Genomic DNA, 46,436 nt, shown 5'->3' on the forward strand with positions numbered 1-46,436 from the left:
CCCACTTGGCGTAGTAGTCGTAGACCGTCTTGTACGGCGGGAAGTCGTGCGGCAGATACGCCCATGCGATCCCGGTCCGGCACACGTACAGGATCACGTTGACGATCTCCCGTAAGTCGTGCACCCGCGCCGCGGCTCCTGGCCCACGCCTGGCCTCCCGCCAGGCCTTCAGCACCGGTTCGATCAACGCCCACCGGGCATCGGACAGATCACTGGGGTACGCACGCCGAGAGCTCACGGTTGATCAACCCTAGAGCCGCCGGCAAACCGGACAAACCGCCCGATAACAAGATCAGATGCCCTTTTAGTCCGAGCAGCGGTGGCAGTTGGCGACTTGGAGCGGGCCACGACCATCGCCCGTCGGATCGACGGGCCAGACCACCGAGCCGAGGCGTTGTCTGTGGTGGCGGAAGCTGCGGCCATCGAACGCGACAACGTGCGGCTGAAGTTGATCACTGAAGAACTCGACATCATCCTCGCCATGTGGACGACGCAGGCATGGCCTAACCCGCTTCGCGAGGTCAACTCAGTGTTCAAGGCACTGGCAGATGAGCAGGATCCTGGACCGGCCGCCGAGGCCGTGAACTATCCGGACCAGCGCATCCGAGTTGCCGTGTTGCTCGCCCAGATCGGCTTCGAAGACGTCGCCACCCACCTGGTAGACACCATCCCTGCGGACTACGAACGAGGCCACGGCTGGCGGGAACTAGCTTTGCGAACGCCTTTGGGTGCGACCGGCAGGCCGGTCGTGGAGTTACTTCGCCTCCTCCACTGGACCGACGCCGTGACCGTCGTCGGCAAATTCGACCCGCAGGCACTCCGAGTCGTCGCGCAAGAGCTGTCAGAGTGGGATTCCGCATAAGGAAGTGACGAGGGCTGAAATCATTGCGTGAATCTATTCTGATTTTATTTTTTCATCTGCCTTCGCTGCGGTTGTCGGTCGAAGGTAAGCGGGATCGGACCGGCGGATGGTCGCTCGTTCGGGTGAACGATGTAACCCGGCCTACGTTCTCGGCGACTGGACGGGCAAGACACCGTCGAACACCACCTGCAAGCGGTCCTGGACCGCTACGCGGCCCACTACAACCACGCCCACCCCACCAGACGCCACAGCTCGCACCACCACGACCGGACCAGCCGATCACGCAGCCGGGCTACACCTCGATACGTCGCCGACCAGTCCTCGGCGGCCTCATCAACGAGTACGAACCCACAGCCGCCTAACCGCAGGTCAGGCCATGTGGCTGACTTTTGGAACCCCACAGGTTCGCGCACTCCGCCGTCCAGCGGTCGTGCCTGCAGTACGCCCGCCGCCTGGAGGACGTCCTGGCGCTGCGCACGCCCGCACAACAGGACACCGCTGGAGCGGTCGCCCGACTCCTGCGGCTGGATTGATGATCTTGACCCGATCGTGCACCCTCAGTCACGTAACCATGCCGTCTCCGTAGTTTTGCGGAGACGGTTCGGAAGCCCGCGAAATGCCCTAGTCGGAGACTATCGCGATAGTATTTGCGCTGGTAGAAGCCTGTTTGCGCAGGTGACGGGCCCTGTCGGAGTGGTGCAAAACACCCCACAAGAATGGGGGTACGCCTTTGACGCGCCGACCCAAGCCGGGAAGACTAGCCGGTGCAAGGACGGCTAGTAGTTGCCGGACATGCGACAGGGCCGCACCGGAGGCTCCACCCTCCAGCACGGCCCTGCCCGATGGATCACGTGCGGTCAGCTACTCACCGAGGTACCGCCACACGATGATCCGGTACGCGACGCGGAGGAGCGCCAGGACGACCCTCATGTAGGGGTTCCGGCGCTTCTCCAGCGTCCAGCTCCCACAGGTCGGGCACCGTGCACTACTCAGGTCGCGGGCGTTGTCGCCCATGTCCCTCACCTCCGGACGACCGGCAGATGATGAACACCCGGACTGTCCGGGTGACCCCTGCCGGTACGCGCTCCGGCAGGACCCACGGGGGAGACAACACCGCCATCATTCCCTGATCGGGTGCTCCGGTCGAACTTCACCGCACGTGTTGATGGTCACGGCCGTTTCCCTTCGGTCAAACCATCCGACGCGCGGTAACTTGTCGCCAACCTCCATGCCTTCGGCCGTTCTACGCTGCCGCGCCTTACGCTGGGCTATCCGCTTAAGTCGTTGACCAGGGCAAACACGACACCTATCCTTATCCCGCGTGCACTCCTGATCAGGCCGGATCGTCTCCGCCGGGTTCGTCGTCGACGAGCGACCGCGGGCGGCAGGGTCGCTGGCCTACCGCCGAGCCGCCTCCTGGATGTCGCGCAGGGTGTCCAGCATGAACAAGCACCACGCCAGGGCGGTGCGCACCACCAGGCGGCCGTGGCGCAGCTCGACGCCGTTGACTGCTGTCTCGGTCGCGTGCCCATCGCCGATCTTGTTCCGCAGCACGGTCACGGAGCTCGCCATCTGCTTGAGCAGGCGGTCGACCTCAGCCTCGGCGCTGTCGCCGTGAGGGTTGGGGTTCAGACCGAGCGCTTCCACGGCCGCGTTGGCGAGCTTGACCATGCTCTTCTTGTAGTTCTCCTCGATCGGCTTCCCGCACGCCACCAGCACCGCCTTCGCGGTGGCTTCGATCATGTTCTTCGACTTGCCGATCGCCGCGCTCGGATCGGTGCGCAACAGTTGGCGCACGCGCCCCAGCTCAACGACGATCGCGGACGGGTCCTCAAGCACGTCTTCTGCAAGCTCGCGCAGCTCATCGACTTCGTCCGGCAGGTGCCCCTGCTCGGCCTCCTTCAGGCGCTCCTGCAGGGCGGTGCGCACCGGTTCGATCATCTGGGCGACGTGCTCTCGTCGGCGCTTGTAGCCGGAGTACTGGGCCTTGGCGAAGGCCACCCACTGATCGAGCGACGGCCAGGGGAACGGCGTCCGCACCTCGACCCGCTCCAGCAGCGAGTTGAGCTTCCGACGGACATGCCGGTAGGAGTCCGCGCTGGCTCCTTCGCCGGTCGCCGCGGCAGCCAAGACCCCCAGCATGACGTCGAGCTGATCAAGCCCTTCTTCCAACTCCTCGACGTCGGGAGGACCCTCGCCCTTGATGCTCACGATCTCGTCGTCGTCTTCCCACATCACCGCGCTATTGTCCGCGTTCGCGCCGCCGCGGTCGCGTGGTTTGATCCGCCGATACCTCGGGCCTGGTCAGCCTTGGGGTAGCAAGGAGGTGGAACATCGCTGCGGCTCATGGCGATGCTCCGGTTGATGACCGCCTCACCGCTCCCGCAGCCACTACCTGTGCCGTTCCCGGCCCCGGCGCCGCCAGCCCTGCGTCCGGTGAGTCACCCTGAGCTGTCAACCCTGCTGTCGCACTTCTGCGGCCGCGGGCGCCCACTCGGGTTCGACGTGCCTGAGTGGATCAGGGCGATGACCGCACAGCAGCGGCTCGACAACATCCTCTGGCAGACCTCCTTGTCCGCTTTCGTCACGTTCTCCGGCGGGGCTCCGGCCGTCTGTCTGACCGAGGCCGGACCTCAGGGCCTGAACTACCTGCTCGGATCCCGCGGCTACCAGCCGTGGGCCTTGGTGTTCGACCGCCAGGCCGTCTACAACGCCGGCGGCGGGCCAGTCTGGTACGCCCGCACCGAGCAGTACAACGCCCTCGACTCCGCACAGCGGCACTGGGCGGTCCACTACGCGCCCGGCTCGGACTGGGTCGAGGAGCGCGAGTGGCGGGTGCCGCGCCCGGTCGTCCCGGGTGGTGCGACACCCACCGTGTCGCTCGACGAGCTCGGCCTCGTCGCGGTCATCGTCGGTGATCCGAACTGGATCGCAGTCCGCTACCTCGACCACACCCCGCAGCCCTACGCGCCCCCGGCGCTGTTCCGGGTGCCGCGCTGGTGGCGGAACCCCGCGAACGACAGCTTCATGGAGCTACCGCCGCTGGGCTCGTTGTGAGGGCCTGGCAGATTCGTCCCATGCCCGACGAAACCGATCATGAAGTGACCATCACGTCGTACAACCCGAGGTCCCGCGGGGAGACCGGTGTGGTGCCCGTGTGGGGTTCCAGAAGTCGGCCACATCATCTGACCTGCGCTTCAGGCTGCTGTGGGTTCGTACTCGTTGATCAGGCCGCCGAGGACTGGTCGGCGACGTTGTGCTTGCCGAAAATACTCGTTCGTGCCGGTCAGGCGGTTATCTCGCAGCTCGGCACGCAGCGCGGGGTTCTGGTGTCTTGCCGCCGCGCCCGACGGCGATCGGCGTCACGGGCCTTCGCCGAGGTGCGAGGTCCTGAAGATAGGGCCGCTGCACACCGTGGTCCGGGGCATCGGCACCGCGTCCAGCATGTACGCCTGAGAGGGCTTCGGCGGGCGGCACGCGGTCGTGGTGTGTTCGATGCCTGGTAGCGGTGGTTGGGTCTAGTATCCGGTGTGTGAGTTCTCCGGCTGCCCGTTCGTCTGAGCCAGACCGGCCTGCCGGTCGGGTGGTGGACGTGGACGGTCTGGATTCGGTGCCCGAGTGGGTGGGTGACGGCAGGGCTGCCGTGTTGTTCGGCTCGCCGGAGCTGATCCGTGCCGCGTTGCTGCCGGAGCACGTCGGTGAGTTCGATGCCGCTTTCGATGCCGCCTTGACCGCGGCTCGGCGGACTCTGCGTTTGGACCAGTTGCGGTCGACGCTGCAGGTGTGGCGGCGGGTCGCGCTGCTCACCCGTGAGGACACGGACGCGGCCCGTCGGCTGGTGGACACCACCGTCGAGGTCCGTCGTGCGGGTGCTTCCCGACCGGGCAGTGTGTCGTGGGATGAGTTGCGGGCGGAGTTGGGTCTGTAGTCGCCGGTGGTCCGGCGGCGGTCGACGACGATCATGGCGTACATCCTCGACATCGATCCTGACGCGCAGGAGCAGATCCGTGCGCTTCCGCCTGAGGCGCTTGTCGCGCTGGGTGAGGCGTTCGGAGTTCTGACCCTGGTGCCCGAGCGGGGTAGCCCGCTCAACCCGGACAATCCCGATGGCGGGCTGTTCCACCTCACGTTCGGCCAGGGGTGTGGGTTGATCACCTACCTGCTGTTGACCTCTCAGGACCGGGTGGACGTGCTGCTGGTGACCTGGGTGTTGTTCGACCGCGACTACGGTTCCTGATCCGGTTGGTAGTTCGGCACTTCGAGAAACCCGTGGGAGCGGGCGGTGGGAGCGAAATGGGAGCTGTCGGACGATTTCAACGGCGTCGAACCGCATTCAACGGCTCGCAATGGCGGCGTTTTTCCTGCACTAATTCTAATTCTGCTGGTAGAGGCGTTATGTCGGCTTCATTCACACCGAAGGGGTCACTGGTTCGATCCCAGTATCGCCCACAGTGGGTTTTGCCCGGTCAACGGCTCGTAGACGATCTTCGTCTGCGGGCCGTTGATCGTTCGTGGGAGCAATATGGGAGCAACTGATCTTGACCACAGTTGCTGCTCCGAAGAGGTCACAGGGTTTTGCTCCCGCACTGCTCCCACCGGGCTTGGAGTCCGGCGAGCACCGCGTCGATCATTGGCCGAGTGACGTGCGAGTAGACGTCCATGACGCCGCGGAACTTGTGGCCGATCCTCTTGTGCTGCAGGACTTCGGGAACACCGTCCTTGATGAGCCTGTGGGGTGCCAATAGTTGGCCACGTGGTTTGACCTGCGGTTAGGCGACTGCGTGTTCGTACTCGTTGATGAGGCCGCCGAGGACTGGTCGGCGGTGTATCGACGTGCAGTTCGGCTCTACTGTTGGCCTGTCTGGTCGTGGTGGTGCGAGCTGGAGTGCTCGGTGTGGTCGGCGGTGGTTGTAGTGGGATGCGTAGCGGTCCAGCACCGTCCGCAGGTGGCGTTCGTTGATGATGAGCAGTCGGTCGGTGACTTCGCGTCGGGCGGTCCCGATAACCGCTCGGCGCAGGCGTTGGCTCGCGGGCACCGTGGTGGAATCTTCCCGACTTGAATGCCGGTGGCGGAGAAGACCGCGTCGAACGAGGTGGTGAACTGACGTGCCCGGTCGCGGTCGAGGAACCGGAAGCTGTCGGCTCGGTCGTCGAGGTCCATGAGCAGGTCGCGGGCTTGTTGGGTTGTCCAGGGTCCGTCGGGGTTGGTGGTGGTGCCGAGGATGTGGACGTAGCGGGTGGCGACGTCCATCACGAAGAAGGCGTACACGCGTTTGAGGGTGATGGCGCAGTCGACGTGGAAGAAGTCGCAGGCCAACATGCTCGTGGCCCGGGCGCGGAGGAACCGTCGCCAGGAGGTGTCGGTGTCGCGCTGGGGTGCGGGCGGTATTCGCAGGCGCTTGAGCACGCGGCGAACCGTTGATGCGGCTACCCGGTGGCCGAGCTTGAACAGTTCGCCCAGGATCCGGCGGTAGCACCAGCCGGTGTTCTCCCGCGCCATGCGCTCGATCGACGCCATGAGGGTGTCGTCGACCGGTCGTCGGCCGGTGCGGTTCGGGTAGGTCCACTTCCGCGCGATCAGGCGCCGGTGCCATCGCAGGGTGGTTCCCGGTGTCACCAACCGGTGCTCGCGCAGCGAGCGGGGGGGAGTCGGCGAACCAGCGCGGCGAGGACCGCGCGATCGGCCCAGTCGCACCGCGGGCAGGGGTTGGTCCGGCGCGCACGGTGACTTCGTGCCGCGGTACCGGCAGCTCGACGTCCTTGGCCGGAGGACCGGGTGTGCAGGACCAGCCAGTTACCGACTCGGACGAAGATCAGGTAAGCAGTCGCAACGCCACACCTCATGACCATGTCGCGGAGGTCGGGCATGCGCGATCGTCGCAGCTCGGCATGCCAGTGCAGAGTTCCCGCTGCCTACAGGTCGATCACAACCCGTTCGGAGCATCGCCAACGGCCTCCTTGATCAGTGAGGATTCGTCGGTTGCCGGGTCCGGCGGCACCGCGGTCGTACTGGGGGGCTCCGTGAGGTCTGTTCGTCGTGCCAGAAACACGGCTGTTGCCGTGGTCGTCTCCGTCGTGGCGTCGATCGTGGGACCGGTCGGGGGGACCGGTGTGGCGTCGGCGGGGTCGGTCGGTGAGATTCCGCAGCAGGAGTGGGGCACCGCGGCCGGTCGGGGGCACGAGGTGGCGCGGGAGAGACCCGGGCAGGGCGGTGTCGGGGGTGATCCGCACGATCCGTCGTCGGTACCGGGTGCGCTGCCGGCGGAGGTGGCGTACCCGGATCCGGTGCTGGGCGACGTGGTGCCCGAGGTGGCGGAGGACGTGCGGGTCGGGGATGGGACCACGCCGGTGGTGGGCGGTGAGGAGGGGTCGCGGCGTGAGTTGGTGAATCGGCGGACGGCGGAGGCGCAGGTGTTCCGCAACGCCGACGGCACGGAGACGCGTCGGGTGTTCCAGGGGCGCAGGTTCTTCTCCCGCAACGGGTTGTGGTTCCCGATCGACTCGGCGCTGGTGGCGGACGGGGGGACGTGGCGCACGAAGTCCGAGTCGGTGCACAAGCGTTTCGCCGAGGTGGCGGACGCCGATGTCGTGGCGTCGTTGGAGTTGGAGCCCGGTGTGTCGTTCGGGTACGGCGTCGCCGGTGTGGTGGGTGCGGCCGGGCGGGTCGATGGCACGGCGATCACGTATGAGGACGTGCGTGCGGGTGTCGACCTGGAGTTGGAGGCCAACTCGGGCGGGATCAAGGAGACGTTGGTCCTGGAGTCGGTCGATGCGCCGACCGAGTGGAGCTTCCCGTTGCGGCTCGACGGGTTGACCGCGTCGTTGGACGCGGGATCGGTGGTGTTGAAGGACGCCTCGGACGTGGTGCGCGCGGTGATCCCGCCGGGGTTCATGGAGGACTCGGCGGTCGATCCGCGGTCGGGTGAAGGCGCGCGTTCGTGGGGCGTGGCTTACCGCTTGGACGGGGACGTGCTGCACGTGAGCCTCGATCGCGCGTGGTTGGCAAATCCGGCGCGGGTGTTCCCGGTGAAGGCCGATCCGAGCGTGGTGGCGCAGACGTCGACCGGCACGACGTTCGTCCAGGACCCGTACACCGCGGACTACTCCGGTGATCCCAACCTGAGCGTGGGCACGTTCGACGGCGGCACGAACAAGGCGAACGCGTTCCTCAAGTTCGACTCGGTCGGTTGGGCGTTGGCCGGGCAGTACATCCTCGGGGTCAACCTGTGGCTGTACAACACCTGGTCGTACTCGTGCGACCCGAGAACGGTCTGGGTGCACGAGGTCACCCAGGGGTGGAGCGTGTCGGGGGCCAAGTCGTGGCCGGGCCCGTCGTTCGGTCCGGCGCTCGGCAACGCCACCTTCGCGAGTGGCCACGAGGGGTGCAGCCCGGGCGGCGCGTGGCAGAAGGTCGGTCTCGGTGACAACGGGCGCAACGTGGTGCACGGCTGGACCCACGGCGCGCCCAACAACGGGTTGACGGTGCGGGCTTCGGAGTCCGACAGCCGAGGGTGGAAGAAGTTCGCGGGTCGCAACAGCGCGAACCCGCCGTACCTGGAGATCACTTACACCCCGTACTGGGCCACGTACCACGTCGGGGCGATGACCACCCCGGTCGCGTTCGACCAGGACGGCAAGATGCAGGTGACCGTGACCAACCACGGCCGCGACACCTGGACCCCCGGCAGCAACTACAAGCTGAACTACCGCCTCTACAACAGTGCGGGCACCGAGTTGCCCAGCGTGATGACGTCCATGCCGCACGACGTGAGGCCGGGGGAGTCGGCCGCGGTGCTCGCGACGATCGGCAGGCTGGGGCCGGGCAGCTACCGGCTGCGGTTCGACATGGACCTGTACGGCACCACCAGGTTCAGCTCGGTGGACGTGCCGATGTCCCAGGAGGTGGCGTTCACCATCTCCAACACCGTGCCGGCGCTGACGTCGATGTCGCCGCCGAGCAACTACGTCACCGAGGTCCTCACCCCCACCCTGGCGCTCACCGCTCGTGATCCGGACAACCACCCGGGGATCGGCCTGAGCTACCGGTACCGGCTCTGCGACGCGGGCGGCGACGGCCTGCAGAACTGCACCCTCTCGGATTGGATGGTGTCGACCTGGACGGTGCCCGAGGGCAAGTTGTCATGGGGCAAGTCCTACGTCTGGTACGGCGTGGTGACGGACGGGGCCAACACCAGCCCGTGGAGCCATGGCTCGTACCTGACCGCGCAGGCTTCCCAGCCCGCGATCACCAGCCACCTGGGCACGGCGTCCGACTCGCCCGGCGGTGCGGTGGAACCCGGCGTGGGCAACTACACCACCACGGCCACCGACGCGGTCGTCGCCGCGGTGGGGCCGCCGCTCTCGGTGGTGCGCAGCTACAACAGCCTCGACCCGCGCAGGAAGTCGGTGTTCGGTGCTGGGTGGTCGACCCGTTGGGACACCGCGATTACAACGGACGGTGACGGTTCGGGCAACGTCGTCGTCACCTACCCGGAGGGTTACCAGGTCCGGTTCGGGAAGCGGCCGGACGGCACCTACGCACCGCCCGCCGGTCGGTTCGCCACGCTGGTGACCGTCGCGGGCGGCGGCTGGAAGCTGACGACCAAGGGGCACGTCAACTACGCGTTCGGCGCGGACGGCAAGCTGACGTCGATCAGCGACGACTCGGGGCGCAACCAGACGCTGACCCACGTCGCCGGACGCCTGAGCACGGCGACCGACACGGTTTCGGGCCGCAGCCTGAGCTTCACCTGGACCGGGGACCACGTCACGCGAGTGACCACCGGACCCGACCCGGCGCTGTCGTGGGACTACACCTACGACGACGACCGCCTGACCAAGGTCTGCGACCCCACCGGCGGATGCACCGTCTACGACTACGCCGACGCGCTGCACTACCGCAGCACCGTGCTCGACGCCAACCCCTCCGGGTACTGGCGGTTCCACGACTCCGCCGGCACCACGGCCGCCAACCGCGCCCCACTCGGCGGGCAGTCCCACGGCACCTACAGCAACGTCACGCTCGGCGCGCCGAGCGCCATGCCCGGCTCCGGCATCACCTCGGCGCGGTTCAACGGCACGACGTCGTTCGTGAAGCTGCCGAACAACACCATCGGCACCAGGTCGTCGTTGACCGTCGAGCTGTGGTTCAAGACCGGCTCCACCACCGGTGGCGTCCTGCTGGGCACGAGCGCCACGGCACAACCCACCGGCCCGGCGACGGGTGGCGGCGTCCCCATCCTGTACGTCGGCACGGACGGCAAGCTGTACGGGCACTTCTGGAACAACAACGTCGCGGGCATCGTCACGTCGGCGCAGGTCAACGACGGCAACTGGCACCACGTCGTGCTGTCCGGCGCCGTCGACCGACAGACCCTCTACCTCGACGGCACGGCCGTCGGCACGCAGACCGGTGTGATCGCGCACGCCGACCCGCTCGCCTTCGTCGGCGCGGGCCCGGTCAACAGCGGTGCATGGCCGGCCCGACCCGTCGATGACTGGGGTCGCTTCACCGGCGACATCTCCGACGTCGCGGTTTACCACCGGCCGTTGAGCGCGTCAACGGTTTCCGAGCACTGGGCCGCGCGCACCTTGACCAAGGTGTTGTCGAAGGCCACCCTGCCGGGCGGTCGGGTTGTCGCCCAGGTGGTCTACGACCGGGCAGGCGACCGGGTCGCCACTCACACCGACCACAACGGCGGCACCTGGACGCTGGAGTGGCTTTCGCTGACGTCGTCCACGTCGGCCAGCACGGTGATGTCGAACCCCGACGGCCAGGCGATCACGTACTACCTCAACCCGAGCCGCAACGGTCGGCTCGCCGGTACCAAGAACTCGTCCAACCACACGGTGGCGTACTCCTACGACGTCGGCGGGTTCGTGAGCACGGTCACGAACGAGGACGGCGACGACATCCGCTACGCCAACGACGCACGCGGCAACGTGCTGCAGGAGTCGCTCTGCCGCAACGGTCTCAGCTGTAACGCGTCACAGCGTTCGCTCACCCACTACGCCTACTACCTCAACACCGCCGATCCCCTGGACCCGCGGAACGACCGCGTGGTCGAGCGCCGCGATGGCCGGTCGACGAGCGCCACCGACAACCGGTATCTGACCACGTACACCTACAACGCCGCGGGCGTTCTGTCCGGCACGACGCGTCCGGGTTCGACCGAGACCGATCGCCGGTCGACCGCTCGTGCCTTCACCTCCGGCGCGGAAGCGGCGGTGGGCGGCGGCACGATGCCCGCCGGACTGCTGCTCACCGAGACCGACGCGATGGGCGGCATCACCCGGCACGCGTACGACGCCAAGGGGAACCTGCGCGAGACCGTCGATCCCGCCGGACTGAGGACGACAGCGCAGTACGACGGGCTCGGCCGAGTGACGTCGAGGACGACCATCTCGTCCACCACGCCGAACGGCTCCACGACCACGTTCACGTACGACGGCCTGTCCCGACCGGTGACCACGGTCGAGCCCGAAGTGGCGAACGTCGTCACCGGCGCAGCGCACCAGCGGCGCACGACGATCACGTACAACGCCGACGGCACCATCGCGTCGAGCAAGATCGACGACGCGTCGCTCAACGACCCCGGACGAACCACCAGCTACACCTACGACGCCTTCGGGCGGGTGGCGACGCTCACCGATCCCACCGGTGCGGTGACGACCACCGAGTACGACGGTTTCGGCCAGCCCACACGGCGAGTGGACGCGGCAGGCAACGAGTTCACCTTCACCTACACCACCCTGCGCCACCAGCTCGCCACGACAACCGTCAAGGGCTTCACCGGTGACGGCGGGGCACCGCGCGACATCGTGCTGGAGTCCAGGGCCTACACCCCGGCCGGTTTCCTCGGGCAGCGTGTCGACGCCATGGGCGGTGTGCACTCGTTCCTGTACAACCCGGACGGCTCGTTGTCGGGCGAGAAGCTCATGAACCTCAACGACCCGGAGGAGTTCACCGACTGGATCCAGCTCGACGACTACCAGTACGACGACGCCGGCAACGTCATCTCCCACGGCGCACGGAACCAGCGGTTCTACACCACGTCGAAGTACGACTTCGCCGGCCGCCTGGCGGAGACGACCGCGACCTACGACAGGTGCTCGTGCACCCACTCCAGCAAGGGGCAGGTGACGCGGTACACGTACGACGCCAACGACAACGTGACCGCTGTGACGGTCGCGAACAGTCGTGACGGCGCACTGGCCGAACGGGTCGAGTACACCCGTGACGCCGTTGGACGGGAACTGACCCGTGCGGTGCACACGGGAACGGGCATCCTCGTCACCACCACGACACGGGACGAGCGCGGGCTACCGCTGACCGTCACCGATCCGCGCGGCACCGGGTACACGACGACGTTCAGCCACGACGCGCTCGGCCGACTGGTCACCACCACCGGGCCGCAGGTCCAAGCGGAGAGCGGCGGGCAGCCGGCGGTCGCGGCGTCCGCGGTCCGCAAGACGGGCTACAACACGTTCGGCGAAGTCGTCGACGAACTAGACCCGCTGGGACGACAGGTCAGGACCGGCTACGACGGCATGGGCCGACCGACGAGCACCACCCTGCCCGACTACACACCACCGGGCGCGACCCAACCGATCACCGCGACCGCGACCACCGGTTACGACGGTCTCGGCCGGGTCACCAGCACGACGGACCCGTTGGGGGCGAGGACCGACTTCGAGTACGACCAGCTGGGCAACCGGGTGCGGAAGATCGACCCGCTGCTCCCCGGACAGGCACAACGGGGCGTGTGGACCGCCACCTACGACCCGTTGGGCGACCAGCTGTCCACGACCGACCCGAACGGCGCGCAGGTCTTCGCCACGTACAACCATCTCGGCAACCAGCTCACGTCGACGGTCGTGGAACGCGTTCCCTCTCCGACGCGGAATCTCACCACCCGGTTCCGCTACGACGACGGCGACCGCGTCAAGGTCGTCACCACCCCAGACGGTCAGGTGACGCAGTACGGGTACGACCTGCCGGGCAACGTCGTGCGGAAGATCGACGCGCTCGGCAACACGACGTTGATCAGCTATGACGCGGCCGGCAGGCAGACGGCGCACAAGGACCCCTCGGGCCGCACCTCCACCGTCGCCTACGACCTGGCCGGCAGGCCCGTCACGGCATCCGACCTCGACTCCGCCGGCGCCGTCCTGCGCAGCCGGGCCTTCGGCCACGACGCCGCCGGCAACCGGACCAGCGCCACCGACAGCCTGGGCAAGACGACGACCTGGGTCTACGACGCGCTCAACCAGGTCCGGTCGATCACCCGCCCCGGCGGCATCACGACCAGCTACGGCTACGACGTGGCGGGCAACGTCACGCGTGCCACGGACGGCAACGGCAACTCCACGACGTTCACCGTCAACGCGTGGAACCTCCCGGAGTCGACCGTCGAGCCGGCGACCGCGCAGACCCCGAACGCCGTCGACCGCACGTTCACCCAGTCCTACGACGCGGCCGGTCGGGTATCGGTGTTGACCAAGCCGGGCGGTGTGAGCGTCACCAGCACCTACGACCCGTTGGGCAACCTGGTGAAGCAAGCCGGGGCCGGCGCGTCGGTGGCGACACCGGACCGCGTGTTCGGCTTCGACCCGGTCGGCCGGATGACCTCCGCGAGCGCACCCGGTGGAGCCAACACCTACGCCTACGACGACCGGGGCAACCTCGTCAACGCCACCGGACCCTCGGGCGCGTCGACCTTCGCCTACGACGACCGGAACCGGCTGTCCACGGTCTCCACCTCGGCCGGCACGACCAGCTACGGCTACGACGTCGCCGGGCGGTTGGCGTCGGCGCAGGACCCGATCACCGGCAGCACCGCCACCTACACCCGCGACACGACCGGCCGCACCACCGCGATCGGTTACGGCACCGGCTCCTCCACCCGCACCTTCACCTACGACCCGCTGGGCCGTCCCGCGACCGACACGGTCACCGCACCCGGCGGCGCGATCACCACGTCGACCGCCTACACCTTCGACACCGAAGACCGACTGACCGGCAAGACCACCACCGGCCTGGCCGGTGCCGGCGTCAACACCTACGGCTACGACGACGCCGGCCGCCTCACCAGCTGGAACAACGGCACCACCACGACCGACTACGGCTGGGACGGCGCCGGCAACCTCACCCGCGACGGCCCCGTCACCGCGACCTACGACCAACGCAACCACCTGCTCACCCGCGGGGGCCTCACCAACACCTACACCGCCCGCGGCACCCTGGCCTCGCGCACCACCGACAGCACCACCACGAACCTGGCGTTCAACGCCTACGACGAACTCGTCACCGAGGGCACCACCACCAACACCTACGACGCCCTCGGCCGCCTCACCGGCACACTCGCCTACCAAGGCACCGGCCAGACGATCATCTCCGCCGGGACCGACCTCTACACCCACACCCCCGACGGCAGCCCGCTGGGCGTCAAGCAGGGAACCACCACCGCGACCGCCGTCACCGACCTGCACACCGACCTCGTCGCCGCCATCAACCCCGCCACCGGCGAACTCACCGGATCACGCACCTACAGCCCGTTCGGCACCGTCCAAGCATCCACCGGCACCCAACCCGGCCTCGGCTACCAACACCAGTGGACCGACCCGACCACGGGCAACGTCAACATGGGCGCCCGCTGGTACCAACCGGGCACCGGCACCTTCGCCAGCCGCGACACCGCCGCACTCGACCCCACCGACCTGACCACCGCCAACCGCCACGCCTACACCGCGAGCAACCCGCTGACCTCGATCGACCCCACCGGTCACAGCCCTGCCTGCGCGGGTGGTCTGCTCGCGGGTCCGGGCGCGCCGTTCGCGGTCGGAGCCTGCCTGATCGGCGCAGCGCTGATCGGCGCGGCGCTGCTGCACTACGCCCACAACCCGCCGTCGGTGTCCCTGCCGGACATCTCATGGAGCAACACCCACGCCGGCACGGGCACCACGGTCAGCCCGGACTATCACAGGTGGGGGCCAGGTCGTCGCCCCGACGGCGACAAGCCGCGCCGCCCCGGCCCTCGGGCGCCCGAGTGGTCCAACGGCAATGCCAACTCGCAGAACCCACCGCCACCGGGCCGCTCCAACTACGGCCACTGGAACGCCGACAACGAAAAGGACCCGAACCCTCGCGACAACGGATCCTCCGCGGAGCAGGCCGCGCAAGCGCTCCAGGTACTGCGCAACGCACTCACCGAGGCGGAAAGGCCCGAGCTGAGGGAGACCATCGCGGCCGGAATCCAGGCGTTGATCGACGCTGCGAACTTCCTACCCGCTATCGACCTGGGCGTCTTCGGTGGACGTACCGACGGGGACTTGCCTTTCCAACCCGAGCATGCCTCGACAGGTTCAGGCCTAGGTCAAGTGCTGCCGCAGCAGGGCCGTGAAAAGTTCGCATGTCAAGTGGGTGGCTACCTGGGCGCCGATGTTTTCGGTGATGTCAGTCGTGGTGGTCAAACGTGGCTTTGGGAGTGCGAGAAAGGGCCGGCCTGGAAGCGCGTGGACTTCCGCGGGCAACGGGTATACCAGCGCAATGCCCTCATAAATCCATACTACGCGTCACCTGAAGATGACTACGGGCGGACCAACCTCAAGCGCATGCAGCAAGGTCTTGCCCCCATGGGGCCGGACGACAGGCCGTTGAACCTTCACCACATGCTTCAGACTCAGGATGGGCCCATCGTCGAGATCACGCACTCCATGCACTTCGGCTACTATAATGTGTTGCACTGGAAGGCGGGTACGGCGATTCCAAGCGGTATCGACAGGTCTGCCTTTGATAAGTGGAAGCGTGAATATTGGAAGCACCGGGCGAAAGGATTCTGATGGAACCTCTGGATGCGGCTGATCAATTGATCGAACTCGTGCTCGGGAACGAGGGCATGGCAAATCATGGCGGAGGATGCGACGAGAAGACTCTTGAAGCTGTCGAAGCTCAACTGGGATTGTCGCTCCCTCCTTCCTATCGGCGTCTCGTAACGAAGTTCGGAACCTGGGACATTGCGGGTGAAGAGTTCCTTGGGGTTCGTAGGGCGGTCGGCAAAGATGACGTTATCCATGGGGCTGGTGCCGCGACGTTGGATGCACGTCGCATGTATGGTCTTCCAGTGTGCTTGGTCGTCGTCATGTATGACGGTATGGGCGGGCTGGTTGTCTTGGACAGTTCAAGTCCATCTCGGAACGGTGAATATCCGGTGCGTGTGTGGAATCCTGCCGTGACTGACTTGGGTGATATGGAAACGCTGGCAGAAGATTTCGGCAACTTCGCCTTCGATATATGCAAGCGTGCAGTCGACTCATTGGACGCATCCGACTGGCGGTAGAAGATTATCTATGCAGTATTGGCGATGGTGCCAGCGATTCATTCGCGAGGTGTGCCGCTCAAAAAGTCATCACTACTGTCAAGTGGCAAGTCTGTACCCGTTGATGAGGCTGGGGTCTGTCCAGTTGTCGGTGTAAGTCGGGTTGAAGGGTTACTTGCGTCCGGCGGCCAGGCGGCCGTCGAAGGCGATCTCGAAGGCGTTGAGCGCCGGCTTCCGGCGGATCGTCCAGCGTTTGCGTCCGGTGCCGGTCGGGTCCAGGCTCATCACCGCGAGGTAGACGCATTTGAGCGCGGCCTGCTCGTTGGGAAAGTGGCCACGGGCCTTGACCGCGCGGCGGATGCGGGCGTTGACGCTCTCGATGGCGTTGGTCGAGCAGATCACCCGCCGGATCTCGACGTCGAAGGCCGGGAACGGCACGAACTCGGCCCAGGCGTTGTCCCACAACCGCACAATCGCCGGATAACGGGCACCCCACTCCTGGGCGAACTCGACGAACCGCTCCTTCGCCGCGGCCTCGGTCGGGGCGGTGTAGACCGGCTTGAGGGCTTTGGCGATGGCGTCCCAGTGCTGTCGGCCGGCGTAGCGGAAGCTGTTGCGCAGCAGGTGCACGATGCAGGTCTGCACGATCGTGCGCGGCCAGACCGTGGTCACCGCCTCGGGCAGCCCGGTCAACCCGTCGCAGACCAGCATCAGCACGTCGGCCACGCCGCGGTTGCGCAGCTCCGTCAGCACATGCAGCCAGTACTTCGCGCCCTCGCCGCCGTCCCCGGCCCACAGACCCAGGATGTCGCGGTGGCCCTCGCAGGTCACGGCCATCGCCATGTGGATCGGCCGGTTGGCGACCTGGCCGTCGCGGATCTTGACGTGGATGGCGTCGATGAACACCACCGGGTAGACCGGATCGAGTGGCCGGTTCTGCCACTCGACCATGCCCTCCACGACCTTGTCGGTGATCGTGGAGATCGTCTGGCGCGACACCTCGGCGCCGTAGACCTCGGCCAGGTGCGCGCTGATCTCTCCGGTGGTCAGGCCCTTGGCGAACAACGAGATGACCATCTCGTCCACGCCGGTCAGCCGCCGTTGCCGCTTGGCCACGATCCGCGGCTCGAAGCTTGCGTTGCGGTCACGCGGCACGTCGATCTCCACCGGCCCCACGTCGGTGAGCACGGTCTTGGACCGGGTGCCGTTGCGCGAGTTGCCCGTGCCCCGCCCGGCCGGATCGTGCTTGTCATAGCCCAGGTGGTCGGTGATCTCGCCTTCCAAGGCCGACTCCAGCAGCCGCTTGGTCAGCTGCTGCGGCACCCCACCCTCACCGGTGAGCTTGAGCCCACCGGCGCGGGCCCGGTTGACCAGCTGGTCGACCAACTGCTCGTCCAGGCCGTCCAAGGCCATCGCGGCGGTCTCGGGCCTGGCGTCCTCAGCGTGCTCCACGCCGGACATCATCTCCGTCATCAGATGCTCATCCTTGATCAGGACTTACACCGACGTTTGTACAGTCCCAACCCTCGCGACAACGGATCCTCCGCGGAGCAGGCCGCGCAGGCGCTCCAGGTACTGCGCAACGCGCTCACTGAGGCGGAGAGGCCTGAGCTGAGGGAGACCATCGCAGCGGGGGTCCAGGCGTTGATCGACGCCGCCAACAACCTCGCCACGATCGAACTCGGAGTGCTGGCTTCCGGAACGACCGGGTCAGTCCGTTCACCCCGGAGCAGGTAGAAGCTGGTGGCAGCATTGGTTTCCTCCCGGCTCACGGGCGTCTTAAGAGGGAGTGTCAGATTGGAGGGCTCCCCCAAGTCGGCGTGTTCGGTGGCACGACGAGATCCAGCTTGCTCGACCTGTGCGGTCATCCGGACGACGTGGCCGCGCGGAAGGACTCGGCGCTAGAGAAAAAGACGGGGGAGTGGACGGCTGCGGGCCGTGCCCTGCACAAGAAGCTGGGCAGGAAGGCCGAGCGAGAAAACTGGCTAGACTACCTGCCGTCCAAGGCGACGAAGCTGGGTTCAACCACGAGGCTGGAAGGTTTCTCGACGACCTTTTCGGGCACCTGGGGACTCAGCGTACGCTGGAGTACGGTAAGGAGAATGGTCGATGGGTGCCAATGGTCGCACTGCGGATGCCAAATGGCCGTGGTGCCCGGTGGAACCTTGATGGTGTCTTTATCGGATTCGGGTGAGGAGGTCGACCGCGCCGTGATTGTTGCCGAATTCTCGGGTGAGATGTTCGAGGTGGCGTCGGTGAGCAGTGTAATTGACGATGAAGAGCGCTACGAGTTCTTGGGTGTCGGCCCGGGGAAATTTTCGGCCCCAAGTGTGGCGATTGCCCGGAAAGACAGCGATCCGACAGCTACTCTCTATGTGAGCATTGAAGGTGAAATCGCTCTTCCGGTGCTGGAAGCGATGATCGTCTACGCCAGGAAGGGGCTTGTGTAGGTTAATCAAGAATCGAAGGCGGTGCCTCTCGGTGCTACAGCTTTCTCGGTGGTGATGTTGCTCCGATGGTCTGTCTTGTGATCTCGGCGTCAATTGTCAACCCAGGCGACTGTATCGCCTAAAGTGGGTGCGGACGACGTGAACGGATCGGTGGCGGGGACACGATACAGATCTTGAAAGGTCAGGGTTGATCGTGTGGTTCCCGGCGTGTCCTGCGCGGTCGTGATCGGCGTGTGGTCTACGCAGGGGTGATGAGGTACGCGGATGGTGGTGGTCTGTCCGAGCGAGGCAGGGCCAAACGTGAGCAGGTCCGGTTACAGGCGGCGGAATGGTTCGGCCAGGACGTGCCCGTGGCGGAGGTCGCCCGTCGGCTGCGGGTGTCGGCCAACGCGGTCTACACGTGGCGGCGTCGATGGCGTGCCGAGGGTGAGGCCGGGTTGGCGTCGAGAGGGCCGGGCGGGTCGTCGTGTCGGCTGGACGAGCGGCGGTTGAACCGGCTGGCCGATGCCCTGGAGCGTGGTCCGGCCGCGCACGGGTTCGGTGAGGACCAGCGGTGGACCCTGGCCCGGGTCTCCGATCTGATCGCGCGCCTGTTCCATACCCGCTACACGTTGCGCGGGGTGTCGTATCTGTTGCACCGCATGGGGTTCTCGCCGCAGGTGCCCGCGCACCGGGCGATCGAGCGCGACGAGCGGGCGGTCGTGACCTGGCGGAGGGAGACGTGGCCGGCGGGAAAACGGTAGCGGCGGAGCGGGGCGCCTGGCTGTGCTTCGAGGACGAGGCCGGTCAGACACTGCGCCCGCCGAAGACGCGGACCTGGGGCCGGCGCGGGCGGACTCCGACCGTGGCGGTGTCGGGCAAGGGCTCGGGGCGGGTCTCGATCGCCGGGCTGGTGTGCGTGCGACCCAGGCGCCGCCCCCGGTTGATCTACCGCACGGTGGTCCACCGCGGACGCAAGAGCGAACGGCGCAGCTTCGGCGAAACCGACTACGCGGCCCTGCTCGACGCCGCCCACCAACAACTCGACGGTCCGATCGTGCTGATCTGGGACAATCTGAACACCCACACCAGCCATGCGATGCGTGCCCTGATCGCGGCCCGGGACTGGCTGCACGTGATCCGGCTACCTCCGTACGCCCCGGAGCTCAACCCGACCGAGCACGTCTGGTCACACCTCAAGCGCAGCCTGGGAAATCTCCTTGTCCACGGCATCGACCACCTGGTCACGATCGTGAAGAACCGGCTCAAGCGGATCCAGTACCGGCCCGAGCTGATCGACGCCTTCTTCACCCACACCGGGTTGGACCTCGAGCCTGAACCGCCGTAATGCCAGCCTTTCAAGATCTGTATCACCCAACTGGGGGTGATTCCACTCCTTCCCCTTGGGAAGGAGGGTGTAGAGGACGAAGAGGGTTTGCTGTCGACTGAAATCGATTCGGTCGAGTTCGATCAGGTGTGGCGTCTCGCCCGCAGAGGAAGCTGACGGGTTTCCTGGAAATCAACAGCGAGCGCGGCCCGGTACTTCCGTCATATCGGCTTCCTGCCTCGTGCTTTGGTCTGGTCGCTTGTTCATTGCGGTCGGCGAGGACGAGCAGGCGGTCGGTGACTTCTCGCCTGACTGTTCCGACGAACCGTTCGGCGTGGGCGTTGGTTCGTGGACCCCGTGGTGGAGTCTGCACAACATGTATGCCCGGATCGAAGAGGACCGCATCGTCTCTCAAGTTCATCGATAAGATTATGCCTGATGAGCTCTTGTGAGACGGAGTTCATGATCACGGCCTGGACTGCATCTCGAGGCCGACCGCGCGGGACACTGGGCATCACTTTTCGGAGGATGTTTTCGGGATGTTGAGGTTCAAGCCATGAGGACGTATGTGTACCAGGTGTTGAAGTCGTCGTGGGGAATAAGAATTCTTCTAACGGCTGAAGTTGAAGAACGTGAAGGGAGTGAATCGGAGAAGGTGGTCGCCGATCAGTCGGTCTGGCTGGCTTTCAACGGCACCGCTGCGACTTTGTCTGACGTTCATCGTCAGAAGATTGCGGAAGGGTTGGCTGACGCGGTGCCGGATATCATTCGGCAGGTTCGTGGAACACCGATTCGGGTAGTGGTCGGAGGTGTGTCCTATGTCGAGACTGATTTTCAGGAAGAAGGGCTTTCCGTGGCGATGCGTCGATGGGTCGAGAAGGAGTTCGGTCTACCCGAGAAGAAGATCGTCGAGTCTTTTGACCGCTCGGCCAACCGTTACATGTTCGACTGGTGTTGAAGTGTCCTGATATGTCAGGTTTCGGGAGTCGTTTCAAGCAGGTCGGCGCTGTAGCTCGGGTTAGGAGGCCGCAGTAGTTGTCGGTGCGACGTTCGTGGCGGACGGTCAGGTGGCGGTAGCCGGTCAGCCACGAGATGGCGCGTTTCGACGACGCTCGGCCGAGCCACTGCGGATCAGTGAGGACTTTCGCGGCCTCAGTCGTTCGTTCATGCCGATGAGCGGTGGTTCCAGGCAGGCGGCCGGTCTGCGGCTGCGCGTGAAAATTCATGACGATCTCACGGTTCTCAGGCTTGACCGGATCGTCCTGGTGGTGGGGTGGTCGGGTCCGAGCGCCCGCTCGCTGGCGACGAGTGTGGTCTCGGGCAGCGGGATCGCCCGACCCAGGTCACCCGCCGACTCGTAGGCGTCGGCGAGGTGGGTCCGCGAGGTGAGCGTGTCCGGGTGGGCGGGGCCGCGTACCCACTCCGAGTCCGCGACGGTGACCTCGTACAGCGTCAGCGCCCGACCGGGATCGCCCACCGACAGGTAGGAGTGGGCCAGGTTGCCTCGTGAGGACACCGTGTCCGGGTGGTCGGTGCCCAGCACCCGCTCCTGGCGAGCCAGGTTCGATTCGTGCAGCGGGAGGGCTCGGCTCAGCTCACCCGCCGTCCAGAAGGCGTCGGCCAGGTAGCTCCGCGACTTCAGCGTGGCCGGGTGGTCAGGGCCGAACACACGCTCTTCGTCGGCGACGACCGCCTCCAACAGCGGGATCGCTCGGCTCGGATCGCCGGCCGCCAGGTGGGCGTGGGCCAGGCTGTGACGCGAAGCCAGCGTCATCGAGTGGTCGGGGCCGTTGAGGCGTTGGCACCTGTCGGCGGCGCGGGTGTGGTACACGATGGCGGTGCCGACGTCGCCCTGGCCCGGTGTGGCAGCCCTGGGGATGTACGTGCAGGTGCTTTTCCGATGGCGGAACGTTCGAAGTCCGTGATCCGGCTTGTGCTGGTGGTGATATCGGAGGGTTTCAGTACGACTTCGCTCGGCCGAGGTTCGAGCGGACCAGCTTCGTTGTCGGGTGATCGGGGCCCAGGACGCGTTCGCAGCCGGTCAGGGTCGCCTCGTACAGCGGGATTGCCCGAGCCACATCGCCCGCCGCCTGGTAGGCGTAGGCGAGGTTGTTGCGGGAGACCAGCGTGTCCGGATCCTCGGGGCCCGGTAGCCGCTCGCTGCTGTAGGCGTCGCGTGTCTTGTAGGCGATGGCGGCTGTGGTGTCGCCTTGGCTGTCGAGGTGGACGCCGACTTTGTTGAGCAGGCGGCAGGAGGTCATGGTGTCGGTGTCGGGGGTGCTGTGGTCGAGTAGTGCGCGTGCGTGTGGCAGGACCAGACGGTGGACCGGCCATCCTGCGGGGTCGTGGGGATGCCTCTTGCCCGCCACGGTCGGGCGGCCGGGTCCGGTGGTGCGTTGTGGCTCGTCACGTTGACGTCGTCCCGGTGAGTTGTGCGATCACCGCGTTCACGGTGTTGCCGCCCAGCAGCGAACGGGTGGCCAGTTGCACGCCGGTTTCGGTGCGGATCCTGGTGATCAGCTTGGTTGCCAGCACCGAGTCCATGCCGAGGTCGGGGAGGGGTCTGGTGCGGTCTACGTGGTCGGCTCCCAGCAGGGTTCGCACCTCGTCGACGAACCACTCGTCCAGCGTCGCGGGGCGTTCCGGGGCCGGCTCGTCGAGGGTGTGGCGGAGTTCTCCGATCACCTTGCCGTCCGAGGCCAGGAGCGTCACCACGTTGCCGTCGGTGCGCTTCCACACCTGATCGGGGAGGGGGCACGCCAAGGTGGCGGAAGTCGGTGGCGCGTCCAGGTCCGCCATCACGTCGGACGCCGGCGTGGCGTCGCCGAGAGGCTCGTGGCCGGGCAGTTCGCGCGCCGCCCCGTGGCCGCTGAGCACGGTCCTCCACGACGTCAGGCCGTCGGCGCCCGCCTCGCCCGACCGCACCGTGAAACGCCACCCGCCGGCGTCGGGGTGCAGCACGACCCGCAGTGGGCTGCCGGGTGTCGCGGCGCCGTGGTGGTGCAGCCCGGTCACCTCGGCGGGCCCGCCGGTCATGCGCGTCAGCGCCGTCAGGGCGACCTCCACGCACGTGCCGACCAAGCCGGCCTCCGGTGCACGTCGGTCCGAGTCGAACGTTCGCACGTCGTCCGTCGGCACGGGCGCGGTCGGTCGGGTCGGCACCCAGTGCCGTTTGCCCTGCCACGGGTACAGCGGAAGGTCGGTGAACGTGCCGGCGGGCTGCACGGCTTCCCAGCGAACCCCGTGGCCGCGCGCCCACGCGACGCCCAGGCCGGACAGTGCCGTGGCGAGCGTCGGCTCGTCCCGCACGGCCGAGGTGATCGCGACGCCGTCGACGCCTGCTTCGCGAACGCGGTCGGCCAGTACCGTGCCCAGCACCGGGTGCGGGCTGATCTCCACGAACGTCACCGGGCCGCCCTCGGCGAGCACGGACGTCACCGCCTGGCCGAAACGCACTTGTCCACGCAGGTTGCGCACCCAGTACCCGCCGTCCAGTTCCGGGCCGCGAACCCGGGTGCCGGTCACCGTGGAGAGCAGGGGGATCGCGGCGGGTCGGGGGTCCAGTCCGGTGAGCGCCTGGGCCAGTTCCGCGCGGATCGGGTCGATGTGCGGCGAGTGCGAGGCGTATTCGACGTTCACGTACCGGCAGTAGGCGCCCGCCTCGCGCAGCGGCGCCACGACCTCCTCCAGCGCCGCGGGTTCGCCGGCCAGCACCACCGAGTCCGGGCCGTTCACCACCGCGACGGCGACCTCGTCCGCCCGGTCGCCGATGGCGCGCAGCGCCTCCTCCTCGCCGATGCCGAGCGCCGCCATCGCGCCCCGGCCGGGCAGCCCGGCGATCGCCGCGCCGCGCCGGCACGCGATCGCGGCACCGTCCCGCAGGGTCAGCGCGCCTGCCGTGCACGCGGCCGCGATCTCGCCCATGCTCTGCCCGATCACGACCTCCGGCTCCAGCCCCCACCCACGCCACGTGGCCGCGAGCGCCACCTGGAAGGCCCACAGGGCGGGTTGCAGTTCGGCCGGGCCTTCCAGCGAGTCCAGCCGGTCGGGCAGCCACCAGCCCGCCTCGTCCCGGATCGCCTCCGCGCACGCGGTGAACACCCGGCGGAACGTGGGTTCGACCTCGTACAGGTCGCGGCCCATGCCCTTCCACTGCGAACCCTGTCCGGAGTAGACGAACACCACCCGCGGCGCGCGCGTCGGGACGGCGGGGGCACGCGTGGCGGCACGCAGGCGCGCGGCGATCTCCGCGGCGTCCGCGCCGGACACCGCGATCCGGTGCGCGTGGTGGCTGCGCCGGACCGACGCGCTGAACGCGACGTCCGCCAGGCCCTCTTCGCCGGCGCGTTCCACCACGTCCGCGTACGCGGCGGCCAACGCGCGGGCGGCGGCCTCGCTGCGCGCCGACACGGGGATCAGGTGTGCCTCGCGCCGCGACGGCTCCGGCGGCGCGGGCCGGGGCGCGGCGCGCAGCACCAGGTGCACGTTGGTCGCCGACAGCCCGAACGCGCTGACCCCCGCCACGGCGGGCCTGCCGGTCGCGGGCCACGGGCGCGCGTCGGTCACGAGTTCCAGCGCCGACCCGGCCAGCGCGGGGTGCGGGTCGACGACCCGCAGCGTGGCCGGCAGCACGCCGTGGTGCAGGGCCAGCGCCGTCTTCGCGAAGCCCGCCAGCCCGGCCGCGGCCTCGATGTGACCGATGTTCGACTTCACCGAGCCGACCAGGCACGGCCGCTCGCGCGGCGCCGAGCCGAAGACCCGTTTCAGGGCGGTGAGTTCCACCTCGTCGCCGACCGGCGTGCCGGCGCCGTGCGCCTCCACGTAGTCCACCTCGGCGGCGGACACACCGGCGTCCGCGTGCGCGGCCCGCAGCATCGCCTCCTGCCCGGCGACGCTCGGCGTGATCAGCGTGTCGCTGCCGCGGCCGTTGTTGTTCACCGCGCCGCCCAGGACGGTGGCGTACACGCGGTCACCGTCGCGCAGCGCCGCGCTCAGCGGCTTGAGCACCACGGCCACCGCGCCCTCGCTGCGCACGTACCCGTCGGAACCCGCGTCGCCGAACCGCCTGCGGCCGGTGCGCGACAGGATGCCCGCCTCCGACAGGGGGACGTAGAAGTCGGGCGCCAGCAACAGGTTCACGCCGGCCACGATCGCCGTCCGCGCGTACCCGGCCCACAGGTCGCGGCACGCCAGGTGCACCGCCAGCAGCGACGTCGAGCACGTCGCCTCCAGGCCGAGGCTCGGCCCGCGCAGGTCGAGCAGGTGGGACAGGCGGCCCGCCGGCATTCCCCACGCCCCGTTGCCCGCCACCGCGTGCATGTCCGAAAGGCCCGCCGCGCGGACCACGTCCCAGTAGTCCGCGCTCAGGCACGCCGTGTAGACGCCGGTCGCGCTGCCCGCGAGTCCGGCCGCGGTGAGGCCGGCGTCCTCGACGGCCTCCCACACGGTCTGCGCCATCAGGCGGTGCTGCGGGTCGATCCGCGCCGCCTCGTGGCCGGAGATGCCGAAGAAGTCGGCGTCGAACAGGTCCACGTCCGACAGGAAACCGCCCAGGCGCGTCGCGATGCGCCCCGGTCCGTCACCCTCGGGGTCGTGGTACCGGTCGACGTCGAAGCGCTCCGCCGGGATCTCGCCGACGGTGTCGACCCCGGCCTCCAGCACGTCCCACAGTTGTCGGGCGCCGTGGGCGCCCGGCAACCGGCAGCCGATGCCGACGACGGCGACCGGTTCCCGCACTTCTCCCTCCTCGCGCATGTCTCTCCTAGTCCTGCGGCGGCACACGATGGCACGCCGCGGTGTGCTCCCCCCGGTTCCCGAGCCCTTCCAGGTTTGGGCGACGCCGGCCCGGCGACAACCCCGACTTGACGGAGTCCGCTGTCGGCTCCGGCGTCGTTCGCCGGATGCGCCCGGATCGTTCCCCGACGGACGGCGCAGCCGTGTCCTCCTACGGGAGGAGCGCGTCGGGCCGCGGCGCGTCGGCGGGCAGGTGCACGACGACCGAACGCGTGGAGTCGGCGAGGTTCAGCACCACCAGCTGGGTCACGTGCAGCTGCCCGTCGACGCGCATCGCCCGCAGCCGTGTGCGCTGCCGGGTGACGTAGTGCGACGACCACCAGTCGCGGAACTCCGGGCTGGCCTCGTGCATCAGGGCGATCAGCTCCTCGAACCGGGCGTCCCACGCGCGTGCCGCCGCGGCCCGGCGGAACCTGCCCACCACGTCGCGGGTCTCGTCCTCCCAGTTGACGAAGCGCTCCCGCGCCTCCGGAGTGGTCAGCATCCACAGCAGCATGTTGCGGCGGGTCTCGGGCAGCGCGCCGAAGTCGGTGTACCACTTGGTGGCGGCGACGTTCCACGCCACCACGTCGCCGTGGACGTCCGCCCCGTACACCGGGAGGTCGTTGTCGCACATCGCGGCGACCACCGACCGGACGACCAGGTCGTCGGACGTGTCGCTGCGCGGCTTCTCGTCGGGCGGCGGGCTGCCGGTGGCGAGCACGTACAGGTAGGTGCGCTCGTCACCGCTCAGCCGCAGCACCCTGGCCAGGCTCGCCAGCACCTCGGTCGAGGGCCGGATGTCCCGCCCCTGTTCGAGGTACGTGTACCAGGTGGGGCTCAGGCCCGCGAGCACGGCGATCTCCTCGCGGCGCAACCCGGGTGTTCGACGGCGCGAGCCGCTGGGCAGACCGAGGTCGGCGGGGCTGGTTCGCTCCCGGCAGCGGCGCAGGAACTGCGCCAACTCCTGTCTGTTCCTCCTCGTTCCCACAAACCCCCCAGGCCCGGAACGCCGGTTCACCGGCTCAAACTAGTGTGTTACCACCACTGACAGCGAATCGCAGCGTGACCTGCTGTTCACCCGCTGAAAACCACTTCCGCGCCTGCCCTGAGCGACTTCGCGACCTCCTGATGACCTGCGTGTGCCCGAAGTTGCGCGGCGGTCGTCGCGGCCTCGGCCACGCGGCCCGCCAGGACCAGGCCCTCCACCAGGAGCGCGGTCAGGTACGGCGCCAGCCACGGCAGTTCGTCCCGCATCGGCTCCGCGCCGGTCAACGCCCGGCGCAGCGCGGACACCGCTTGGGAGGGCCGGTTCTCGGCCAGGGCGATGGTCGCGAGCGCGGCCTGCGCGAACACCGCCGCCCGCCGGTCGGGCACCAGGTCCGCCACCACCCGGCGGGCTTCCGCGGTGTCACCGCCCACGGCGAGCAGCCACGCGCGCACCGCGTCCAGCCGGAACGCCCACGCCGGGGTGGCGCGGGCGAGGTCGTCCAGCAGCGCGCACGCCTTGTCCGTGCCCTCCGGCCCGAACGCCAGCACGAACGCCCGCGTCAACGCCCGCGCCTCCGACGGCGCCCCCTCGGTCTCGCGCACCTGCGCCAACGCCTCCCGGGCGTTGCCGCGCAAGAGCAGGACCTGGGGCCACACCAGCGACACGGCCGCCTCCTCGCCCGTGAGCCGCGCGAGCCGGCACACCTGGTCCAGCACGTCGAGCGACAGCTCGCGCCACGCGTGCCGGACGGCTTCCCGAAGTCGTTCCCGGCCCCGCTCGTCCAGCTCCACGCCCTCGTGCGGCACGTCGCCCAGCGACAACCCGGGGCCGTCACCCCGGCTCATCGCGGCACGCGTCGCGCCCGCGGTGAGGTAGCGCCGCAGCAGGGCCGGGTTGCCGCCGGTGACCGCGCGCAACGCCTCCGCCGCGGCGGCCGACACCGGCCCGCCGAGCACGTCCGAGGCGAGCGAGGCGACCTCGTCCAGGGTCATCGGCGGCACCTCGACGCGCTGGAGACCAGGGTCGTAGCGCAGGCAGTCCAACGGGTCGGGCCCGGGGAACCGGTCGGTGCGCAGGGTCAGCACCAGCACCGCGCCCGTCCGGAAGTGCAGGTCGCGCAACACCTGCACGGTCGCGTGGTCGGTCAGGTGGGCGTCGTCCAGCAGCACCACCGGACGGCGTCCGCCCGCGTGCCGCTCCAATGCCGCGACCACCACTCCCAGCCCTCCGGAGCGGGGCAGGGGCAAGTCCGGCGAGAGGTGCTCGCGCAGCGTCGCCAGGCGACCCGGCGTCCCGCGCAGCGGGACGAGGGCGTCGGTGTTCTCGTCCACCAGCCCCGCGGCCAGTTCCAGCACCGTCGACCGACCGACCCCCGCCTCGCCGGTGAACACCAGCGGCGTGGGTCGCGGCGCGGCGAGCACCGCGGCGACGCGGTCGAGCAGACCGTCGCGCGCGACGAAGCGCCAGGACATCGGTGTCTCCTTCCAGGCACGCGATTCCGGCGCGTTTCGCCGGACTTCCCCATCGTGGCCCGGGCGTTTTGCCGCCGCATTCAGCTGACAGAGTCCGGGGTGATCTCCGTCAGCACATCGGTTTTCCGTTAGCTGTGCCGCGCGGCGCTTTGTCGGGCCGCTCCACCCCCGATGGCGCAACCGGTCACGCTGCGCCACGCCGCGCGGCCGCGATGCAATTCCGCGAGACTGGTACTTCGAGTTCCCCGATAAGCGCTTGCTGTACTGATTTAATCCGATCGCGTGGAATGGCGTGCGGGTTGATCGTCCGGTTGTCGAGGAGGACCTGGTCCGGTGGAGCTGGCATCGGGTGTGGACGCGCTGGCGCGGGTGCTCGGCGCGGGCGTGTTGGCCGCCGTGTCGTTCACGGCGGTGCGGACGGCGCTGGCCACCTCCGCCTCGACGTGGACGCGCCACGCGGTGCGGTGGGCGGGCACGGCGTTCGGGCGGGTCGGTCGCCGCCTCGGCGAACGCGCGGGTGAACGCGCAATCGGCCTGACCGCGCCGGTCTGCCTGCTCGCGGTGCTGGTGGCGTGGCAGGTGGCCTGGCAGGTGGGCGTCGTGCTCGCGGTGGCGCCCGCCGACGTGGCGGACGTCGGCCGGACGGCGCTGGCCGTGCTGTTCGGCGCGCTCGTCGTGCGCACCGGCCAGGCGCACGCCGCGCGGGAGCGGCGCTGCGGTGAGTTCGGCGACGGCCGCGGCGCCGAGGAGCTCCTGGCGGGCTACCTCGGCACGGGCGGCCGGGAGGGACTGGACCGGGCCCTCGCGGACTGGTCGGCGTGGCTCGCCGAGCTGCGCTGGGCGCACCGCGCGTGGCCCACCCTGCTCTACACCCGATCCGCGGGGACGCGGTGCTGGCTGGAGACGGTCGTCACCATGCTGGACGTCGCGGCGCTCGTCGAGGCCATCGCGCCGGACTGGACGCCACCGCACACCGCGGCCGTGCTGGTGAACGGCACCGACTGCATCGGTGGGGCGCTCGTCGCCACCGGCACCGAGGCGCCCCGCGGCACCGTCAGCCTGCACGGCCGGGAAGACCGCGGGTTCGACGACACCTTGAGCCTCCTGGCCGCGGCGGGGCTGCCCGTGGAACGGGACCCCGCCGACGCGTGGACCCAGTTCCAGGCCCGGCGCACGGGTTATGCGCCGGGCGCCTCCGCGCTCGCCGTGAGGCTCCTCTACACCCGATTCGAGGAACGTCGCTGAGGCGGGTTCCCGAAGGCTTTCAGCGACACCGGGGAGGTAATCGGGAAGTTATCGCACGTCCGGCAGGACCAGAGGAACGATATTGGGGGTTCGTAGGTCCGATGGCTTTACACGAGCGCAAATTCCACGCGGTGCGGCCCGGTGAGGTCGACACGCTGACGCAGTTCTGCCACGAATTACTCGACACCCTGCCCCGCTCCGACCAACGTCGGTGGGGCGAGATCTACGTCCGCGGGTTGGTCTCGTTGCCCGGTCGCAAGTCGATCCGCCGGGTGGCCGAGGCGATGGCCGGTTGGCGGGCGGAGCAGGGACTTCAGCAGTTCGTCAACCAGAGCACCTGGCAGTGGGCGCCGATCCGCCGCAACCTGGCCCGGCACGTCGCCACCCTCTACCGGCCGCACGCCTGGGCGGTCGGCGAGGCGGTGTTCACCAAGAACGGCTCCAGCTCGGTCGGCGTCGCGCGGCAGTTCGCGCCGTCGGCGGGGAGGTTGCTGAACTGCCAGCTGGGGCTCGCGATGTTCCTCGTCGGCGAGGGCGAGGCGGCGCCGGTCGACTGGCGGCTGCTGCTGCCGCACTCCTGGGACTCCGACGCGGACCTGCGCGCCAAGGCGCACGTGCCGGAGGAGGAGCGCCGCCGGGAGCGGTGGGAGGCCGTGCTGTTCATGGTCGACGAGCTGGCGCGCGACTGGGGGCTCCCCCCGCAGCCGGTGGTGGTCGACGGGCGGCACATGATGCAGGTGGAGCAGCTGCTGGCGGGGCTGGAGGAGCGGCGGATGCGCTACCTCGTCCAGGTGCCCTACGAGTCGGCCGTGTCGCTGGTCGGGGAGCGCCCGGCGGGCTCGTTCGCCGGGGTGGGCTGGCCCGGGGCGATGATGAACCTGTGGGCCGTGGAGAACGGCAGGCAGCAGGCGTCGCGGTACGTGGTGGAGTCGGTGTCGACCCGGCCGGGGACGTCGCCGAGCGGGCCGCGCCGGGCGCGCCGCCTGCTGACCCGGTGGCTGCCCGGCGAGCCGTACCCGGTGCAGGTGTGGCTCACCAACGTGCACGCGGCCATGCCCGACCTGATCCGGCTCACCAGGGCCGGTGTCGAGGTGGAGCGGGAGATGGGCAGGCTCTACGACGACGTGGGGTTGGGCCACTTCGAGGGCCGCTCGTTCCGCGGGTGGCACCACCACGTCACGCTCACCTCGCTGGCGCACGCCTACTTGCTGGGGAGACGGCGGGCGGAGCAGGAGCCGGACCTGCGCCGGCGGCCTTTCGCCTAGCCGGGAGGGCCTGCCGCGCGCAGGTGGGCTGGGGGACGGACTCGGCCGGAGGCCCGGCTGAGCAGCGGGACGTCCGGTGCGGCAGGCGTGGTCGGAAGGGTCGGCCAAGCGGCGAGCGGTTCGATGTTCGGCGGTGTGGTGGCAGCGCGGCCGACCACGCCGCCGTCGACCGCGTCACCCGGCGCCCGCGACGCCCGGCCGGTGGCGGGCACCCGACTCCGCCAGTTCCGACAGCAACGTCAGCGCGGCGGCGGAGGGGGAGCCCGGTGCGGCGGTGAAGACGACCAGGCGTTGGCCCTCGTCCTCCGGCAGCGCCATCAGCTCGTCGGCCAGGGTCAGGTCGCCGACCACCGGGTGCCGGAAGCGGCGGTCGTGGGAGGCGCACCGGCGCACCGGGTGCGCCGACCACAGCGAGCGGAAGTCCGGGCTCTTCAGGGACAGTTCGCCGACCAGTTCCGCCAGGCGCGGGTCGTCCGGGTGGCGGCCCGCGGTCAACCGCAGGTCGGCCACGGTGTCGTGGGCCTTCTCCGACCAGTCGGCGAACAGGTCCCGCACGTGCGGGTCGAGGAAGAACAACCGGGGCCAGTTCGGGCGGTCGGCCGGGCGGTCCGGCGCGCCGAACGGCAGGTGCCCGGCGAGCAGGGCGTGCGCCAGGCGGTTCCACACCAGCACGTCGCCGAACACGCCCAACACCAGCGCGGGCATGTGGCCGAGCGACTGCACCACCGAGCGCACGGTCTCCCGCAACCGGTCGTGTCGCGCGCGGGTGGGTCGCGCCGGACCCGACCGGAGCAGGCCGCGCAGGTGGGCGTGCTCGTCCGGGGTCAGCCGGAGCGCGCGGGCCAGCGAGTTCAGCACCGAGTCCGAGGTGTTGACCGGGTGGCCCTGCTCCAGCCGCACGTAGTAGCCGACGCTGATCCCGGCCAGCTGCGCGAGTTCCTCGCGGCGCAGGCCGGGCACGCGTCGACGCCCGTAGCGCGGCACACCGGCCTCCTCCGGGCTGATCCGCGCCCGCCTCGACCGGAGGAACTCGCCGAGTTCCGATCGGTGGTCCATGCGTCCAGGATGCCTCGGGGGCACCTGCGGAACCTGCACCTGCCAGGAATACCCAACGCCGGTCTACGTCGGACAGGCGGCTGCGCGGCCCGTCTCCGGGTGGAACCGTTGTGGCATGGGGAAAACCATGCGAGCAGTGGTCGGACGGCGGTACGGCGGACCGGAGGTCCTCGAGCTGGTGGAGGTGCCGCGGCCGGGGCGCGCGCCGGGCGAGGTGCTGGTGCGGGTGCTGGCGGCCGGGGTCAACCCGGTGGACGCGGAGTGCCGCCGGGGCAAGGCCGAGGAGTGGTTCGGCGACGGGCCGCACACGTGGGGTTGGGACGTCTCCGGTGTGGTCGTCGAGGTGGGTGACGGCGTCGAGGACCTGCGGCTCGGTGACGAGGTCTACGGCATGCCGAGGTTCCCGGCGCTCGCCGAGGGCTACGCGGAGTTCGTCAGCGCGCCCGCGGCGGAGCTGGCGGCGAAGCCCGAGCGGTTGCGGCACGTGGACGCGGCGGCGTTGCCGCTGAGCGGGCTGACCGCGTTGCAGACCCTCGACCGCGCCGGTGTCGGCCGCGGGGACCGGCTGCTGGTCAACGGCGCGGCGGGCGGGGTCGGGCACCTGGCCGTGCAGCTGGCCAAGGCGCGGGGTGCGACCGTGGTGGCCGTGGCGCGCGAGGTCAACCACGACTTCCTGCGCGGGCTCGGCGCGGACGAGGTGGTGGACTACACGACGTCCGACGTGACCGACGTCGTCGGCGCGGTGGACGCCGTGCTGGACTGCGTCGGCCGGGACGAGCTGGTCGGGCTGGTGCGGCCCGGCGGCGTGCACGCGCGGGTGCCGGACGCCGCGACCGGCCCCACGGCGTTGGAGGAGGCCGCCGCCCGGCGCGACGTCCGCGTGGTGCGGCACGTGGTCGAGCCGGACGGCTCCGGGCTGGCCGCGCTGGCCGGGCACGTGGACCGGGGCGAGCTGACCGTGGACGTCGGCTCGGTGCTGCCGCTGGACGAGGTCGTGGCCGCTCACAAGCTGGTGGACGAGGGGATCAGCCGCGGCAAGCTGGTCCTGGTGCCCCTCGACTGACGACGGTGCGGGTGCCCGGCGCCGCCGGGCACCCGCCGCTCACACGTCGATGTTCGTCATCGCCTCGGGCCGGTAGCGGGGGCCGGCCACGGCGTCCGCGGGCACGGCCGCTTCGATCGCGGCCACCTGCTCGGCGGTCAGGGCGATGTCGCGCGCGGCGGCGTTCTCCTCCAGGTACCGACGGCGCTTCGTGCCCGGGATCGGCACGACGTCCGACCCCTGGTGGTGCAGCCACGCCAGGGCGAGCTGCCCGGCCGTGTGCCCCCAGGCCCGGCCCAGCTCCTCCAGGCCGCGCACCAGGTCCAGGTTGCGGGCCAGGTTGTCGTGGTCGAGCCGGGGTTGGCCGGTCGCGCGGAAGTCGCCCGGCTCGAAGTCGCCGGGAGCCCGGTAGCGCCCGGTGAGGAAACCGCGGCCGAGCGGGGAGTACGGCACCACGCCGACGCCCAGCTCGCGGCACGTCGGCACGACCTCGCGCTCGATGTCCCGCGACCACAGCGACCACTCGGTCTGCACCGCCGCGATCGGGTGGACGGCGTGCGCGCGCCGCAGCGTCGCCGCGCTGACCTCGGACAGGCCGAGGTGGCGCACCTTGCCCGCCGCCACGAGCTCGGCCATCGCGCCGACGGTCTCCTCCACCGGCGTGCCGAGGTCGACGCGGTGCAGGTAGTACAGGTCGACGTGGTCGACCCCGAGCCGCCGCAGCGAGGCGTCGCACGCCCGGCGGACGTAGGGCGCGTCGCCCCGGATGCGGTTCTCCTCGGGGTCGGCGCCGAACTTCGTGGCCAGCACGACCTCGTCGCGCCTGCCCCGGATCGCCCGGCCGACCAGCTCCTCGTTGAGGTACGGGCCGTAGACGTCGGCGGTGTCGAGGAAGGTCACGCCGAGGTCCAGCGCGCGGTGGACGGTCGCGATCGACTCCGCGTCGTCGCGCGAGCCGTAGTACGCGCTCATGCCCATGCACCCCAGCCCCTGCTCGCTCACGCGCAGGGCGCCCAGCCGCGCCACGGCCCTCACGCCCCGGGGTGCAGCGACTGCCGGGGCGAGGGCACCTCCGCCGAGGGCGCCTCGGGCGTCCGGGCGTCGGGCGTGCTCAGGTCGGCCAGCAGGCGCAGCGCGGCCTCCGACGGCGAACCGGGCTCGGCGTGGAACAGCGCCAGCCGCTGGCCGTCGTCGTCCGGCAGCACCAGCAGCTCGTTGGCCAGCGTCAGCGGGCCGACCAGCGGGTGGTGGAACTCGCGCGCGCTGTAGGCGCAGGTCTTGACCGCGTGGTTGTTCCACAGCGCGGTGAACTCCGGGCTCTTCATGCTCAGCTCGCCGACCAGCTCGGCCAGGCGCGCGTCGTCCTGGTACCGCCCGGCGACCAGGCGCAGGTCGTCCACGGTGTCGCGGCACTTGCGCTTCCAGTCCGGGTACAGCTCGCGGACGTGCGGGTCGAGGAACACCATCCGGGTGATGTTCGGGCGGTCCGCGGGGCGGTTCGGCGCGTCGAAGTCGAGGTGCCCGGCCAGCAGCGCGTGCGCGAGCCGGTTCCACACCAGCACGTCGGTCGACCGGCCGATCACCAGCGCGGGCACCCGCGCCGCGGTGAACGACTCCACCATCAGCGCGATCGACGGCCGGAGGCGTTCCGGCTGCCGCGTGCGGCGCCGGTTGCGGCGCGGGCCGCGGGCCAGGCGGTGCAGGTGGGCGTGGGCGTTCTCGTCCAGCTGGAGGACCCGCGCGACGGCGTCGAGCACCGCGTCGGACGCCCGGTCGGTGAGACCCTGCTCCAGCCGCGTGTAGTAGGCGACGCTCACGCCCGCGAGCTGCGCCACCTCCTCGCGCCGCAGCCCCGCGACCCGCCGGCGACCGTGGTTCACCAGCCCGAGCTGCTCTGGCCGCAACTGCGCGCGTCGGGAACGAAGGAACTCACCCAGGTTGTTGAGCCTTTCCACCACGCCATTGTCGCGCGGTTCCCCCTCGCGCGACTAACACTGGCAGTGCTACGAACCGGGGTCCTACCCATGAGGGTCCTACTCCGGACCGAGGTCTGGGCACACCCCCGCGCGCCGGCCATGATCGTTCCCGAAGCGAAACAGTCCAGGGAGGGCATGGCCAATCATGACCAGGAATACCGGCTTCGAGGCCGCGCCGGGTGAGGCGACGGCCGGCCTGGGCCTGCGAGGCTGGCTCACGCTGATCACGCTCTGCATGGCGCAGTTCATGATCGCGCTCGACTTCTCGATCGTCACGGTCGCCCTGCCCGCCATCGACCGCGGCCTCGGTTTCGGCGGCACGGCGGACCTCCAGTGGGTGATGACCGCGTTCATCCTGCCCACGGCGGGGTTCCTGCTGCTGTTCGGACGCGTGTCCGACCTGGTGGGCAGGCGTCCGCTGTTCATCCTCGGCCTGGTGATCGTGACGGCGTTCTCGATGGTCGCGGGCCTGGCCACGGCGCCGTGGGTGCTCATCGCGGCCCGCGCCGGGCAGGGCTTGGGCTCGGCGATGGTCGGCGCGACGGCGTTGGCGCTGCTGACCGCGTCGTTCCCGGAGGGGCCGCGGCGTGACAAGGCGTTGGGCGTCAGCGGCGCGTTGCTGTCGCTCGGGTTCGTCGTGGGCACCATCGCGGGCGGCATCATCACCAGCGGGCTGAGCTGGCGGTGGACCATGCTGATCCTGGTGATCATGGGTGTGGTCGTGCTGGTCGGCGCGGTGGCGTTGGTGGACGAGGACGGCGAGCGCGGTCGGGCGCGGCTGGACGTGCCCGGCGCGCTGCTGGCCACCGTCGGCCTGCTGGCGCTGGTCTACGGCATCTCCACGGTCGGCGAGTCCGGCTGGGGTTCACCGGCGGCGCTGGTGCCGCTGGTCGCCGCGGTGCTGCTGCTGGCCGGCTTCCTCGTGGTGGAGGGCAGGCAGGAGGCGCCGCTCGCGCCGCTGTCGATCCTCCGCAGGCGCACGGTGAAGTGGGGCGGCCTGACCGGTTTCATCACCTTCGGCATGTGCGGCGGCACGACCGTGCTGCTCAGCCTCTACATGCAGGAGGTGCTGCACTGGAGCCCGCTGGCCACCGGTGTCGGGTTCATCGTCGAAGGCGTCGCGGCGATGGTCTCGGGCAGCCTGGCGGCGCGGTTCATCAGCGGCGTCGGCACCCGGGCGGTCCTGATCATCGGCCTGCTGGTGCAGGGCCTGGGCACGGCGGCGATGCTGCTGCTGCCGCAGAACGGCGACCTGGTGCTGCTGCTCGTCACCAGCGCCGCGCTCGGTTTCGGCCACGTGCTCGCCGTCGTGTCGTTCATCGGCACGATGACCTCCGGCGTGCCCGACGAGCACACCGGCCTGGCCAGCGGTCTGGCGCAGACCGCGCAGCAGGTGGGCAGCGCGGTCGGCGTCGCGGTGCTGGCCGCGGTGGTGACCGCGAGCACCGCCCCGGTCGCCGCCTCGCCGGAGGCCGCCGCCCTCGGCGGCCTGCGGTCCGCCCTGCTCGTCGCGGCCGTCGTCACGCTCGCGGGCGTGCTGGTCGCGGCGGTGTTCCTGCGCAGGCCGCGGTCCGGCTCGGCGGGCACCACCGCCGACCGGGCGCGGTCCGCCGGCGAGGTCGCCTCATCCCGGTCCCCAGACGGGACGAGGTGACCGAGAGGAGCGGCCCGGGTCCGATCGACCCGGGCCGCTCCTCTTCGTCCTCTCAGCGCGTGACCTCGAAGCTGTCCGAGAAACCCAGCGGGCTGAACCACTCGGTGTAGCGGATGATCTTGCCGTCGGCGTCGAAGTCGAACAGGCCGATGCTGTCGTTCTCGTACTCGCCGCCGGCCAGCAGTCGGCCCACCGGGTGCCAGCGGGCGAACACGCGGTCGGCGCCGTGGACGGCGTGGATCTCCACGTTGGTGAACCGCATGTGCGAGTACGACTCGTGGATCTCGCGGTACAGGCGGCCGAGCTCGGCCTTCCCGCGCACCTCGGGCGGCAACACGTCCCCGTGGTAGGGGATGAATTGCACGCCGTCGTCGGCCCACAGGTCGAGCCAGCCGTCGAAGTCCTTCCGGCTCAACAGCTCGAAGTACCGGCGCATGGTGGCGACATTGCGTTCCGCGTTCACGACCTGGCTCCTTCCGCGGCGAACGCCTCGGCCACGCGCACCGGGTGGAAGTACTCGGTGAACATCGCGATGCGCCCGTCCGGGTCGAATTCGAACAAACCGACGTTCTCGTTGGCGTACTCGCGGCCGTCGGCCAGCTTGCCGCGCGGGTGCCACAGCGCGAGGACCTTGTCCGGGTCGTCGAGCGGCAGGATCTCCACGTCGGCGAACGCGAGTTCCGCGTAGCCGTCCGCCATGCCCTGGTACAGCTCCCGCACCTGGTCACGGCCCTCGACGCGGTCCGGGATGCCGCCCGCCGCGAACGGCATGACCTGCACGCAGCCGTCCGCCCAGAGCTCGATCCACGAGTCGACGTCGAGCGCGGCGAGGCGCTCGAAATACGTTTCCAGGGTCGCGGCGTTGCGCGCCCGGCGGTCCTCGTCGGATAACTCGGTGCTCATTTCCCGTGCCTTTCTTCGAAGTGGTGGCACACGATGTGGATCGAATGTAGGGCCGGCACCGGGCGCGCCGGGAGGACCGTGTGACACGGGTTCCCGGACTCCGTCAAGTCGGCGCTGCTCCTGGTTTTCCGAGTCGATGTGTTCAGTCGTCCTTGTCGCGGTTCCCGACGGCCTCGGACACTGGTCCGGCGATCGTCCGCCCGATTTTCGGAGGAGCGGACCCGGAATTCACACCGGGGAGAGGACCCATGAGCAGTGACCCGGGCAAGCGCGGCTTGCCGAGCAGCACCGACGTCCTGGTCGTCGGCGGCGGGCCGACCGGTCTGGCCCTGTCGCTGGCGCTGACCCGCCTGGGCGTCGACCACGTCGTGGTCGAGCGGCAGCTCGCGCCGTCGCCCAACTCGCGGGCCGCCGCCCTGCACGCCCGGACCCTGGAGTCGCTGTCCGCCGTGGACGTGGCCGACGAGCTGGTGGCCGCCGGGCGCCCGGGTCGGTCGTTCGCGGCCCGCGACGGCGACCGCGTCCTGCTCGAAACCCCGTTCCACGAGCTGGACACGCCCTACCCGTTCGTCCTGGCCATCCCGCAGGAGACCACCGAGCGCATCCTGGACGCCAAGCTCGCCGAGGTCGGCGGCCACGTCCACCGCGGCTGGACCGTGGTGGACGTCAAGGAGCAGTACCCCGGCGCGATGGCCATGGTCACCGACGACGACACGGGCGAGGTCAGGGCCATCCGCGCCCGCTACGTCGTCGGCTGCGACGGCCTGCACAGCGTCGTCCGGCACCGCGCCGGCATCGCGTTCGAGGGCCACGAGCGCCCGCACAACTTCGCCCTGATCGAGTTCGTCATGGACTGGGCGGGCCCGGAGGGGGAGATCAGCTTCTTCTTCTCGCCCGCCGGCCTCGCCGCCATCTCCCACCTGCCGGGCCGGCTGTACCGGATGGTGGCGCTGGTCGAGGACGACACGCCACCACCGGACCTGGCCGCCGTGCAGGAGATGCTGGACGCGCGCGGACCCGCCGCGGCGGGCGCGAAGGTCGAGTCGCTGGAGATGGTGTCGATCTGGCGCGTGCGGCACCGGCTGGCCGAGGCGTTCGGCAAGGGTCCGTTCTTCCTCGTCGGCGACGCCGCGCACGTGCACAGCCCGGTCGGCGCGCAGGGCCTGAACACCGGGATCCAGGACGCGTTGAACCTCGCCTGGAAGCTCGCCGCCGTGCTCGACGGCTCGGCCGGCCCCGCCCTGCTGGACACCTACGACGGCGAGCGGCGGCCGATGGCGCAGGGCCTGCTGTCGTTCACCGCGCAGCTGCACGACGTCTCGACGATGAGCAACCCCGACAGCATCCACCTGCGCAACCGGATGCTCGGCGTGCTGGGCGAGCTGCCGGAGTTCTCCGGCTGGCTCGCCCGGCGCCTGGCCCAGCTCGCCATCAGCTACGGCGGCGGCGACGGCGGACCCTCGCCCGCGGTCGGCGACCGCATGCCGCCCCGGCCCGGCATGGCCGACGGGATCGGCTGGTCGGTCGTGCTGCCGTCCGAGGAGGGCGCCGTGGCCGTCAAGGAGGCCGCGGCGCGCGGTCGCACGCCGATCGCGGTGGCCGTCGACCCCGACCTGCCGCACGCCGTGCTGGTCCGACCGGACGGGCACGTCGCCCTGACCGCCCCCGCCGCCGAGGCTGCCGAACTGCCCGCCCGGCTCACCGCCTGGCTGAACCGCTGATCCCACTGGAGGACAGATGAGCCCCGTGTCCATCCGCCCGCCCGGCGCCGCGACGTTGATGCACGTCGCGGTCTTCTGCCCGGACGTGGACGAGTCGATCCGCTTCTACCGCGAGGCCCTCGGCTTCTCGCGCACCTACGAGTGGACCAAGACCTACACGGAGACCGGCAAGACCGTCTACAGCGGACGCGGCGTCTACATCGAACTGGAGGGCCAGACCTACCTGGAGCTGTTCCCCGGCGGCGAGGCCGACCGCGACTCCTCGGCCGGTCCCGTGCACCACATCGGACTCGCCGTGTCCAGTGTGGACGAGTCGTACGAGCGCTGCCTGGCCGCGGGCGCGCAGCCGTTCGGCTTCGACGACTGGTCGGGCGAGCCCACGACGGTCACGATCAACGGCGACCCGGAGATGCTGGTCCGCGTCGCGTTCGTCCGCGGCCCCGCCGGCGAGCTGATCGAGCTCTACGAGCAATACAGCCCCGTCATCGCCACTGAGCGGTAGATCCCTCACACACCAGGAGGTCCCATGCGTTACACGGTGCTCGGCCGGAGCGGGTTGCGCGTCTCGGAGCTCGCGCTCGGCACGGTCACCTTCGGCGAGGACTGGGGGTGGGGCGCGCCGAAGGACACCAGCGCGCGCATCCTCGACCTCTACGAGGAGGCGGGCGGCAACTTCGTCGACACCGCCGACCACTACACCGGCGGCACGTCCGAGGAGTACCTCGGCGACATGCTGCGCGGCGACCGCCGCGACCGGTTCGTCATCGGCACGAAGTTCACCCTCCAGACCGACCTGGGCGACGTGAACTCGGCGGGCAACAGCCGCAAGAACCTCGTCTCGTCCATCGAGGCCAGCCTGCGGCGCCTGAAGACCGACCGCATCGACCTGCTGTGGGTGCACGCCCACGACACGCTCATGCCCGTGCCCGAGCTGATGCGCGCCCTGGACGACCAGGTGCGACTGGGCAAGGTGCTGCACGTCGGCGCGTCCAACTGGCCGGCGTGGGAGGTGGCGCAGGCCAACACGCTGGCCGAGTTGCGCGGCTGGTCGCCGTTCGTCGGCCTCCAGATCCGGTACAACCTGCTGGAGCGCGCCGCCGAGCGCGACCTGCTGCCCATGGCGCGCCAGTTCGACATCCCGGTGCTGGCGTGGGGCGCCCTCGCCGAGGGCAGGCTCACCGGCAAGTACCTCGACGGCAGCGGCCGGGGCCGGCTGACCGTGCAGCCGCGCGAGCACAGCATGGCGGGCGGTGACGACCTGGTGGTCGAGGTCGGCAAGGTCGCGGCCGAGCGCGGCTGGACGTCCGCGCAGGTCGCCCTGGCCTGGGTGCGGAGCAGGCCCGGCGTGGTGATCCCGCTGCTGGGCGCCACCAAGGTCGAGCAGCTGCGCGACAACCTCGGCTGCACCGACGTCGTGCTGACCGACGACCAGGTCGCACGCCTGGAGCGCGCGGCGGCGTTCGAGCCGGGCTACCCGCACGACCTGTTGCGCCAGGACATCACCGTGCGCGACATGTACGGCGTCCAGTGGGAGTCCATCGAGGACCGTCGCACCACCGTGCGACGCGGTGTCGCCGACACGCGCTATTCACCGCTGCCCTGGGCCTGAGCCCTTTCGGAGAACGGACCCGCCGCGACGCCCGCGGCGGGTCCGTTCGGCTGTCCGCACATTGTCGAAGAATCGCCGACTGCACGGAAATCCGCCTATTGCCGGCAGTGCCCGGGGTGTGCGCCGGAATCGTTGTCCGGTGTGCCGGCCGCTGGTTCCATCGGTAAGGCGAGACCGTGCGACGAAAAGGAGATCCTGCTGTGGTGGAAACCGCACGCACCCGCGAGATCGTGACCAGGCTGTTCGCCGACATCCAGTCCGGCAACCTCGACGGCGTGCTCGCCGCCCTGGGTGAGGACATCGTCTTCGACCTGCCCGGCAACGAGTTCAACACCGTCGTCCCCAATCTGAAGACGTGGCGCGGCAAGGACGGCGTGACCGAGGCGTTCCGGTTGCGCACGCTCGACACCGAGATCCTGGACTTCGAGCAGCGCGACCTGGTGGTCGAAGGTGACAAGGCCTTCGTGCTCAATTACCAGAAGATCGGCCACAAGCACACCGGGATGGCGGTGGAGTTCGAATTCACCATGCGCCTCACGGTCGGCGAGGACGGTCTGGTGCACGAGTGGCGCGCGTTCTTCGACTCCGCGCCCGAGATCGCGCTGTTCCGCTCCGACATCGACGAGCGGCTGCTCGCCGCGGTCCGCGCGGGCGACGACGAGCGGGTCCGCACCCTGCTGCGCGACGGCGCCGACCCCAACCGCCGCGAGGCGTCGACCGGGCTGACCCCGTTGCAGGTGGCGGCGGGCCTGGGTCGGGCGGGCGCCGTGTCGGCACTGCTCGCCGGCGGCGCCGACGTCCACGGCGTGGACACCCGCGCTGGCTGCACGGCCCTGCACAAGGCGGTGCAGAACGGCGACCTGGCCACCGTGCGCGCGCTGGTCGAGGCGGGCGCGTTCGTCGACGCGGTGGCGCCGACCACCGGCCACACCGCGCTGATGGACGCCCTCTGGTACAAGCACCCGGAGGTCGTGGGCTACCTGCTCGACCAGGGCGCGGGCGTGAACCTGTCGACGCACTACGGCTTCTCCATGAAGGAGCACTTCGAGTTCGAGTTGAACGTCAACTCGCTGGGCAAGGAGAAGCTGCTCGCAGCCGAGCAGCTGCTCAAGGGCCGGGAGGGCGAGGACGAGCGCCGCATCGCCGAGCAGCGGTTGATGGCGGCCACCGCCGCGGGCGACGCCGAGGAGGTGCGGCGACTGCTGGCCGAGGGCGCCGAGGTCGATGCCCGCTACCCGGTGCGCAACGGCTTCAACGACCTGCACACCCCGCTGCTGGTGGCCTCCCGCGACGGCCACCTGGAGATCGTGCGCCGGTTGCTGGCCGCAGGCGCCGACGTCAACGCCACCGAGCCGACCTTCGGCGCGTGCCCGCTGCACAAGGCCGTCTACAACGGCCACGAGCAGATCACCGCGCTGCTGGTCACCGCCCCCGGTGTGGACCTGGACTTCCAGGGGGCCACCAACGGCTACACGCCGCTGCACGACGCGCTGTGGCACGGCTACGACGAGTGCGCCCGCACCCTGCTCGACGCCGGCGCGCGCACCGACCTGGTCGGCCACGACGGCAAGACGCCGCTGGACGTCGCCCTGGACGTGTTCGACCCCGACCACCCGATCATCGAGCGGCTGCGCGCCGCCTGACCACGCCGGGAGCAGACGCCATGCTGTTCTACGTCCAGATGCGCTGGAACCACGAGGGCCGCATCACGCTCGACGAGCTGTGGGAGATCGAGCAGGAGGAAGCGGTCCACGCCAAGGAGACCCTGGACTCGGGCTTCGCCGTGGGCCTGTGGAAGGTGGCCGCGCAGAAGCGCGTCATCGGCATCATCGACGCGCCCAGCGCCGAGGAGCTGGACCGCACCGCGCTCGGCCGGCTGCCCATGCGCGAGTACCTGGAGTTCGAAGAGGTCTGGCCGCTGCGCGACTACCTCGGGTTCGCCGAGGACGTCCTCAAGCGCTACCAGGTCTGACACCGAGGGAGGAAGCCATGATCCACCAGCTCATCTTCGCCTACCCCAAGCCGGGCATGACCGAGCGGGAGTTCCAGCGCTACTGGCTGGAGGAGCACGCCGTCCGGTACGCGAGCAAGATCCCGCAGATCCGGCGGTACAAGATCGACACCCGGATCCCGCTGCGCGGTGACGACGCCGAGCCGCTGTGGAGCGGCATCGCCGAGATCTGGCTGCGCCCCGAGGAGCAGATCGAGTCGTTGCAGACGCCGGAGTTCCTGGAGGGCGCGCGGCTCGACGAGCCGAAGTGGGCCGCGTTCTGGCGCACGCTCGTCCTCGACACCGACGCCCACCAGGTCGTGGAACCGCCGCGCGCCGAGGGCGTGAAGATCGTGCGGCTCGTCAAGCGCCGCGAGGGCCTGCCGCTGGCGGCGTTCCGGGAGCAGAGCCTGGGCAAGCACGCGGAGCTGGTGGCCGAGGTGCCGGGCCTGCGGGGCTACCTGCAGAACCACGTGGTGGACGGCGCGTACGGCATCGGTGAGGCCACCCTCGACGCGGCCTACCAGCTGTGGTTCGAGGACACCGACGCGCTGGCCGCGGCGCTGGCGTCGCCGGAGTTCCGGCGCGCCGAGGAGGAGCTGCGCTCGATCGTCCAGGAGCGCTACCTGCACGAGATGGTCGTCCGGGAGCACTGGGTGATCGGGCCGGAAGCCCGGTAGGCCGTTCCCGCAGTCGTGGTCGAGGAGGAACCAGTCATGCAGCGGATCGCGGTGGAGGACGTCCGGCCGGCGGTCTCCGGGGGTTTGCGGCCCGCGAAAGCGGTCGTGGGCGAGCACGTGCCGGTGTCGGCGACCGTGTGGCGCGAGGGGCACCAGGCGGTCGCTGCCGAGGTGGTGTGGTCCGGGCCGGCGGACGCCGAGCCGCGGCGGACCCGGATGGAACCGCGCCCGGACAACCGCTGGGAGGCCACCATCGCACCCGACCGGCCGGGCGGGTGGACGTTCCGCGTGGAGGCGTGGGGCGATCCTTGGGCGACGTGGCGGCGTGCGGTGGAGGCGAAGCTGGCGGCAGGCGTCTCGCCCGACGAACTGGACCTCGACCTGGAGGAGGGTGCGCGGCTGCTGGAACGGGCAGCCGCGCACCCCGACCAGTCCCCGGCCGACGACGTGCGCCGCGGGCGGTTGCTCGAAGCCGCCGAGCGGTTGCGGCGCAAGGATCTGCTCCTGGCCGACCGGGTGGCGCCGGCCCTGGCCGAGCCGGTGCACGGGCACATGACCGCCCGGCCGGTCCGCGAGCTGGTCACCCCGGGCACGCCGCACCGGTTGCTGGTCGAGCGCGAACGCGCCCTGGTCGGGTCCTGGTACGAGCTGTTCCCGCGCTCCACCGGCGGCCTCGGGGCTGACGGGCGGCCGGTGCACGGGACGTTCGCCACCGCGGCGGTGGAGTTGGAGCGTGTCGCCGCCATGGGGTTCGACGTTGTCTACCTGCCCCCGATCCACCCGATCGGCCGCACGAAGCGCAAGGGGCCCAACAACAATCCCGTGAGCGGGCCGGGTGACGTCGGCTCGCCGTGGGCGATCGGCGCGGACGAGGGCGGGCACGACGCGGTCCACCCCGACCTGGGCACGATCGAGGACTTCGACGCGTTCGTGGCCCGCGCCCGGGAACTCGGCCTGGAGGTGGCGCTCGACCTGGCGCTCCAGTGCTCGCCGGACCACCCGTGGGTGCGCGAGCACCCGGAGTGGTTCAGCCACCGGTCCGACGGGTCGATCGCCACGGCCGAGAACCCGCCCAAGCGCTACGAGGACATCTACCCGCTGAACTTCGACAACGACCCGGCCGGCCTGTACGCCGAGGTCCTGCGCGTCGTGCTGCACTGGGTCGACCACGGGGTCCGGATCTTCCGGGTCGACAACCCGCACACCAAACCGCCGGACTTCTGGGCGTGGCTGATCGCCCGGGTCCACCGCACCCACCCCGACGTCGTGTTCCTCGCCGAGGCGTTCACCAACCCCGCCCGGCTCTACGGCCTGGCACGGCGCGGGTTCAGCCAGTCCTACACCTACTTCACCTGGCGCACCGGCAAGTCCGAGCTGTCCGACTTCGGCCGCGACCTGGTCGCCCACGCCGACGAGGCCCGCCCGAACCTGTTCGTCAACACCCCGGACATCCTGCCGGAGCACCTCCAGTCCGGACGGCCCGCGGTGTTCGCGATCCGGGCGGCGCTCGCCGCGACGATGGCGCCGACGTGGGGCGTGTACTCGGGCTTCGAGCTGTACGAGCACCGGCCGCTGCGCCCCGGCGGCGAGGAGTACCTGGACTCGGAGAAGTACCAGGTCGTCCACCGCGACTTCGACCGCGACGGCACGCTCGCGCCGTGGCTCACCCGGCTCAACGAGGTCCGCCGCGCCCACCCGGCGCTGCGGGACCTGCGCACGCTGCGGTTCCACGACGTGGACAACGACGCGTTGATCGCCTACTCCAAGACCGCGCCGGGCGACGTCGTCCTGGTCGTGGTGACGCTCGACCCGACCCGCCCGCAGGAGGGCACGGTGACCTGGCGGCTCGACGAACTCGGCCTGCCCGACGGGTTCGCCGCGCACGACCGGGTGACCGGGCAGGTGTTCCGCTGGTCCGGGCGGACCTACGTGCGGCTCGACCCGAACCAGGCGGTGGCGCACATCGCCACCGCGTCCCGGGAGGTGCGCCCGTGACCACCGCCGCGTCCGGCGACCCGATCAGCGCGAGACCGGCCCGCGACGAGCCCGAGTGGTTCAAGCGCGCGGTGTTCTACGAGGTCCTGGTGCGGGCCTTCGCCGACTCGGACGGCAACGGCGTCGGCGACCTCGAAGGGCTCACCGGCAGGCTGGACTACCTCCAGTGGCTGGGGGTGGACTGCCTGTGGCTGCCGCCGTTCTACGACTCGCCGCTGCGGGACGGCGGCTACGACATCAGCGACTTCCGGCGGGTGCTCCCCGAGTTCGGCACGGTGCAGGACTTCGTGCACCTGCTGGACGAGGCGCACCGCCGCGGCATCCGGGTGATCACCGACCTGGTGCTCAACCACACCAGCGACGCCCACCCCTGGTTCCAGCAGTCGCGCACCGACCCCGAAGGCCCGTACGGCGACTTCTACGTCTGGAACGACGACGATCGCAAGTACGCCGACGCGCGCGTCATCTTCGTCGACACCGAGACCTCGAACTGGACCTACGACCCGGTGCGCGGGCAGTTCTACTGGCACCGGTTCTTCTCGCACCAGCCGGACCTGAACTACGAGAACCCGGCCGTGCAGGAGGCGATGCTCGACGTCCTGCGGTTCTGGCTCGACCTGGGCATCGACGGCTTCCGGCTCGACGCCGTGCCCTACCTGTTCGAGGAAGAGGGCACCAACTGCGAGAACCTGCCGAAGACGCACGAGTTCCTCAAGCGCTGCCGGAAGGTCGTGGACGAGGAGTACCACGACCGGGTGCTGCTGGCGGAGGCCAACCAGTGGCCCACCGACGTGGTGCAGTACCTGGGCGACCCGGCCGTGGGCGGCGACGAGTGCCACATGGCGTTCCACTTCCCGTTGATGCCCAGGCTGTTCATGGCCGTGCGGCGGGAGAACCGGTTCCCCATCACGGAGATCCTGGCGCAGACGCCGTCGATCCCGTCAGGAACGCAGTGGGGCATCTTCCTGCGCAACCACGACGAGCTGACGCTGGAGATGGTCACCGACGAAGAGCGCGACTACATGTACGCGGAGTACGCCAAGGACCCGCGGATGAAGGCAAACATCGGCATCAGACGGCGCCTGGCCCCGCTGCTGGAGAACGACCGCAACCAGCAGGAGCTGTTCACC

The 46,436-nt window shown here is 69.7% G+C and carries 38 protein-coding genes; 23 read left to right on the forward strand and 15 right to left on the reverse strand.

Translation table 11 applies throughout. From position 1 onward, the window contains the following. On the reverse strand, window positions 1-238 hold a 238-nt coding region (locus ACWEFJ_RS35065; RefSeq protein WP_449716373.1), incomplete at its 3' end, for a transposase. 81 nt (window positions 239-319) lie between these two features. On the opposite strand from ACWEFJ_RS35065, the gene ACWEFJ_RS35070 reads away from it, so the two are divergent. Together ACWEFJ_RS35070 and ACWEFJ_RS35075 are read left to right on the forward strand one after the other, a co-directional pair. After that, window positions 320-862 carry a hypothetical protein gene (locus ACWEFJ_RS35070; RefSeq protein ID WP_449716374.1) on the forward strand — a complete coding sequence of 181 codons (543 nt, stop codon included), beginning with the start codon at window positions 320-322 and terminating at the stop codon, window positions 860-862. Between the two features lie 389 nt (window positions 863-1,251). Further along, on the forward strand, window positions 1,252-1,395 hold the full coding sequence (locus tag ACWEFJ_RS35075; protein WP_449716375.1) for a hypothetical protein: 144 nt from the start codon (window positions 1,252-1,254) through the stop codon (window positions 1,393-1,395). Between the two features lie 328 nt (window positions 1,396-1,723). Here the strand turns inward: ACWEFJ_RS35075 and ACWEFJ_RS35080 are convergent, their stop codons facing one another. After that, a complete protein-coding gene (locus tag ACWEFJ_RS35080; protein WP_316038276.1) occupies window positions 1,724-1,876 on the reverse strand; it encodes a hypothetical protein in 153 nt (50 codons plus the stop codon). A 384-nt stretch (window positions 1,877-2,260) separates the two neighbouring features. Then, window positions 2,261-3,097: an abortive infection family protein gene (locus ACWEFJ_RS35085; protein WP_449716406.1), complete on the reverse strand. Its 837-nt coding sequence runs from the start codon at window positions 3,095-3,097 to the stop codon at window positions 2,261-2,263. Window positions 3,098-3,388: 291 nt separating this feature from the next. On the opposite strand from ACWEFJ_RS35085, the gene ACWEFJ_RS35090 reads away from it, so the two are divergent. From ACWEFJ_RS35090 to ACWEFJ_RS35100, 3 genes are all read left to right on the forward strand, one after another. Beyond that, entirely contained in the window at window positions 3,389-3,919 is a 531-nt protein-coding gene (locus ACWEFJ_RS35090) for a hypothetical protein (protein ID WP_449716376.1), read from the forward strand. A 535-nt stretch (window positions 3,920-4,454) separates the two neighbouring features. Next, the gene (locus ACWEFJ_RS35095) at window positions 4,455-4,790 is read left to right on the forward strand and encodes a DUF6247 family protein (RefSeq protein WP_449716377.1); all 336 of its coding nucleotides are present in this window, start codon (window positions 4,455-4,457) and stop codon (window positions 4,788-4,790) included. A 33-nt stretch (window positions 4,791-4,823) separates the two neighbouring features. After that, window positions 4,824-5,099 carry a hypothetical protein gene (locus tag ACWEFJ_RS35100; RefSeq protein WP_449716378.1) on the forward strand — a complete coding sequence of 92 codons (276 nt, stop codon included), beginning with the start codon at window positions 4,824-4,826 and terminating at the stop codon, window positions 5,097-5,099. Window positions 5,100-5,631: 532 nt separating this feature from the next. On the opposite strand, the gene ACWEFJ_RS35105 is transcribed toward ACWEFJ_RS35100, so the two are convergent. Then, on the reverse strand, window positions 5,632-6,456 hold the full coding sequence (locus tag ACWEFJ_RS35105; RefSeq protein WP_449716379.1) for an integrase core domain-containing protein: 825 nt from the start codon (window positions 6,454-6,456) through the stop codon (window positions 5,632-5,634). Window positions 6,457-6,922: 466 nt separating this feature from the next. Between ACWEFJ_RS35105 and ACWEFJ_RS35110 the strand changes: the two genes are divergently transcribed. Continuing rightward, window positions 6,923-15,703: an HNH/ENDO VII family nuclease gene (locus tag ACWEFJ_RS35110; RefSeq protein WP_449716380.1), complete on the forward strand. Its 8,781-nt coding sequence runs from the start codon at window positions 6,923-6,925 to the stop codon at window positions 15,701-15,703. Continuing rightward, on the forward strand, window positions 15,703-16,200 hold the full coding sequence (locus tag ACWEFJ_RS35115; RefSeq protein WP_449716381.1) for an SMI1/KNR4 family protein: 498 nt from the start codon (window positions 15,703-15,705) through the stop codon (window positions 16,198-16,200). Before ACWEFJ_RS35110 ends, ACWEFJ_RS35115 begins: the two co-directional genes overlap by 1 nt. Before the next feature lie 150 nt (window positions 16,201-16,350). Here the strand turns inward: ACWEFJ_RS35115 and ACWEFJ_RS35120 are convergent, their stop codons facing one another. After that, window positions 16,351-17,592: an IS256 family transposase gene (locus ACWEFJ_RS35120; RefSeq protein ID WP_449716407.1), complete on the reverse strand. Its 1,242-nt coding sequence runs from the start codon at window positions 17,590-17,592 to the stop codon at window positions 16,351-16,353. Window positions 17,593-18,026: 434 nt separating this feature from the next. Between ACWEFJ_RS35120 and ACWEFJ_RS35125 the strand changes: the two genes are divergently transcribed. The 4 genes from ACWEFJ_RS35125 to ACWEFJ_RS35140 all read left to right on the forward strand — a co-directional run bounded on the left by ACWEFJ_RS35125 (window position 18,027) and on the right by ACWEFJ_RS35140 (window position 20,893). Further along, window positions 18,027-18,629: a hypothetical protein gene (locus tag ACWEFJ_RS35125; protein WP_449716382.1), complete on the forward strand. Its 603-nt coding sequence runs from the start codon at window positions 18,027-18,029 to the stop codon at window positions 18,627-18,629. A 350-nt stretch (window positions 18,630-18,979) separates the two neighbouring features. Further along, window positions 18,980-19,372, forward strand: a complete 393-nt coding sequence (locus ACWEFJ_RS35130) for a winged helix-turn-helix domain-containing protein (protein ID WP_449716383.1) — start codon at window positions 18,980-18,982, stop codon at window positions 19,370-19,372. After that, complete coding sequence (locus ACWEFJ_RS35135; RefSeq protein WP_449716384.1) at window positions 19,351-19,956, forward strand: transposase; 606 nt, start codon at window positions 19,351-19,353, stop codon at window positions 19,954-19,956. Before ACWEFJ_RS35130 ends, ACWEFJ_RS35135 begins: the two co-directional genes overlap by 22 nt. A gap of 547 nt (window positions 19,957-20,503) precedes the next feature. Continuing rightward, window positions 20,504-20,893, forward strand: a complete 390-nt coding sequence (locus ACWEFJ_RS35140) for a hypothetical protein (RefSeq protein WP_449716385.1) — start codon at window positions 20,504-20,506, stop codon at window positions 20,891-20,893. Window positions 20,894-21,157: 264 nt separating this feature from the next. Here the strand turns inward: ACWEFJ_RS35140 and ACWEFJ_RS35145 are convergent, their stop codons facing one another. From ACWEFJ_RS35145 to ACWEFJ_RS35165, 5 genes are all read right to left on the reverse strand, one after another. Next, window positions 21,158-21,709, reverse strand: a complete 552-nt coding sequence (locus tag ACWEFJ_RS35145) for a tetratricopeptide repeat protein (protein WP_449716386.1) — start codon at window positions 21,707-21,709, stop codon at window positions 21,158-21,160. Between the two features lie 184 nt (window positions 21,710-21,893). Continuing rightward, window positions 21,894-22,196 (reverse strand): tetratricopeptide repeat protein, encoded by a 303-nt coding sequence (locus ACWEFJ_RS35150; protein ID WP_449716387.1) that lies wholly within the window; start codon window positions 22,194-22,196, stop codon window positions 21,894-21,896. A 145-nt stretch (window positions 22,197-22,341) separates the two neighbouring features. Then, a complete protein-coding gene (locus ACWEFJ_RS35155; RefSeq protein WP_449716388.1) occupies window positions 22,342-25,689 on the reverse strand; it encodes a type I polyketide synthase in 3,348 nt (1,115 codons plus the stop codon). A 190-nt stretch (window positions 25,690-25,879) separates the two neighbouring features. Next, complete coding sequence (locus ACWEFJ_RS35160) at window positions 25,880-26,671, reverse strand: helix-turn-helix transcriptional regulator (RefSeq protein ID WP_449716389.1); 792 nt, start codon at window positions 26,669-26,671, stop codon at window positions 25,880-25,882. A gap of 113 nt (window positions 26,672-26,784) precedes the next feature. Next, complete coding sequence (locus tag ACWEFJ_RS35165) at window positions 26,785-28,170, reverse strand: AAA family ATPase (protein WP_449716390.1); 1,386 nt, start codon at window positions 28,168-28,170, stop codon at window positions 26,785-26,787. Window positions 28,171-28,503: 333 nt separating this feature from the next. Here ACWEFJ_RS35165 and ACWEFJ_RS35170 point away from each other — a divergent pair, with 333 nt between their 5' ends. Further along, entirely contained in the window at window positions 28,504-29,415 is a 912-nt protein-coding gene (locus tag ACWEFJ_RS35170; RefSeq protein WP_449716391.1) for a hypothetical protein, read from the forward strand. 101 nt (window positions 29,416-29,516) lie between these two features. Then, window positions 29,517-30,680 (forward strand): IS701 family transposase, encoded by a 1,164-nt coding sequence (locus tag ACWEFJ_RS35175; protein WP_449716392.1) that lies wholly within the window; start codon window positions 29,517-29,519, stop codon window positions 30,678-30,680. A 174-nt stretch (window positions 30,681-30,854) separates the two neighbouring features. Here the strand turns inward: ACWEFJ_RS35175 and ACWEFJ_RS35180 are convergent, their stop codons facing one another. Then, window positions 30,855-31,736 carry a helix-turn-helix domain-containing protein gene (locus ACWEFJ_RS35180; protein ID WP_449716393.1) on the reverse strand — a complete coding sequence of 294 codons (882 nt, stop codon included), beginning with the start codon at window positions 31,734-31,736 and terminating at the stop codon, window positions 30,855-30,857. A gap of 127 nt (window positions 31,737-31,863) precedes the next feature. Here ACWEFJ_RS35180 and ACWEFJ_RS35185 point away from each other — a divergent pair, with 127 nt between their 5' ends. After that, window positions 31,864-32,799: an NADP-dependent oxidoreductase gene (locus ACWEFJ_RS35185; protein WP_449716394.1), complete on the forward strand. Its 936-nt coding sequence runs from the start codon at window positions 31,864-31,866 to the stop codon at window positions 32,797-32,799. 39 nt (window positions 32,800-32,838) lie between these two features. On the opposite strand, the gene ACWEFJ_RS35190 is transcribed toward ACWEFJ_RS35185, so the two are convergent. Together ACWEFJ_RS35190 and ACWEFJ_RS35195 are read right to left on the reverse strand one after the other, a co-directional pair. Then, complete coding sequence (locus ACWEFJ_RS35190) at window positions 32,839-33,756, reverse strand: aldo/keto reductase (RefSeq protein ID WP_449716408.1); 918 nt, start codon at window positions 33,754-33,756, stop codon at window positions 32,839-32,841. A 53-nt stretch (window positions 33,757-33,809) separates the two neighbouring features. After that, complete coding sequence (locus tag ACWEFJ_RS35195; protein ID WP_449716395.1) at window positions 33,810-34,733, reverse strand: helix-turn-helix transcriptional regulator; 924 nt, start codon at window positions 34,731-34,733, stop codon at window positions 33,810-33,812. A 166-nt stretch (window positions 34,734-34,899) separates the two neighbouring features. On the opposite strand from ACWEFJ_RS35195, the gene ACWEFJ_RS35200 reads away from it, so the two are divergent. Further along, window positions 34,900-36,408: an MFS transporter gene (locus ACWEFJ_RS35200; protein WP_449716396.1), complete on the forward strand. Its 1,509-nt coding sequence runs from the start codon at window positions 34,900-34,902 to the stop codon at window positions 36,406-36,408. A 52-nt stretch (window positions 36,409-36,460) separates the two neighbouring features. Here the strand turns inward: ACWEFJ_RS35200 and ACWEFJ_RS35205 are convergent, their stop codons facing one another. Further along, window positions 36,461-36,871, reverse strand: a complete 411-nt coding sequence (locus ACWEFJ_RS35205) for a nuclear transport factor 2 family protein (RefSeq protein ID WP_449716397.1) — start codon at window positions 36,869-36,871, stop codon at window positions 36,461-36,463. Next, window positions 36,868-37,311: a nuclear transport factor 2 family protein gene (locus ACWEFJ_RS35210; protein WP_449716398.1), complete on the reverse strand. Its 444-nt coding sequence runs from the start codon at window positions 37,309-37,311 to the stop codon at window positions 36,868-36,870. Before ACWEFJ_RS35210 ends, ACWEFJ_RS35205 begins: the two co-directional genes overlap by 4 nt. A 248-nt stretch (window positions 37,312-37,559) precedes the next feature. Between ACWEFJ_RS35210 and ACWEFJ_RS35215 the strand changes: the two genes are divergently transcribed. The 8 genes from ACWEFJ_RS35215 to ACWEFJ_RS35250 form a co-directional block, all read left to right on the forward strand. Then, window positions 37,560-39,032 (forward strand): FAD-dependent monooxygenase, encoded by a 1,473-nt coding sequence (locus ACWEFJ_RS35215; protein WP_449716399.1) that lies wholly within the window; start codon window positions 37,560-37,562, stop codon window positions 39,030-39,032. 16 nt (window positions 39,033-39,048) lie between these two features. Then, entirely contained in the window at window positions 39,049-39,534 is a 486-nt protein-coding gene (locus ACWEFJ_RS35220) for a VOC family protein (protein ID WP_449716400.1), read from the forward strand. 24 nt (window positions 39,535-39,558) lie between these two features. Next, window positions 39,559-40,641, forward strand: coding sequence for an aldo/keto reductase (locus tag ACWEFJ_RS35225; RefSeq protein WP_449716401.1), 1,083 nt, complete (start codon window positions 39,559-39,561; stop codon window positions 40,639-40,641). A gap of 200 nt (window positions 40,642-40,841) precedes the next feature. Then, entirely contained in the window at window positions 40,842-42,284 is a 1,443-nt protein-coding gene (locus tag ACWEFJ_RS35230; RefSeq protein ID WP_449716402.1) for an ankyrin repeat domain-containing protein, read from the forward strand. A 20-nt stretch (window positions 42,285-42,304) separates the two neighbouring features. Then, window positions 42,305-42,613 carry a muconolactone Delta-isomerase family protein gene (locus tag ACWEFJ_RS35235; RefSeq protein WP_153278528.1) on the forward strand — a complete coding sequence of 103 codons (309 nt, stop codon included), beginning with the start codon at window positions 42,305-42,307 and terminating at the stop codon, window positions 42,611-42,613. Between the two features lie 17 nt (window positions 42,614-42,630). After that, window positions 42,631-43,311, forward strand: coding sequence for an EthD domain-containing protein (locus ACWEFJ_RS35240; RefSeq protein WP_449716403.1), 681 nt, complete (start codon window positions 42,631-42,633; stop codon window positions 43,309-43,311). 36 nt (window positions 43,312-43,347) lie between these two features. Next, entirely contained in the window at window positions 43,348-45,306 is a 1,959-nt protein-coding gene (locus ACWEFJ_RS35245; RefSeq protein ID WP_449716404.1) for an alpha-1,4-glucan--maltose-1-phosphate maltosyltransferase, read from the forward strand. Next, window positions 45,303-46,436, forward strand: a 1,134-nt coding sequence (locus ACWEFJ_RS35250; protein ID WP_449716405.1) for an alpha-amylase family glycosyl hydrolase, incomplete at its 3' end; no start/stop codon positions are given. The genes ACWEFJ_RS35245 and ACWEFJ_RS35250, both read left to right, overlap by 4 nt.

It is taken from the genome of Actinosynnema sp. NPDC004786, from assembly GCF_053601135.1.

Bases quoted from the DNA above. Each gene is read 5' to 3' on its own strand.
- ACWEFJ_RS35100 (WP_449716378.1), top strand. From the start codon at position 4,824: ATGGCGTACATCCTCGACATCGATCCTGACGCGCAGGAGCAGATCCGT.
- ACWEFJ_RS35225 (WP_449716401.1), top strand. From the start codon at position 39,559: ATGCGTTACACGGTGCTCGGCCGGAGCGGGTTGCGCGTCTCGGAGCTC.
- ACWEFJ_RS35165 (WP_449716390.1), bottom strand. From the start codon at position 28,170: ATGTCCTGGCGCTTCGTCGCGCGCGACGGTCTGCTCGACCGCGTCGCC.
- ACWEFJ_RS35175 (WP_449716392.1), top strand. From the start codon at position 29,517: ATGGCTTTACACGAGCGCAAATTCCACGCGGTGCGGCCCGGTGAGGTC.
- ACWEFJ_RS35080 (WP_316038276.1), bottom strand. From the start codon at position 1,876: ATGGGCGACAACGCCCGCGACCTGAGTAGTGCACGGTGCCCGACCTGT.
- ACWEFJ_RS35185 (WP_449716394.1), top strand. From the start codon at position 31,864: ATGCGAGCAGTGGTCGGACGGCGGTACGGCGGACCGGAGGTCCTCGAG.
- ACWEFJ_RS35235 (WP_153278528.1), top strand. From the start codon at position 42,305: ATGCTGTTCTACGTCCAGATGCGCTGGAACCACGAGGGCCGCATCACG.
- ACWEFJ_RS35180 (WP_449716393.1), bottom strand. From the start codon at position 31,736: ATGGACCACCGATCGGAACTCGGCGAGTTCCTCCGGTCGAGGCGGGCG.
- ACWEFJ_RS35155 (WP_449716388.1), bottom strand. From the start codon at position 25,689: ATGCGCGAGGAGGGAGAAGTGCGGGAACCGGTCGCCGTCGTCGGCATC.
- ACWEFJ_RS35200 (WP_449716396.1), top strand. From the start codon at position 34,900: ATGACCAGGAATACCGGCTTCGAGGCCGCGCCGGGTGAGGCGACGGCC.
- ACWEFJ_RS35220 (WP_449716400.1), top strand. From the start codon at position 39,049: ATGAGCCCCGTGTCCATCCGCCCGCCCGGCGCCGCGACGTTGATGCAC.
- ACWEFJ_RS35240 (WP_449716403.1), top strand. From the start codon at position 42,631: ATGATCCACCAGCTCATCTTCGCCTACCCCAAGCCGGGCATGACCGAG.
- ACWEFJ_RS35120 (WP_449716407.1), bottom strand. From the start codon at position 17,592: ATGGCCTTGGACGGCCTGGACGAGCAGTTGGTCGACCAGCTGGTCAAC.
- ACWEFJ_RS35115 (WP_449716381.1), top strand. From the start codon at position 15,703: ATGGAACCTCTGGATGCGGCTGATCAATTGATCGAACTCGTGCTCGGG.
- ACWEFJ_RS35085 (WP_449716406.1), bottom strand. From the start codon at position 3,097: ATGTGGGAAGACGACGACGAGATCGTGAGCATCAAGGGCGAGGGTCCT.
- ACWEFJ_RS35105 (WP_449716379.1), bottom strand. From the start codon at position 6,456: ATGGCACCGGCGCCTGATCGCGCGGAAGTGGACCTACCCGAACCGCAC.
- ACWEFJ_RS35145 (WP_449716386.1), bottom strand. From the start codon at position 21,709: ATGACGCTGGCTTCGCGTCACAGCCTGGCCCACGCCCACCTGGCGGCC.
- ACWEFJ_RS35215 (WP_449716399.1), top strand. From the start codon at position 37,560: ATGAGCAGTGACCCGGGCAAGCGCGGCTTGCCGAGCAGCACCGACGTC.
- ACWEFJ_RS35190 (WP_449716408.1), bottom strand. From the start codon at position 33,756: ATGGGCATGAGCGCGTACTACGGCTCGCGCGACGACGCGGAGTCGATC.
- ACWEFJ_RS35245 (WP_449716404.1), top strand. From the start codon at position 43,348: ATGCAGCGGATCGCGGTGGAGGACGTCCGGCCGGCGGTCTCCGGGGGT.
- ACWEFJ_RS35210 (WP_449716398.1), bottom strand. From the start codon at position 37,311: ATGAGCACCGAGTTATCCGACGAGGACCGCCGGGCGCGCAACGCCGCG.
- ACWEFJ_RS35150 (WP_449716387.1), bottom strand. From the start codon at position 22,196: ATGACCTCCTGCCGCCTGCTCAACAAAGTCGGCGTCCACCTCGACAGC.
- ACWEFJ_RS35090 (WP_449716376.1), top strand. From the start codon at position 3,389: ATGACCGCACAGCAGCGGCTCGACAACATCCTCTGGCAGACCTCCTTG.